The organism is Paractinoplanes durhamensis, from assembly GCF_016862175.1.
Classification (GTDB): domain Bacteria; phylum Actinomycetota; class Actinomycetes; order Mycobacteriales; family Micromonosporaceae; genus Actinoplanes; species Actinoplanes durhamensis.
In genome coordinates this window covers 56,791-114,461 of sequence record NZ_BOML01000006.1, presented here as the reverse complement: position 1 = coordinate 114,461, position 57,671 = coordinate 56,791, and the positions used below count along the sequence as shown (strand labels likewise).

At 68.7% G+C, this 57,671-nt stretch carries 45 protein-coding genes, 2 tRNA genes and 2 pseudogenes (1 of these 49 running past the window's edge); 35 read left to right on the top strand and 14 right to left on the bottom strand.

Going from position 1 to position 57,671, the window contains the following annotated elements; genetic code table 11:
• From Adu01nite_RS03430 to Adu01nite_RS03420, 3 genes are all read left to right on the top strand, one after another.
• Positions 1-1,183, top strand: partial view of an ATP-dependent DNA helicase UvrD2 gene (locus tag Adu01nite_RS03430; protein WP_275414615.1) — the 3' portion only. It extends 956 nt beyond the left edge of the window; 1,183 of the gene's 2,139 nt are visible here — the last part of the coding sequence; its start codon lies off the left edge, out of view; its stop codon occupies positions 1,181-1,183.
• A gap of 123 nt (positions 1,184-1,306) precedes the next feature.
• Complete coding sequence (locus Adu01nite_RS03425; protein ID WP_203724741.1) at positions 1,307-1,702, top strand: hypothetical protein; 396 nt, start codon at positions 1,307-1,309, stop codon at positions 1,700-1,702.
• A 139-nt stretch (positions 1,703-1,841) separates the two neighbouring features.
• A complete protein-coding gene (locus tag Adu01nite_RS03420) occupies positions 1,842-2,204 on the top strand; it encodes a WhiB family transcriptional regulator (protein WP_203724740.1) in 363 nt (120 codons plus the stop codon).
• A gap of 395 nt (positions 2,205-2,599) precedes the next feature.
• On the opposite strand, the gene Adu01nite_RS03415 is transcribed toward Adu01nite_RS03420, so the two are convergent.
• The 4 genes from Adu01nite_RS03415 to Adu01nite_RS03400 all read right to left on the bottom strand — a co-directional run bounded on the left by Adu01nite_RS03415 (position 2,600) and on the right by Adu01nite_RS03400 (position 6,712).
• Positions 2,600-3,886 (bottom strand): M18 family aminopeptidase, encoded by a 1,287-nt coding sequence (locus tag Adu01nite_RS03415; RefSeq protein ID WP_203724739.1) that lies wholly within the window; start codon positions 3,884-3,886, stop codon positions 2,600-2,602.
• Between the two features lie 34 nt (positions 3,887-3,920).
• The gene (locus Adu01nite_RS03410; RefSeq protein WP_203724738.1) at positions 3,921-5,267 is read right to left on the bottom strand and encodes an ABC1 kinase family protein; all 1,347 of its coding nucleotides are present in this window, start codon (positions 5,265-5,267) and stop codon (positions 3,921-3,923) included.
• A 98-nt stretch (positions 5,268-5,365) separates the two neighbouring features.
• A complete protein-coding gene (locus tag Adu01nite_RS03405) occupies positions 5,366-6,352 on the bottom strand; it encodes a ubiquitin-activating E1 family protein (RefSeq protein WP_203724737.1) in 987 nt (328 codons plus the stop codon).
• Between the two features lie 198 nt (positions 6,353-6,550).
• Positions 6,551-6,712: a DUF5679 domain-containing protein gene (locus Adu01nite_RS03400; RefSeq protein ID WP_015625326.1), complete on the bottom strand. Its 162-nt coding sequence runs from the start codon at positions 6,710-6,712 to the stop codon at positions 6,551-6,553.
• Between the two features lie 478 nt (positions 6,713-7,190).
• Here Adu01nite_RS03400 and Adu01nite_RS03395 point away from each other — a divergent pair, with 478 nt between their 5' ends.
• Positions 7,191-7,724 (top strand): M48 metallopeptidase family protein, encoded by a 534-nt coding sequence (locus Adu01nite_RS03395; protein WP_203724736.1) that lies wholly within the window; start codon positions 7,191-7,193, stop codon positions 7,722-7,724.
• 24 nt (positions 7,725-7,748) lie between these two features.
• Positions 7,749-8,345: a hypothetical protein gene (locus Adu01nite_RS03390; protein ID WP_203724735.1), complete on the top strand. Its 597-nt coding sequence runs from the start codon at positions 7,749-7,751 to the stop codon at positions 8,343-8,345.
• Between the two features lie 60 nt (positions 8,346-8,405).
• Here Adu01nite_RS03390 and Adu01nite_RS03385 read toward each other — a convergent pair whose 3' ends face one another.
• A complete protein-coding gene (locus tag Adu01nite_RS03385) occupies positions 8,406-9,659 on the bottom strand; it encodes a zinc-dependent metalloprotease (protein ID WP_203724734.1) in 1,254 nt (417 codons plus the stop codon).
• 90 nt (positions 9,660-9,749) lie between these two features.
• Between Adu01nite_RS03385 and Adu01nite_RS03380 the strand changes: the two genes are divergently transcribed.
• The 3 genes from Adu01nite_RS03380 (at position 9,750) to Adu01nite_RS03370 (ending at position 13,990) form a co-directional block, all read left to right on the top strand.
• Positions 9,750-10,778, top strand: coding sequence for a YlbL family protein (locus Adu01nite_RS03380; protein WP_203724733.1), 1,029 nt, complete (start codon positions 9,750-9,752; stop codon positions 10,776-10,778).
• A gap of 82 nt (positions 10,779-10,860) precedes the next feature.
• On the top strand, positions 10,861-13,848 hold the full coding sequence (locus Adu01nite_RS03375) for a UPF0182 family membrane protein (RefSeq protein ID WP_203724732.1): 2,988 nt from the start codon (positions 10,861-10,863) through the stop codon (positions 13,846-13,848).
• A 68-nt stretch (positions 13,849-13,916) separates the two neighbouring features.
• Positions 13,917-13,990, top strand: a tRNA-Met gene (locus Adu01nite_RS03370).
• Here the strand turns inward: Adu01nite_RS03370 and Adu01nite_RS48805 are convergent.
• Positions 13,972-14,325, bottom strand: a pseudogene (locus Adu01nite_RS48805) (hypothetical protein); the annotation flags it as partial. The gene Adu01nite_RS03370 and the pseudogene Adu01nite_RS48805 overlap by 19 nt on opposite strands.
• Here Adu01nite_RS48805 and Adu01nite_RS48800 point away from each other — a divergent pair.
• Positions 14,325-14,642 (top strand): cysteine dioxygenase family protein, encoded by a 318-nt coding sequence (locus tag Adu01nite_RS48800; RefSeq protein WP_203725102.1) that lies wholly within the window; start codon positions 14,325-14,327, stop codon positions 14,640-14,642. The pseudogene Adu01nite_RS48805 and the gene Adu01nite_RS48800 sit on opposite strands and share 1 nt — an antisense overlap.
• A gap of 6 nt (positions 14,643-14,648) precedes the next feature.
• Here the strand turns inward: Adu01nite_RS48800 and Adu01nite_RS03355 are convergent, their stop codons facing one another.
• Both Adu01nite_RS03355 and Adu01nite_RS03350 read right to left on the bottom strand, forming a co-directional pair.
• Entirely contained in the window at positions 14,649-14,963 is a 315-nt protein-coding gene (locus Adu01nite_RS03355; protein ID WP_203724731.1) for a hypothetical protein, read from the bottom strand.
• A gap of 131 nt (positions 14,964-15,094) precedes the next feature.
• A complete protein-coding gene (locus tag Adu01nite_RS03350) occupies positions 15,095-15,655 on the bottom strand; it encodes a hypothetical protein (RefSeq protein WP_203724730.1) in 561 nt (186 codons plus the stop codon).
• A 295-nt stretch (positions 15,656-15,950) separates the two neighbouring features.
• On the opposite strand from Adu01nite_RS03350, the gene Adu01nite_RS03345 reads away from it, so the two are divergent.
• From Adu01nite_RS03345 to Adu01nite_RS03335, 3 genes are all read left to right on the top strand, one after another.
• A complete protein-coding gene (locus Adu01nite_RS03345) occupies positions 15,951-17,459 on the top strand; it encodes a multicopper oxidase family protein (protein WP_203724729.1) in 1,509 nt (502 codons plus the stop codon).
• Positions 17,460-17,543: 84 nt separating this feature from the next.
• The gene (locus Adu01nite_RS03340; RefSeq protein ID WP_203724728.1) at positions 17,544-18,476 is read left to right on the top strand and encodes a GDSL-type esterase/lipase family protein; all 933 of its coding nucleotides are present in this window, start codon (positions 17,544-17,546) and stop codon (positions 18,474-18,476) included.
• Positions 18,477-18,567: 91 nt separating this feature from the next.
• Positions 18,568-18,641 (top strand) — tRNA-Met (locus tag Adu01nite_RS03335).
• A 94-nt stretch (positions 18,642-18,735) separates the two neighbouring features.
• On the opposite strand, the gene Adu01nite_RS03330 is transcribed toward Adu01nite_RS03335, so the two are convergent.
• Positions 18,736-19,434, bottom strand: coding sequence for a hypothetical protein (locus Adu01nite_RS03330; RefSeq protein WP_203724727.1), 699 nt, complete (start codon positions 19,432-19,434; stop codon positions 18,736-18,738).
• Between the two features lie 147 nt (positions 19,435-19,581).
• On the opposite strand from Adu01nite_RS03330, the gene Adu01nite_RS03325 reads away from it, so the two are divergent.
• From Adu01nite_RS03325 to Adu01nite_RS03280, 10 genes are read left to right on the top strand one after another with little or no spacing between them, the layout of a single operon-like run.
• A complete protein-coding gene (locus Adu01nite_RS03325; protein ID WP_203724726.1) occupies positions 19,582-20,340 on the top strand; it encodes a bestrophin-like domain in 759 nt (252 codons plus the stop codon).
• A gap of 23 nt (positions 20,341-20,363) precedes the next feature.
• Complete coding sequence (glgX, locus tag Adu01nite_RS03320; protein WP_307836524.1) at positions 20,364-22,571, top strand: glycogen debranching protein GlgX; 2,208 nt, start codon at positions 20,364-20,366, stop codon at positions 22,569-22,571.
• 31 nt (positions 22,572-22,602) lie between these two features.
• Positions 22,603-24,789, top strand: a complete 2,187-nt coding sequence (locus tag Adu01nite_RS03315) for an AGE family epimerase/isomerase (protein ID WP_203724724.1) — start codon at positions 22,603-22,605, stop codon at positions 24,787-24,789.
• Positions 24,786-25,649 carry a type 1 glutamine amidotransferase domain-containing protein gene (locus Adu01nite_RS03310; RefSeq protein WP_203724723.1) on the top strand — a complete coding sequence of 288 codons (864 nt, stop codon included), beginning with the start codon at positions 24,786-24,788 and terminating at the stop codon, positions 25,647-25,649. The genes Adu01nite_RS03315 and Adu01nite_RS03310 overlap by 4 nt, the downstream gene beginning before the upstream one ends.
• The gene (locus Adu01nite_RS03305; RefSeq protein ID WP_203724722.1) at positions 25,646-26,257 is read left to right on the top strand and encodes a DJ-1/PfpI family protein; all 612 of its coding nucleotides are present in this window, start codon (positions 25,646-25,648) and stop codon (positions 26,255-26,257) included. Before Adu01nite_RS03310 ends, Adu01nite_RS03305 begins: the two co-directional genes overlap by 4 nt.
• Complete coding sequence (locus tag Adu01nite_RS03300) at positions 26,254-27,933, top strand: thiamine pyrophosphate-binding protein (protein ID WP_203724721.1); 1,680 nt, start codon at positions 26,254-26,256, stop codon at positions 27,931-27,933. The genes Adu01nite_RS03305 and Adu01nite_RS03300 overlap by 4 nt, the downstream gene beginning before the upstream one ends.
• 11 nt (positions 27,934-27,944) lie before the next feature.
• Positions 27,945-28,376 carry a nuclear transport factor 2 family protein gene (locus Adu01nite_RS03295; protein ID WP_239132121.1) on the top strand — a complete coding sequence of 144 codons (432 nt, stop codon included), beginning with the start codon at positions 27,945-27,947 and terminating at the stop codon, positions 28,374-28,376.
• 20 nt (positions 28,377-28,396) lie between these two features.
• Positions 28,397-28,774, top strand: coding sequence for a nuclear transport factor 2 family protein (locus Adu01nite_RS03290; protein WP_203724719.1), 378 nt, complete (start codon positions 28,397-28,399; stop codon positions 28,772-28,774).
• 12 nt (positions 28,775-28,786) lie between these two features.
• The gene (locus Adu01nite_RS03285; protein WP_203724718.1) at positions 28,787-30,340 is read left to right on the top strand and encodes a GMC family oxidoreductase; all 1,554 of its coding nucleotides are present in this window, start codon (positions 28,787-28,789) and stop codon (positions 30,338-30,340) included.
• Positions 30,333-30,740 (top strand): VOC family protein, encoded by a 408-nt coding sequence (locus Adu01nite_RS03280; RefSeq protein WP_203724717.1) that lies wholly within the window; start codon positions 30,333-30,335, stop codon positions 30,738-30,740. The genes Adu01nite_RS03285 and Adu01nite_RS03280 overlap by 8 nt, the downstream gene beginning before the upstream one ends.
• Positions 30,741-30,789: 49 nt before the next feature.
• On the opposite strand, the gene Adu01nite_RS03275 is transcribed toward Adu01nite_RS03280, so the two are convergent.
• The gene (locus tag Adu01nite_RS03275) at positions 30,790-31,137 is read right to left on the bottom strand and encodes a Cif family virulence factor (protein WP_203724716.1); all 348 of its coding nucleotides are present in this window, start codon (positions 31,135-31,137) and stop codon (positions 30,790-30,792) included.
• Positions 31,138-31,930: 793 nt separating this feature from the next.
• Here Adu01nite_RS03275 and Adu01nite_RS03270 point away from each other — a divergent pair.
• From Adu01nite_RS03270 to Adu01nite_RS03225, 10 genes are all read left to right on the top strand, one after another.
• Positions 31,931-32,314 (top strand): GtrA family protein, encoded by a 384-nt coding sequence (locus Adu01nite_RS03270; protein WP_203724715.1) that lies wholly within the window; start codon positions 31,931-31,933, stop codon positions 32,312-32,314.
• A 64-nt stretch (positions 32,315-32,378) separates the two neighbouring features.
• A complete protein-coding gene (locus Adu01nite_RS03265) occupies positions 32,379-34,712 on the top strand; it encodes a glycosyltransferase (RefSeq protein ID WP_203724714.1) in 2,334 nt (777 codons plus the stop codon).
• Complete coding sequence (locus Adu01nite_RS03260) at positions 34,709-36,142, top strand: glycosyltransferase (RefSeq protein WP_203724713.1); 1,434 nt, start codon at positions 34,709-34,711, stop codon at positions 36,140-36,142. Before Adu01nite_RS03265 ends, Adu01nite_RS03260 begins: the two co-directional genes overlap by 4 nt.
• Positions 36,129-39,668 (top strand): PQQ-dependent sugar dehydrogenase, encoded by a 3,540-nt coding sequence (locus tag Adu01nite_RS03255; protein ID WP_203724712.1) that lies wholly within the window; start codon positions 36,129-36,131, stop codon positions 39,666-39,668. Before Adu01nite_RS03260 ends, Adu01nite_RS03255 begins: the two co-directional genes overlap by 14 nt.
• Before the next feature lie 322 nt (positions 39,669-39,990).
• Entirely contained in the window at positions 39,991-40,161 is a 171-nt protein-coding gene (locus Adu01nite_RS03250; protein WP_203724711.1) for a hypothetical protein, read from the top strand.
• On the top strand, positions 40,161-42,482 hold the full coding sequence (locus tag Adu01nite_RS03245; RefSeq protein WP_203724710.1) for an FxsB family cyclophane-forming radical SAM/SPASM peptide maturase: 2,322 nt from the start codon (positions 40,161-40,163) through the stop codon (positions 42,480-42,482). The genes Adu01nite_RS03250 and Adu01nite_RS03245 overlap by 1 nt, the downstream gene beginning before the upstream one ends.
• A 77-nt stretch (positions 42,483-42,559) precedes the next feature.
• Positions 42,560-43,279, top strand: a complete 720-nt coding sequence (locus Adu01nite_RS03240; RefSeq protein ID WP_239132105.1) for an AAC(3) family N-acetyltransferase — start codon at positions 42,560-42,562, stop codon at positions 43,277-43,279.
• 196 nt (positions 43,280-43,475) lie between these two features.
• The gene (locus tag Adu01nite_RS03235) at positions 43,476-44,468 is read left to right on the top strand and encodes a hypothetical protein (protein ID WP_203724708.1); all 993 of its coding nucleotides are present in this window, start codon (positions 43,476-43,478) and stop codon (positions 44,466-44,468) included.
• Between the two features lie 11 nt (positions 44,469-44,479).
• A complete protein-coding gene (gene fxsT / locus Adu01nite_RS03230; RefSeq protein ID WP_203724707.1) occupies positions 44,480-48,454 on the top strand; it encodes an FxSxx-COOH system tetratricopeptide repeat protein in 3,975 nt (1,324 codons plus the stop codon).
• An 11-nt stretch (positions 48,455-48,465) separates the two neighbouring features.
• Positions 48,466-49,299, top strand: coding sequence for a hypothetical protein (locus tag Adu01nite_RS03225; protein ID WP_203724706.1), 834 nt, complete (start codon positions 48,466-48,468; stop codon positions 49,297-49,299).
• On the opposite strand, the gene Adu01nite_RS03220 is transcribed toward Adu01nite_RS03225, so the two are convergent.
• Complete coding sequence (locus Adu01nite_RS03220) at positions 49,289-50,161, bottom strand: alpha/beta fold hydrolase (RefSeq protein WP_203724705.1); 873 nt, start codon at positions 50,159-50,161, stop codon at positions 49,289-49,291. The genes Adu01nite_RS03225 and Adu01nite_RS03220 overlap by 11 nt on opposite strands.
• 174 nt (positions 50,162-50,335) lie before the next feature.
• Between Adu01nite_RS03220 and Adu01nite_RS03215 the strand changes: the two genes are divergently transcribed.
• Complete coding sequence (locus Adu01nite_RS03215; protein ID WP_203724704.1) at positions 50,336-52,840, top strand: PAS domain S-box protein; 2,505 nt, start codon at positions 50,336-50,338, stop codon at positions 52,838-52,840.
• Between the two features lie 27 nt (positions 52,841-52,867).
• Here Adu01nite_RS03215 and Adu01nite_RS03210 read toward each other — a convergent pair whose 3' ends face one another.
• The 3 genes from Adu01nite_RS03210 to Adu01nite_RS03200 form a co-directional block, all read right to left on the bottom strand.
• Positions 52,868-53,347 (bottom strand): SLATT domain-containing protein, encoded by a 480-nt coding sequence (locus Adu01nite_RS03210; RefSeq protein WP_203724703.1) that lies wholly within the window; start codon positions 53,345-53,347, stop codon positions 52,868-52,870.
• A 34-nt stretch (positions 53,348-53,381) separates the two neighbouring features.
• A complete protein-coding gene (locus Adu01nite_RS03205) occupies positions 53,382-54,953 on the bottom strand; it encodes a signal peptidase I (protein ID WP_203724702.1) in 1,572 nt (523 codons plus the stop codon).
• 90 nt (positions 54,954-55,043) lie between these two features.
• Entirely contained in the window at positions 55,044-55,544 is a 501-nt protein-coding gene (locus Adu01nite_RS03200) for a hypothetical protein (RefSeq protein ID WP_203724701.1), read from the bottom strand.
• Positions 55,545-55,811: 267 nt separating this feature from the next.
• On the opposite strand from Adu01nite_RS03200, the gene Adu01nite_RS03195 reads away from it, so the two are divergent.
• Both Adu01nite_RS03195 and Adu01nite_RS03190 read left to right on the top strand, forming a co-directional pair.
• Entirely contained in the window at positions 55,812-56,510 is a 699-nt protein-coding gene (locus tag Adu01nite_RS03195) for a pentapeptide repeat-containing protein (protein WP_239132104.1), read from the top strand.
• 9 nt (positions 56,511-56,519) lie between these two features.
• A pseudogene (locus tag Adu01nite_RS03190) lies at positions 56,520-57,488 on the top strand (TerC/Alx family metal homeostasis membrane protein); the annotation flags it as partial.
• Between the last annotated feature and the right edge of the window lie 183 nt (positions 57,489-57,671).

Sequence of the window (57,671 nt, the reverse complement as noted above, 5' to 3'; positions counted from 1 at the left end):
GCCCGGCGCCGAGCCGGAGCTGAAGATCTTCCCGGACGAGGCGGGCGAGGCCGCCGCGGTGGCGCGCCGCTGCCGCGAGCTGATCGCCGGCGGCACCCCGGCCAGCGAGATCGCCGTGCTGTTCCGGATCAACGCGCAGTCCGAGGTCTACGAGGAGGCGCTGGCCGAGGCCGAGGTGCCCTACTTGGTGCGCGGCGCCGAGCGGTTCTTCGAGCGGCCCGAGGTGCGGCAGGCGATGATCGCGTTGCGCGCGGCGGTGCGGTCCACGCCCGGCGAGACCCCGCTGGTGCAGGCGGTGGTCGAAGGGCTGGCGGCGACCGGGTGGTCGCGCGAGCAACCCCCGCCCGGCGGTGCGGCGCGCGAGCAGTGGGAGGCACTCGCGGCCCTGGTCACGCTGGCCGAGGAGTATGCGAAAGCACCCGCCTTCGAGCCGATCGGGCAGGCCGGCGCCGTCCAGCGGGACGTCACGCTGACCGCCTTCAACGACGAGCTGGCCCGCCGGGCCGACCAGCAGCACGCGCCCACGGTCGCCGGCGTGACGCTCGCCTCACTTCACTCGGCCAAGGGCCTGGAGTGGGATGCGGTCTTCCTGGTCGGTCTCGCCGACGGCACGCTCCCGACGACGTATGCGAAGACGCCGGAGCAGTTGGAGGAGGAGCGCCGCCTGCTCTATGTCGGAGTGACCCGGGCCCGCGAGTGGCTCTGGCTCTCCTACGGCCAGACCCGGTCCGGCAGCGGCCGGGCGCGCCGGCCCTGCCGCTTCCTTCCGCAGCTCGAGCGCCATTCGCCCACCGAGCGAGCCGGCGCCGACCGGAGTCGGAAACCCGACCGAAAGCGTTCTCAGGTGTCGTCCTGCCGCATCTGCGGGGCCGCCCTGCTGGGCGGTGCCGACCGCAAGATGGGCCGGTGCCCGACCTGCCCGTCCGACCTCGATCAGGACCTGCTGGACCGTTTCACGGCCTGGCGGGCGGAGACCGCGGCCGGGCTCAAAGTCCCTGCATATGTTGTTTTCACCGATGCGACTCTGGTGGCGATGGCGGAGCGGCGCCCGGCCAACCCGGCCGAGTTGCTGGCGATCGCCGGGATCGGGCCGCGAAAGCTCGGTCAGTACGGTGCCGCGGTCTTCGCTCTCGTGGGTGGCGCGGCACCCGCCGAAGCCTCGTCAAAAAACTTTGAAAACTAGTCGGTTAATTCGTTTGCCCTCGCTTGCGCGGCAGGCATAGCCTCAGTGCACACCTTGGCGAGCGGCATGCTCTACAAGGCAAAACAAACTACGAGTGCATCGCGAATGGAGGAGGTGGCAGAGATGGAGATCTACATGATGACGCAGCCGTCGCTGCCGCTGACCCGTGCGTGCGCTCCGTCCGCTCTGTTGCCGATTTCTGCCGCTCCGGTGGCAGCGCCGGTTTCCGAGTGGGCCCCCGCCCTGCTGATGGCACCAGTCGCTCCGGCGGCTGAGGTGCGGTCCGCCGAGCGGGCTCCGATTTCGGGCAAAGCAGTGCGTCCGGTGGCCGTTCTGGCTGCCGAGCGGGCTCCGGCTTCGCGGGTGCACCAGGTCCAGGTCCAGGCCGAGCTGGTTCGGGTCCTGACGCTTAGCGACGAAATCAATGGCACCACTGGGTTCAAGGGCTCCAACTCCTCCAAGAAGCGTTACGCGGATGGTGGCAGCGGAGTCCCGCCTCGAGGAAGGCCGGTCTGGTAAACCAGACCTCCGGCTCACCTCGAGGCCGCGGAACCCGTACAGGGTCCCGCGGCCTTAATTTTTTTGCCGGCTCACCAGCCGGTCGGTACGAAACGACGATCCAGAAGATCGCTGAAGAAGAGAGAGGTGACCGGGCTTTATGAGTCTGGCGCTGGCCCCGATCGACGTGAGCGTCGACATCGAGGCAAACCTGCCCTGCCGGAAGTTCGACCCGGATCTTTGGTTCTCGGACTCCCCGGCCCAGCTGGAGTTGGCCAAGTCGCTCTGCGGGGAGTGCCCGCTGCGTGTGGAGTGCCTGGCCGGCGCGGTCGAGCGGAACGAGCCCTGGGGTGTCTGGGGTGGCGAGATCTTCGAGCGGGGTGCCGTGGTTCCCCGCAAGCGGCCGCGTGGCCGTCCGCGTAAGGCGGACGTGGCGCGTGACGCCGAGCTCGCTGTCGAGGTCGAGGAGCGGCTCGCCGCTAACGGTCTCGAGTCCCGCAACCAGGTTCGCCTGGCGGCCTGATCAACGTGAACAGCACCATCGCCCTCCCCGAGGCCGACCAGGCCGCAACCCGAAAGCCGAGCATCGAAATGAATACGACTGGAGCCAGCAAGATGAGACTTCTCCACGAAGCGTTGTCCCGGGCTCGAATGCCTCGGCCTCAGCGTGACTACACACCTGAGGCGCACCGCCCCGCTCGTCTGGTAGCAATGCAGGCCCAGCACCGGGCCTCGCGCGAACTGGGTGGCGGGCGCTACTGATCCCCGACAACACATAGCGAGACCAACCTGAAAGGCCCGTCCGTGCTTCTGGCGCGGACGGGCCTTTGCTTTGTGCGGCCGCCTTTCGGGCGGCGGGCCTTCAGGCGCCTTCAGACGACCGGGTTCCGGGCGGCGCGATTCAGGGCGGGCGGATCTTCAGGGCAGGCCGGTGAAGAAGACCTCGGCCGCGGCGGACAGATAGGCCGGGTCGTCGACGTGGCACAGCTCCCGGGCCGAGTGCATGGAGAGCAGCGGCGTGCCGACGTCCAGGGTCGGGATGCCGATGCGGGTGGCGCTGATCGGGCCGATCGTGGAGCCGCACGGGATGGCGTTGTTGGAGACGAACTCCTGGAACGGGACACCCGCCTTGTCGCAGGTGCGGGCCCACAGCGCGGCGCCGACCGCGTCGGTCGTGTAGCGCTGGTTGGCGTTGAGTTTCAGCAGCGGGCCGCCGCCGACGACCGGGCGGTTGGCCGGGTCGTGGCGCTCCCCACGATTGGGGTGGATGGCGTGGCCGGCGTCGGCGGAGAGCAACCACGAGCCGAAAATGGCCCGGACCAGGTCTTCGCGTTGCCCGCCGAGCGCGGCCGAGACCCGCTCCAGGACGTCGGAGAGCAGCGGCCCGGCGGCGCCGGAACGGCTCTCCGAGCCGAGCTCCTCGTGGTCGAAAGCGGCCAGCACCGCGATCACCGGCCCGTCCCCAGCCCGCCCGTCCCCAGCCCGGAGCAGGGCGGTCACCCCGGCGTGCACCGAGGACAGGTTGTCCAGCCGGGCGGCGGCGAACAGCGTCCGGTCCGCGCCGAACCGGGTCGGTGCCGCCGAATCCACCGACATCACGTCGAAGCCGGCCACGTCGTGCGCCGACGAGAGGCCGGCCAGCCGGGCCAGGTGGGTGAGCACGTCCGGGCCGGAGACGCCGAACACCGGCTGGATGTCGCGCTGCTTGTCGGGCGCGAACGACGAGTTGACCTCGCGGTCGAGGTGGATGGCCAGGTGCGGGATGCGGGCGAACGGCCCGGTCCGGACCAGGTGGACGGTGCCGTCACGGTCGACGAGCCGGCCCGCGAACTCCAGCTCCCGGTCGAACCAGGAGGCGAGGATCGGCCCGCCGTACACCTCGACGCCGGCCTGCAGCCAGCCGTGCGCGGACAGCGCCGGCCGGGGCTTGAGCTTGAACGTCGGCGAGTCGGTGTGCGCGCCGAGGATCCGGAACGGGGTGGCCGGTCCGGCATCGGCCGGCAGCGCGAGGGCGATCACCGCGCCGTCGCGGACCAGCACCAGCCGGGCGCCGGGCCGCACGATCTCCCGCCAGTCGGCCGCCTCGTCGAGCGTGGCGTAGCCGGCTTCGCCGAGCCGGCGGGCCACCTCGGCCGCCGCATGGTAGGAACTCGGCGACGCCGAGATAAAGCTTCCAAGATCTTCGATGTGGCCCGTGGCGTCCATGCCCCTCATCGAATCATGACGAGCCGTCCCGAGGTCACCCGACCGGGGCGAACCCGGGCAGCCACTTCTCGACGATCGCGCGGTAGGGGGCCTCGGCCTCCAGTTGGCAGAGCACCCCGATCGAGCCCAGCGTCACGCGGTGGATCAAGAGGTAGGAAGGGGGCAGGTTGAGCTTTCGGCTCAGTTGGTAGGCCGGGGACTTCGGGCTGGTCAACCGGGTCGCTTCGCCGCGCAGCCAGCTGCGGGAGAACCGGAACTCGTCGACCGCGATCGGCTCGATCATCGGGCGCAGGAACGTCAGCACCGCCTCGGCGTCGATCTCGTCGTCCGGCTTGATGAAGCCCTCGTCGCGCAGCCCGTCGGCCACACCCTGGGCGTCCCCGTCGAGGGCCAGCCGGACCAGCCGGCCGACCGGCTCGGGGTGGCCCTCGGGCAGCCGGGCCACCGCGCCGAAGTCGATCACGCCGAGCCGCCCGTCGGGCAGGATGCGGAAGTTGCCGGGGTGCGGGTCGGCGTGCAGCAGCCCGGCCCGGGCCGGCGCCGAGAAGTGCAGGGTGGCCATGAGCCGCCCGGCCTCGTCCCGCTCCTCCTGGGTGCCCTCGCTGATCACCTTGGCCAGCGGGGTGCCGTCGACCCATTCGGTGATCAGCACCCGCGGGGCCGACGCGATGACCCGCGGCACGAAGATCTCGTCGTCACCCGCGAACGCGGTGGCGAAGGCCGTCTGGGTCGCCGCCTCCATCGCGTAGTCGAGCTCTTCGGTGATGCGCGCCCGGAGCTCGGCCAGCAGCGGCTTGATGTCCATGCCCGGCTGAATGATCTTGAACATGCCGGCCAGCAGGGACAGCTGCTTGAGGTCGGACAGCAGCGCCTCGCCGGCCCCCGGGTATTGCACCTTCACCGCGACCTGGATGGTCTTGGGCTTCGCGTTCTTCCGAGCCGGTGGCAGTTTCCACAGCGCCTTGTGCACCTGGCCGATGCTGGCCGCGGCGGCCGGGCTGTCGTCGAACTCGGCGAATTTCTCCCGCCAGTCGGGGCCCAGCTGCTCGGCGAGGGCCTTGTGCAGGCTGGCCACCGGCATCGGCGGCGCGGCCTCCTGCAGCTTGGTGAGGGCCTGCCGATAGGGCCCGGCCATCTCCTCGGGCAGCGCGGCCTCGAAGACGGACAGTGCCTGCCCGAACTTCATCGCCCCGCCCTTGAGCTGGCCGAGCACGCTGAACAACTGCTCGGCGGTGCGCTGCTGGATGTCGGCGGAGATGACGTCGGAGGCGATCCCGACCGCGCGTTTGCCCAGCCCCAGGGCGGCGCGCCCGGCGAACCCCAGGGGCAGCGCTGCCAGTTTCGCGGTGCGGGACGCAGCACGACGCGGAATGTCGGTCACCCGATCATTGTGACCGACGGTTTGCCGAGTGGCCGCCCGGCTAGGCGGCCTTCGCCCCCAGATGTGCAAAAAGTCCGATCGAAGAGGCCCGATAATTCTCATGTCCGGGCACACGAACAGCCCGGATGCGGCGGCCAGGTGCGGCGCCGGACCCGGCCCGGACCGGTGAGCTCGACGGTGGCGCCGACGGTCTGCGGACGGCCCTCGTCGAGGAACGTCAGCGCCTCGGCGGCGGCGAACGCGGTCGCGGCCAGCAGGGTGGTCACCGCGCAGGTCTCCGGAACGGTGGCGGCGGGCGGGCCGGGCCAGGTCGCGTCGCGGTCCTTCCGGTGCAGGTCGAGGCAATTGAGGCAGGGTTTGCCGGCGAGCGGCACGAGCGGGCCGATCACGACGGCGCCCTCGCGGATGGTGACGGCGAGGTGCGGCTGGCGGCGAGCGGCCAGGGCAGCCGCCAGCAGGCCGACGGGCTGGTCGTGGTCGAACTGGATGAGCAGCGCCGAGGTCGACCGGCGATCGACATGACCCATTTCGGGTACGGCGCGTTTCACCGCGTCGATGATCGCCTGCCGCCGGGGCCGGCCGATGTCGGAGGCGCGAAGCGGTCCGCCGGCCAGCTCGCCCGGGCGGACCGAGCCGGCGATGTCGAGTTGCACCTGCCCGACGCCCGCCTCGGCCAGCACCACCGCGATGCCGGCGGCGAGCCGGCCCCGACCGGACAGCACCACTCGGGAGGCTTTTCGGCGGCGCAGCAGATGAGACGGCGGGCCGGAGCCGTGCAGGGCGAGGGCGGCTGCCTCGCCGGCCAGCCGGTCGACGGGTGGCACCAGAGCCGAGCGGGGAAGCACCAGGCCGGCGTCGTGCAGGGTCGCCAGCATCGCGCGGGAGATGTCGGGCGGGACGCCGAGCTCGGCGGCGCGCAACACGACCAGGCTCTCGGAGCGGGTGCCGTCGAGGAGGTCGAGCACCTGCTCGGCGCGCTTGTCGGGGAGTCTCAGCAGCAGCGCCCGGGCCGGATCGGAGCCGATCTGCAGCTCGCCGTTGCGCCAGACGCGGGGGATCCCGGGGATGAGGGTGGGGCGGTTCACCGTGACAGGGTGTCACCGATGCCATGCGGAGTGAGTTGGTTGTCCACAGGGCCGCCGAGCCCAGGAAGCGGGTTGTCCACAGCTATGAGCGAGTTATCCACAGGCTCGTGCTGCTATCCACATTTACTCAACGTGTCGGCTTCGACACGGTTATGGGTAGAGCGGTGCACGCGGCACCGCTCTACCCGTAAGCGTGAATCAGGCCTTGGCCTTGCCGAGGATCCGGTTCACAGTCGTGCCACAGACGGGGCACTTGCCCTTCGCCATGTTCATGCCGGTCTTCGAGACCTCCACGGTGCCCTGGAAGTCGCGCTTCTCCTTGCACTTCACGCAGTAGCCGTTGTACGTGTTGTCGGCCACGGTTCCTCCTAGTCGTGTCGTCGGCCGGTTAGGCCCGATGCCTGTTCGCGGCGGCAGGCCGCGATCTGCTTGGCGCTGGACCGTTCCCGACCGCGTGGATGTGGCCTCCCGTCAGGGGCGGTCACTACCCAGGTCCGGCCCTTTCCATGTCTGGAGGGGCCGGTCAGCAGCACCGGCGGTGTCGCCGCCGTCGTGAGTGTGCCGGGAGAAAACGCCCTTTTCGCGAAGTTGCGCCCAAACACGCCGGGAATTAGCCGCAAATAGCCTCAAAAGGGACTTCCAGCGCGTTTTGCCAGCATCGTGTCGTGCGCTACGTTGGCCGAGCGCCGCCCATGTTGCGTCCTGGAAAATTTTTTCGGTTATACCGGGACGAAGCGTGCATATCCGGCGGGTGTCATCGGCCGTACTCTTGCGGTGACATGGGTCTCACGGATTAGCGTCTCAACGTGAACCCGAATCTGGGCCGCGCGAGCCGGTAATGGCCCGGACGCGCAAGCCTGTCGTCGAAGTGCGGCGCAGCCAGCGCCGGCGTCGCACGGTGTCCGCGTACCGAGACGGTGAGCGCGTGGTCGTGCTCATCCCCGACCGGTTCTCCCGGGCCGAGGAGATGGAGTGGGTCGAGCGGATGCTCGCCCGGCTCGCCGCCCGCGAGGAGCGCATTCGCCGCACCGACGACGAGCTGCTGGCCCGTGCGCACCGCCTGACGTCCCGCTATCTGGCCGATCACGTCCATCAGGTGGTTCCGGCAAGCGTTCGCTGGGTGACCAACCAGAACGGCCGCTGGGGCTCCTGCACCCCCGACGACGGCACGATCCGCATCTCCCACCGCATCCAGGAGATGCCCGACTGGGTGATCGACTACGTGCTGCTGCACGAGCTGGCCCACCTGGTCGTCCCCAGCCACAGCGCCGAGTTCTGGGAGCTGGTCAGCCGCTTCCCGAAGGCCGAGCGCGCCCGCGGCTACCTGGAGGGCATCTCGGCCGCCACCGGGCTGGTCCTCACCGACGACTAAGGCCGGGCGACTAGGGTTTGGCGCGTGGTTCGACGCGTGGTTGCGGTGCTGCTGGTGCCGGTGGAGTGGAGCCCGCCCGGGGTGGATCTGCGGGTCTGGCGGTCCGCCCTCGCCGAGGATGTGGTCGACCTGCTGGCGCGACTCGCCCAGGCCGAGGCGGCCATCGCCGCGACCGCCGAGGACCGGAAGCTGGCCGAGGAGATCGCCTGGCCGGGGATGCGGATCTACGAGGTCCCGGCCGCGACCTACCTGCCGGTGTTCGCGGCGGCCGCCGCGGACGGGTTCGACCAGGCCGCGGTCATCGCGGGCGACGCCCCCGACGTGCCGGGCATGATCCTGGGCAAGCTCCTGGCGCCGTTGGACGGCAAAGCGGTGGCCGTCGCCCCGGGCGGGCCCGGAAACGGGCTGATGGGCGTCGCCGCCGGCCTGCCCGCCCCGGAGTGGCTGGCCGACCACGATCTGGACAGCGCATCCGCCCAGCTCCTGCGCCGGACCGCACCCCAGCCGGGTGATGTCACCTCCACGCCGGAGTGGCGCCGGCTGCGCGGACCGGCCGAGCTGGCATCGCTCGACCCGGCCCTGGAGGGCTGGGAGAACACCCGGGCCCTGCTCGGCGGCTGACGCCGGAAACACCGCAGCGGCGGCCCTCCCGGAGGGAGAACCGCCGCCGCGATGGTGCGCCTACTTGTCGGGGGTGCCCTCGTCGGGGGCGTCGCCGGTGTCCAGGCCGTCCAGCTCGCTGATGTCCCAGTCCATGCTGCTCTGGGCGAAGACCTGCGGGTTCGCGAAATCCTCGTCGGTGGGCAGCAGGTCGGGGTGGCCCCACAGGGCGTCCCGGCCCTGGATGCCCCGGTGCTCGGTGACCGCCGCCCACAGCGCGCCGGCCTCGCGCAGCCGGCGCGGGCGTAGCTCCAGGCCGACCAGCGCGGCGAAGGTCTGCTCCGCCGGGCCACCGGCCGCACGGCGGCGGCGGAAGGCCTCGCCGAGGGCGGCCACGCTGGGCAGACGGTCGCCCGCCGCGGTGTCGACCACGTGCCCGACCCAACCCTCGATCAGGGCCAGTGCCGTCTCCAGGCGAGCCAGGCTCGCCTTCTGCTGCGGGGTGTCTTCCGGCGTGAAGATGCCCTCCAGTGCCATGGCCTGCATCGACTCGGGGTCGCTCGGGTCGACGCGGCTCATCGCCTCCTCGATCGCCTCGCGGTTGACCGTGATGCCGTTCGCATACGTCTCCACGGCGGTCAGGACGTGCGCCCGCAGCCACGGGACGTGCCCGAACAGCCGCTGGTGGGCCGCCTCACGCAGCGCCACATACAGCCTGACCTGGTCTTCCGGAAGCTCCAGGCCCTCGCCGTACGCCTTGATGTTGGCCGGGACCAGCGCGGCCGTGCCGGTCGGCCCGAGCGGAAGGCCGATGTCGCCGGCCGAGAGAACCTCGGCCGCGAGCTGGCCGAGCGCCTGGCCGAGCTGGCCGCCGAAGAGTGCTCCGCCGAGCGTGGCGACCATCGACTGCATCGGGCCGAGCTGGGCTTTCGCCTCGTCGGGCACGAGGTCACCCATGGCGCCGACCATCCGGCCGGCGATCGGGTCGCAGAGCTTCTTCCAGACCTCGAGCGTGTTGAAGATCCACTCGTTGCGGTTCCACGCGGCGGCCGTCCGGATGCCGCTGGGCAGCGAGGAGACGGGGTCGAGCCACAGGTCGGCGAGCCGGAGCGCCTCCTCGACGTGGTGGCGCTCATACATGGTCACCGCCGGGTCGCCGGACCCGGACAGCTGGCTCGCCGCGACCTGCCGGGCCAGATCCCAGTTGACGGGACCGCTGCCGGGGTCGGCGAACATCCGCTGCAGGTCGGCCATGAACTGCTGGACCTGCTGCGGGTCGGAGGGGTCGGGCGGCTGGGCGCCCGGCAGTGAGAAGCCGAACGGGATATCAGGCACGTCGTCAACCGTACGCGCGAAACGCCCGCTCCGGACCGATGGCGGTGTCAGCTCAGAGAGAACTCAGGGTGGGACGATAGTCTCACGCGCATGAGACGTCGTGGTGTCACCGTCATCCTCGGCGCCCTGCTCACCGCGCTGCTGGCAGTCGGTGTCATGGCGGCGCCCCTGCCGTACGTGGTGCTGAAGCCCGGCCCGACGGTGAACACGCTCGGTTCCAGCAACGGCACCGAGGTGATTCAGGTGACGGATGCGAAGACGACGACGTCGACCGGGCAGCTGCGGCTGACCACGGTCAATGTGCAGTCGCAGGTGGAGCTGGTCTGGGCGATCAGCGGCTGGTTCAGCCACAAGGACGCGGTCGTGCCCCGCGCCCTGATCTACCCGCCGGACACCACCGAGAAGCAGGTCGAGCAGCAGAACGCGCAGGAGTGGACCGAGTCGCAGGAGAGTGCGGTCACGGTCGCCCTCACCAAGCTGGGCTACCCGGTGCAGACCGTGGTCAAGACGGTGACCATCGGCGGCGCGGCGACCGGCCTGCTGCAGACCGGTGACGTGCTCACCGCGGTGGACGACACCAAGATCACCGACCCGTCGAAGCTGACCGACGTGGTCCGGGGCAAGCCGTCCGGCACCACGTTCACCGTCGCCTACACCCGGGCGGGCAAGGCCGGCAGCGCGAAGATCACCACGAAGGCGTCCGGCGACGACAAGACGCCGCGGCTGGGCATCGAGATCGAGAAGAAACAGCCGTACCCGTTCAAGGTGAAGATCGACCTCGACAAGATCGGCGGTCCGAGTGCCGGGTTGATGTTCACCCTCGGGATCATGGACAAGCTGATGCCGGAGGACCTCACCGGCGGAAAGATCATCGCCGGGACCGGCACGATCGACGACAACGGGAACGTCGGCCCGATCGGCGGCATCCCACAGAAGCTGGTCGGCGCGAAGAGCGCCGGCGCTCAACTGTTCCTGGTGCCGAAGGACAACTGCGCCGAAGCGTTGAAGAATGCGGTCGACGGGCTCCCGATGGCCGAGGTGGCCACGGTGGACGACGCGCTCACCGCACTCAAGACCTTCACCTCCGGCGGCACCCCGAAGCCGTGCTCGGCTTCGTGACAGATGTCGTAATGTGAGACACCGCCACCCCAAATGATGTGTGGAGCCCACGTTGGTCATGCGTAACAGCCCTCTACCGAGGATGAGCCGGCGCGGTCGCGTCACCGTCGGCGTCCTGGTAGGGGTCTTCCTCCTATTCACGCTGCTTGGTTGGGGCATCGACGCATACACGGATTACCTCTGGTACAACGAGGTCGATTTCGTCAACGTCTTCTCCGGCGTACTCATAACGCGGCTGGTGCTGTTCCTGGCCATCGGCCTTGCCGTCGCCCTGGTCATCGGGGCCAACCTCTATCTGGCCTACCGGCTGCGACCGCTCCTGCGGCCGCACTCGGCCGAGCAGGCCACGCTCGAGCGGTACCGGATGGTGATCGGCCCGCGCCTGGGCACCTGGATCACCGTTCTCTGCGTGATCATCGGCTTCTTCGCGGGCCTGTCCGCGCAGGGCCGGTGGAAAGACTGGTTGCTCTTCCAGAACTCGCAGCCGTTCGGCGTGGTCGACCCGCAGTTCAAGGTGGACATCGGGTTCTACGTCTTCGAATACCCGCTCTGGCGCTACCTGCTGGGTGTCGCCTTCACCGCCGTGGTGCTGTCGGTGCTCGGCGCGCTGGCCGTGCACTACATCTTCGGCGGTGTGCGGCTGCAGGGCGTCGGCGACCGGATGACGACCGCGGCGCGGGCGCACCTGACCACGCTGGTCGCGGTCTTCGTGCTGCTCAAGGCGGTGGCGTACGTTCTGGACCGGCGCGCGCTCCTGCTCGAGCAGCACGTGTCACCCGGCCTCTACGGCGCCGGCTACACCGACGTCAACGCGTTGTTGCCGGCCAAGGAGATCCTGGCCTACATCTCCATCGTGGTCGCGATCGCGATCATCGTGTTCTCCAACGCCGGCATGCGAAACCTGGTGTGGCCGGGCGTCTCGCTCGCCCTGCTGGCCATCTCGGCCGTCGCGATCGGCGGCATCTACCCGCTGGCGGTGCAGAACTTCTCGGTCAAGCCCAGCCTGGCCGACAAGGAAGCGCCGTACATTCAGAAGTCGATCAATGCGACCCGGGCGGCGTTCGGGATAACCAGCACGGACATAGAGCCCTACACGGCGACCAACGTCGTTCCGCCGGGCTCGCTGTCCACCGACACCAGCGCCGAGAACGTCCGGGTGATCGACCCGCAGCTGGTGTCGCAGGCGTTCACCCAGTCGCAGCAGTCCCGCGGCTTCTACGACTTCGGCAAGAAGCTGGACGTCGACCGGTATGAGGTCAACGGCCGGACCAGCGACTTCGTGGTCGGCGCGCGCGAGATCAACGACGACAAGCTGACCACCCAGCAGCGCAACTGGCTCAACCGCCACACCGTCTACACCCACGGGTACGGACTTGTCGCGGCCCCCGCCAACAACGTCGGCTGCGCCGGCCTGCCGTACTTCGTCTCCGGCTTCCTCGGCACCAGCGGCCAGGCCAGCGCCTGTTCCTCGGGCACCGAGGAGATCAAGGTCGACCAGCCGCGGATCTACTACGGCGAGCAGTCCACCGAGTACGCCATCGTCGGCCAGACCGACAAGGCGCGGAAGGTCGAGTTCGACCGTCCGCAGGAGGACAACAAGAACGCCGAGGAGCTCTACACCTACGACGGCAAGGGTGGCGTCCCGATCGGGTCGTTCCTGCGCCGCCTGGTCTTCTCGATCAAGCTGACCGAGAGCAACTTCCTGCTCTCCGACGCGGTCAACGACAACTCGAAGCTGATGTACATCCGCGACCCGCGCTCCCGGGTGGAGAAGGTCGCACCGTTCCTGACCATCGACGGCGACCCGTACCCGGCCGCGGTCGACGGGCGGATCGTGTGGATCCTCGACGGCTACACGACGTCGGCGAGCTATCCGTACTCGCAGAAGATCAACCTGGCCAACGAGACCAAGGACGAACTCACCGGACAGGGGCAGTTCGCCCTGGCCCGGGACGACGTCAACTACATGCGGAACTCGGTCAAGGCCACCGTCGACGCCTACGACGGCACCGTCAAGCTGTACGAGTTCGACGACCAGGACCCGGTCCTCAAGGCGTGGAACAAGGCCTTCGGCGGCCACCTGATCATCCCGAAGGCGGAGACGCCGACCTCGCTCGAGGATCACTTCCGCTACCCGCAGGACCTGTTCAAGGTGCAGCGCAACCTGCTCACCAAGTTCCACGTCACCGACCCGCGGGCGTTCTTCTCCGGCCAGGACTTCTGGCAGGTGCCGAACGCACCGGACGCGCCGTCGAGCAATGTGAAACAGCCGCCGTACTACCTGAACGTCCAGCTACCCAAACAGACCGGCACCCAGTTCCAGCTGACCGCCGCCGTAACTCCGCTCAACCGGGAGAACCTGGCCGCCCTCGTATCGGCCTCGTACGTCGACAACCAGCCAAAACTCCAGGTGTACGAGTTACCTGATCAAACGGTCATCCCCGGGCCCATCCAGGTCCATCGGAACATGACCGCCAACGCCGCCGTGCTGCAACAGCTGACCCTGCTGTCCAGAAACGGCCAATCCCAGGTGCTCTACGGCAACCTCGTATCACTGCCGGTGTCCGACGGAATACTGTACGTCGAGCCCGTCTATGTGAAGACCGGCAACCAGGACAATGCGGCCCCGCTGCTGCAGAAGGTCCTCATGTCGTACGGCGACGGTGGCACCTACGTGGTTCTCGCCGACAACCTCAAAGCCGGCCTGCAAGCCCTCGTCAACCAGGGCAAACAGAACGGCAACACCAGCGGGAACGGCAACACCGGGAACACCGGCAACACGGGTACGGGTAACACCGGCGGCACTCCACCGGCCACCCTGCCCACCGAGCTGGCCCAGGCCGCCGCCGAACTCGACACGGCCATCCAGAACGTCAAGACCGCCCAGCAGTCCGGTGACTTCGCCAAGTACGGCGAAGCCCTGGCCGCCCTCGACACGGCCATGACGAAGTTCCAGAACGCCCAGAAGGCCGCCAACAGCGCCACGCCGTCGGTCGGGCCGTCCGCATCGGCAACTCCCAGCGCTGCCGCCTCCACCCCCGCCACCCCGGCGCCGAGCGCATCGGGCTGACGTGACGAGCATGACCCGGAGGCCGTTTTGCAGACGGCCTCCGGGTTGCGCTAGTGTTAACGAGCCGACGCGGGGTGGAGCAGCTCGGTAGCTCGCTGGGCTCATAACCCAGAGGTCGCAGGTTCAAATCCTGTCCCCGCTACGAGTCGAGGGGCCTCCTGTCCGCGGAAAGCGCGGACCGGGGGCCTCTTCGCATTTCTGCTCAGGGGGCCGAGCCCCCTGAAACCCCACGGTGCGGAAGGTTGCGCTCGCCTCGGTCAGGGCTTTGATGAAGCCGGTCGTCGCCGGGGGTGCTGGAGGGTCGCCGTAAGTGGCCACGTAGATGCGTCTTTGTAGGCCTGGGATCGGGGTTGCGTGCAAGCCTGGGGCTCTGTGGGTTTGTAGGGCTAGGCCTGGGGTTGTTGTTACTGCCATGCCTGCTGCCACCAAGGCCTGCTCTACGGTTATGTCTTCGGTTGTGAAGGTACGTTGCGCATCTGCTGCATGCCGAACCCGATGGGTCGTTCTCGGTTCTTGGGCTTGTTTGGCGGCCTGGGCAAGGGACCCGGATCCACGACCATCTCACTTGGTGTGTGGTGGGGGTGCTCGCGGGGGTTGAGCGTGAAGAGCTCTTTGACTCTTCGCTTTCGGCGGTTGGGGTTCGGGATGGGTTCCCGGGTGAGGTCAGTGGGTTTGCGCCGCCTGGGGACATTCATCGTGTTCGCAACTGTGGTGGTGAGGTTGCGATCAGTCTGCATGTCTATGGCACTGACATCACCCGGGTTGGCTCCAGCGTTCGCCGTTATTACGACTGACGTGGGTTACGCCAGGTCGTAGCCGGTGGCGATCAAATACTTGTTGGTGGGACACAGCTTGCCCAGGACCGGGTTCTGGTCGGTGTGGTTCCACGGGCCGAAGTAGTAGGCGCCGCCCGACGTGCCCTGTACGTTCGTCGCGCAGTAGAGCATCGTGCGGTAGTAGCCGTCGCCCTGCTGGCACCAATAGTTGCCGCCGCCGCCAAGGCCCCACTTCACCGTGATTCGGCTGCATGCCGTGGCGCTTGCCGACGCCGGGGCTGCTGCCACCGCGATACCGGTGCCGGCCATGATGGCCACCAGCAGGGTGCGTTTGATCATGTTGCGCATGTTTCCCCCATGTCCATCTGCTTGATCAGCAAGATCGGGACACGGTACCTGGAGATCATTGTCGATGCCGCCCCGTGGCCCGGAAACCCCTGCTGGGTAGGGGTTTCCGGGCACCTCCTGGCTCAGGAGATGGTTACGCAGGCCTGGGCGGCGGTGTATTTGTCGGCCAGCAGGGTTCCGCAGAGGAACGTGTTGGACGCGACCTTTGACGCTGGGGTGAACGACGCCGTCGCCTTCTTAGAGCTGCATGTGACCTGTTTGACCTCGCCGAACTCGGCGCCGGCCGAGTCGGCGCCGGACACTCGCAGCATCAGGTTTCCGCTGCAAGCTGACGTTGCGGTGAAGGTGACTGTCACGCCGCTGACCGTGGTGCCGGTGGAGTCGACTGCGGTGCACAGGGTGCCGACCTTGTCGTCGGCCGGCGCCGTGGTGAGGAAGACGTCCGCACATTCGCTGCCGTCCGAGGTGGAGCTTGCCGACGGGCTCGCGGTGGCCGTCGCGGTGGCACTGGCCGTGGCGGTGGCGGTGGCGGTGGCGGATGGCTCGGTGCTCGCCGAAGCGCTGGCATCTACCGTCGTGTTTCCCCTTGACGTTGCCGCGGACGCCACGGCTACGCCTGCGCCGGCCAGGACTAGCAGGACGCCCGCGATGACCGTGCCGTTGGTCAGGGTGCGTTTTCGCATGGGATTTCCTCTCCGGATTTCTGGCATGCGGGAATGGGCGGATTCGCTGACCCGCGGATGAGGGCTTACAGTGCGGTTCGTCGCTGTGAAAGCCATCGATGGTTGCTGTCAGCGGGCCATGGAAGTGTTTTGAGCCGGCGCACAGGAAACTCATTGCTGGGCGGCTGAATTTCAGGGTTCATCAGGCGTAATTACAGGGCGTACACAATTGGCGTCGTTTTTCTGTGGACAGTCTGAGGATTTTGACAATAACTGCACACCGTGGACACAGGAATCGTTCATACGTTTCCCGGCCATGACAGATCAGCAGCGGCCGATATTGACGTCGGTCCAGAGCATGCCGGTGATCTCCCGTCGCAGCCTGCTTCGCGGCATCGGGGCGCTGGCCCTGGTCGGCGCCGCGACCGGCACCAGCCTCCGCCTCGCCGAGCCGGCCCGGGCGGCCACCGCCTCCGGCACCCTCAAGATCCCGACCCTGCTGGAACCGACCACCAGCGGCGGGACCGACGTCTACACACTCGCCATGCAGAGCGGCACCACGACCCTGCTCAGTGGGGTCAGCAGTGCCACCAACGGCTTCAACCAGTCGTTCCTCGGGCCGGTGATCAAGGTGAAGCAGGGCGACACCGTCCAGATGGACATCACCAACAACCTCGACGACGTCAGCACCGTGCACTGGCACGGGGCGCACATCCCGCCGTCGGTCGACGGCGGGCCGCAGAACACGATCGACGCCGGCGGGACGTTCTCGCCGTCGTTCGAGATCAATCAGGGGGCGGCCACGCTCTGGTTCCATCCGCACGCGCTCGGCACCACGTCCGAGCAGGTGGCCAGCGGTCTGGCCGGGATGCTCATCGTCGACGACGCGACCGACGGGGCCGCGGCGCTGCCGAACACCTACGGGACCGACCAGTTCCCGCTCATCGTCCAGTCGCTGCCGGTGAGCTCGGGCGGGGTCATCCAATCCACCACGGCCGGCGAGCTCGCCGCCACCACGTCGTTCCCGCTGCTGGTCAACGGGTCCAATGTGGCCGTCAACGGGACGCCGACCCTCGAGGTGGACGCCGGGCGGGTGCGGTTCCACCTGCTCAACGCGTCGATCGCGGACATCATTACGGTCACCCGCACCGACGGGAAGAGCTTCACCCAGGTCGCCACGGACGCGGCGTTGCTGTCGAAGCCGCTCTCGGTCACCACCCTGCAGCTCGTGGGCGGGGAGCGGGCCGAGATCTGCCTCGACCTCACCAGCTCCGGCGGCAGCATCACCCTGCAGGCCACGGTCGCCGCCGGTGGTGCGCGGGGCGGCAGTGGGACGTCATCGATCCTCACCCTCACGTCCACCGCCACCACCGCGGCCGACGACCTGCCCAGCTCGCTCAACACCTTCACCGCGCTGGACGTCAGCGACCCCGATGCGACCCGGACGATCGCGTTGTCGAACACCGGCAACACCATGTTCATCAACAAGGTGGCCGGGACCACGATGGCGGCGATGGAAGCCAGCGAGATCATGACGACGTTGGGCGCGACCGAGGTATGGACCATCACCAACGCCACCGGTCTGACCCATTCGTTCCACCTGCACGACGTGCCGTTCCAGGTGCAGACCGTCAACGGAACGGCGCCGACCGGCGCGAATGCGGAATGGAAGGACACCATCCTGATCTCGCCGCAGAGCACCACGGTCATCGCGATGCAATTCACCGACTACGCCGACAACACCTTCGGCTACATGCTGCATTGCCACAACACCGTGCACGAGGACGAGGGAATGATGGCCATGCTCATGGTCATGACCGCCTGACGAGCGGAAGGGGCGCGCGCCGGACGCGCCCCTTTTCTCATGGATCTGTGTCAATATGACGCGGAGAGCATGGAGGTGATCACTGTGCGTTCCGTCCGTCGCCGGTGGATCACGGGCCTGATCGTCGCCCTGACCGCCGTCTCCACCCTCAGCGCGGCCAACTCGGCCGGTGCCACCAGCGGTTCCACCGCCGCTTCCGGCGCCGCCGGCATCTGGTCGGCATACATCGGCACCGGCGGGAATACCGCCGCGGACGTCTCGGACGCCGCGTTCCCCGGCTACCCGGTGATTCCGGGCAACACCAGCAGCACCGCGGCCGGGTATCACCCGGGGCAGACCTGGTGGCTCGATCTGATCAGCGCCGATCGGCCGGCGGCCAAGGGGACTCTGGTCACGCTGGGCGATTCCATCACGGACGGCTACAACGCGTACGGGCCGCCGGGGCAGCGGTGGACCGATGTGCTCGCCGACCGGCTCAACACGCTGCCTGCCGAGGCCCGGGTCGCCGTGGCCAACGCCGGGATCTCCGGCAACACGGTCAGCGTGCAGCCCAACCCGTACGACCCGACCGGCCAGTGCTGCGGGCCGCCGGCGCCGCAGCGCCTCGACCGGGACGTGTTCTCGGTGCCCGGGGTGCGCACGGTGCTGCTGCTCGAAGGCACCAACGACCTCGGTGGCGGGGACAACGCGCCGCCGGCCCCGGCCGCGCAGGTCATCGCGGCGATGCGCGGGATCGCCGACCGGGTGCACGCCCGGCACCTGCGGATCGTCGGGGCGACGGTGCTGCCGATGTGCAACGCGGCCGGCAGCGACAAGGAGAAGAACCGGCTCGCGGTCAACGAGTGGATCCGGACCGGCGGGGTCTTCGACGAGGTCCTCGACTTCGACGCGGTGCTGCGGGATCCGGCCGATCCGACCGTGATGATCGCCGACCTGCGCAACGACTGCTACCACCCGAACGCGGCCGGGGATCAGCTGCTCGGGCGGTACATTCCGCTCCCGGCGGTGCTGGGGTAAGGCCTTGAGCCCGGCCACCGGGGCCGGGCCGGTGGCCGGGGGACCCCCGCCGGCGGGCCCTCCACGCCGCAGGGTATGGTTTACCTACCGACGCGGGGTGGAGCAGCTCGGTAGCTCGCTGGGCTCATAACCCAGAGGTCGCAGGTTCAAATCCTGTCCCCGCTACAACGAAGTGCAGTTCAGAAGCCCTTCACCCGAAAAGGTGAAGGGCTTCTCTGTGTTCCGGGGCGAATGCGGACCACAGGTGGGACCTACTCGTCTAGGTACTCCACTCGATGATGGTTTTGGCGCCCTTCCAGTCGCGGTACTCGAAGATCAGGTTGACCGCCATGATGACGGTGGCGGTCTGCACCGCGCTGGACAGGCGGTCCAGGTAGCCGCGGACGTAGGCCCAGTCGCTGCCGTCGAAGAACAGGTAGAGCAGGAACGCGGCCGCCGTCGACAGGACGCACAGGCCGATCAGCGCGAGCAGGACGACCCGTTCGCGGCGGCGCACGCTCCACACGTACCGGCGGAAGCGGATGTGCCGGGTGCTGCTGATGGCACCGCGCGCGACAAGCGCGTTGCCGTCGAAGCGCCGTACCTCGACGTGCGGGTCGAATTCGCAGCGCTGGTCGGCCACCACCTGTTCGAAGGTGGGCGGGAACGCGGCGACCGCGTGCACGCACTGGTCCTTGAGGGCCGCCAGGTCGTCGCCGAACAGGCACAGAAGCAGGGCGCCGCGGCGGTCGAAGGAGGCGAGGCCCCACACGTTCGGGAACGTGGTGATCAGTACCGGGTCGCGCATCATGAGGTCGGCCCGGACCGTCTCGGGGAGCTTGGCCACGATCTCGGCCCGCCGGCCTCGCAGGTACGGCGAATCGTCGGGGTGGTCCGGACACCAGCCCATCGCGGCGAGCGCCTGTTCGACCGTCGCGCGGTCGGCGGAGCCGGTGCGGCACGACATCATCGCCCTCACGGCCTTGGACGGTACCGGGCCCGGTGGGCCTGGCCGCCGCCTTCGCGCGAATCGACGCTGCCGCGGTGTTGCCGCGGTCAGGATGAATGCCGAACGCATCACCCGGAATGAGGAAGGACGCGTTCAGTGAGATGGTTTGCGCTCAACGTGCCGGAATGGCTCAGCATCCTGATTTTCCTCGGCGGCCTGCCGGCGCTGATGCTGATTCTTCAGACCATTGTCAGACGGACTTTTCCTAATTGGGAACGCGGCGATCACAACGATGCGGCCGGTGTGATGCTTTCGGCCGCGGTGGTCGTTTATTCGGTGGCGATCGGACTGTGCGTCGTCACCCTGTGGGGAAAGCTCGACAGCGCGCAACAGGCCACCCAGGCGGAGGCGACCAACCTGGTGGCGATCGCCGAGGGCAGCCGGGTGTTCGACGCGACCGTGCAGGAACAGATCCGGTCCGAGGCCATCGCGTACAACCGCGACGTGGTGGACCACTGGTCACTCCGGATCCGCGGCGAGTCGCAGCTCCAGGTGGGCCGTGATCTCGACGGCCTGGTCGCGACCGTCGGGCAACTCGAGCCCAGGACCGAGGCCCAGCGCGCCTTCGTCGAGGACGCCGTGGGCCGGTTGACGCAGGCCGGCGAGTTGCGCGTCGAATCCGTTCGGCTGGCCCACGATCAGCAACTCCCGGGCGTTGTCTGGCTCGCGGTCCTCGGCAGTTCGGTGGTGGTGCTGGGGCTGTGCCTGACGTGTGGGGTGCGGGACGGCGTGTTGCGCCGGATCCTGCTGATCGGGGTGACGGCCACGGTCGGCATCAACCTGTTTCTGGTGACCGAACTCAACTACCCGTTCTACGGGGACATCCGGGTCGGGCCGGACAGCTACCAGAACGCCGTGACGTTGCTGGCGGAGTAACCAAATCTCCGAACCTCAGCAGCATGCACGAAAGCTCACCTACGCTGACCCCGACGCGGATAGCAAGCCATTACGGACAGCCTCAGGATGTGTTCATGAAGGCTCAGGCTCTTACCCTGCCGAAGTCGACGAAATCCCCGAAACACCCGAAGTCTTATACCGTCGAACGTGGCCGCCATCATCCATTGGGGGCACATCCGGACGCCGGCGGCATCAGTTTCGCTTTCTTCTCCGAATACGCCACCGGGATCGAACTGCTGCTGTTCGACGCGCACGACGCGATCGAGCCGTTCCAGACCATCACGATGGATCCGGAGGACAACCGGAGCTTCGCCATCTGGCACGCGTACGTCCGGGATCTGAAGGCACCGGTGTTCTACGCGTTGCGGGTGTTCGGGCCGGAAGGTGAACAGGCCCGCCACCAGGGTCACCGGTTCGATCCGCAGAAGGTGCTGATCGACCCGTACGCCCGCGGCCTGGACCGGACCCTGTGGGAGCGGGGATCGGCGTGCGTTCCCGGCGACAACGTGGCGACCTCGCTACGGTCGGCGGTGGTCGACCTGGCCGACTACGACTGGGCGGGCGACGAACCGCTGAACCGCCCGATGGAGGATCTCGTCATCTACGAGATGCACGTCGGCGGGTTCACCCGGTCGCCGAGTGCCGGGGTGAAGAACCCGGGCACCTTCGCCGGGGTCGTCGAGAAGATCCCGTACCTCAAGGAACTCGGCATCACCGCGGTGGAGCTGCTGCCGGTCTTCGACTTCGACGACAGCGAGACGCGTACGGTCGGCGACCGTACCCTGACGAATTTCTGGGGTTACAGCACCGCCGCCTTCTTCGCCCCGCACGCGGGTTTCTGCACCACCCCGGAGCTGGGCCGGCACGTCCGCGAGTTCCGGGACATGGTGAAGGCGCTGCACCGGGCCGGCATCGAGGTGATCCTCGACGTGGTGTTCAACCACACCGACGAGGGCAACCACCTGGGCCCGCTGTTCTCGTTCGCCGGCTGGGACAACCGCAACTACTACTACCTCGACCCGGCCGACCCGCAGTTCTACTACGACTACTCGGGCTGCGGTAACACCCTGATGACCAACCACCCGATCGTCACCAAGATGGTGGTCGACTGCCTGGAGTACTGGGTCCGGGAGATGCACGTCGACGGGTTCCGGTTCGACGAGGCGGCGGTGCTGAGCCGCGGCGCCGGTGGCGAGATCCTGGACGAGCCGCCGGCCATCTGGCAGATCGAGCTGTCCGACACGCTGGCCGACACCAAAATCATCGCCGAGGCCTGGGACGCGGCCGGAGCGTACGAGGTGGGCCGCTACCCGGGTTACCGGTGGGCCGAGTGGAACGGCCTGTACCGCGACACGATGCGCCGTTTCGTGCGGGGCGAGCCGGGGCTGGCCGGTGCGGTGGCGACCCGGCTGGCCGGCAGCGCCGACCTCTACCAGGCCCGCGGTCACCGGCCGATCAACAGCGTCAACTTCGTCACCTGCCACGACGGGTTCACCCTGGCCGACCTGGTGTCCTACAACGAGAAGCACAACTGGGCCAACGGCGAGGACAACCGGGACGGCAACGACGACAACATGAGCTGGAACTGCGGGCAGGAGGGGCCGACCGACGACACCGCCGTGCGGTCGCTCCGGGAGCGGCAGATCCGCAACTTCGCCACCCTGCTGATGATGTCGCGGGGAGTGCCGATGCTGGTCGCCGGCGACGAGATCGGCCGGACCCAGCAGGGCAACAACAACGCCTACTGCCAGGACAACGAGATCAGCTGGTTCGACTGGCACCTCGCCGACGCCAACCCGGACCTGCTGCGCTTCTGGACGAAGCTGCTGGCGTTCCGTAAGGCCAACCGGGTTCTGCGGCGGCGGGAGTTCTACAACGGACTGGCCAACAGCCGCGGCGTACCCGACCTCACCTGGCACGGCACCCGGCTCGACGCGCCCGGCTGGACCGACCCGGACACCCGCGCCCTGGCCTGCACGATCGGCGGCGAGGGTGACGAGCCCGACCTGCACCTGATGATGAACATGTACTGGGAGCCGCTCGATTTCGAGTTGATGGGCATCCCCGGCCATCGCTGGGCCACGGCCATCAACACGGCCCTCCCGGCGCCCGCCGACATCGTCGAGCCCGGCGCCGAACAGCCCGTCGACGGATCAACCTATGCGGTCGCCGGACGCAGCATCGCCGTGCTCGTGTCCCGGCCCTACTGACCAGCTCTCCTTCCCCGCCTTTGGAGGCACTGTGTCCAACGCGTTGGACTTCACGTTCTCGGATCTCATCGCCGGTTACCTCACCGGGTACGACCCGGACACTGACATCGCGGAGCTGCATACCTCGGACGGCCGGCCGTACTCGGTCAAGCTCACCGTGAACACCGTCGGCGAGATGATGCGCAATCTGGGCGAGGCGTACATCGACGCCACCGCCCAGCTGCGCGGGCTCATGCAGCCGGGCCGGTTCATCCATGTGTACGGGGTGTTCTACCCGGCCGAGGCGGACGGGACGGCCTTCGAGGCCAAGCACGTCACGCTGTTCGGCAAGGAGGCCGACGAGTACCGGTTCGAGTCGCAGGACTGGTGGCTCAAGCAGATCGTCAAAATCGCCGACTTCTACCTCGACTCCGAGTTCGGGCCGGGCGCGACGACGTTCGACTTCCGCAACTACCGCACCGACCTGACCATGCTCGGCACCGCCACGCAGTCGACGCGGCAGGAGACCGACACGATCTCCCGACTCATCTACGGTCTGGCCACCGCGTACATGATCTCCGGGAAGCAGCCCTATCTGGACGCCGCGTCGTCCGGCGCGCAGTACCTGATCGATCATCTCTGCTGCGTGGACCGGACCGCGGAGATCGCGTACTGGTACCACGCCATCACGATCCAGCCGGACGGCACCGAGCGGAAGATCCTCGCCTCCGAGTTCGGCGACGACTACGACGCCATCCCGTGCTACGAGCAGATCTACGCGCTGGCCGGCCTGACCCAGGTGTACCGGATCACCGGCGATCCGAAGCTCCGCGAGATCATCGACCTCACGGTCAATCTGTTCGACAAATACTTCAAGGACAAGACCAACTTCTCCGACGGTACGCCGCGGCGCGGGTACTACTCACACATCGATCCGGTGACGTTCGACCCGCTGAGCCCGGCGCTGAACGAGGGCGGCCGCACCAACCGGGACCGCAAGAACTGGAACTCGGTCGGCGACCACATCCCGGCGTACCTCATCAATCTGTTCCTGGCCACCGGCGAGGAACGGTTCGCCGACATGCTCGAGGACCAGTGCGACACCATCACCCAGCACTTCCCGGACTACGAGAACAGCCCGTTCGTCCAGGAGAAGTTCTTCGGTGACTGGCGCAAGGACCAGAAGTACGGCTCCCAGCTGAACCGGGCGATCGTCGGGCACAACCTGAAGATCGCGTGGAACCTGATGCGGGTCAACAGCACCCGGCCCAAGGCCGAGTACGTCGCGTTCGCCGAGAAGATCGCCGACCTGATGCCCGGCGTCGGCAGCGACCGTCAGCGCGGCGGCTGGTACGACATGGTCGAGCGGGTCAAACAGCCGGGGGAGAAGTTCCACCGGCTGGTCTGGCACGACCGCAAAGCCTGGTGGCAGCAGGAGCAGGGCATCCTGGCCTACCTGATCCTGAACGGCGTCTTCGGCAAGCCGGAGTACGCCAAGCAGGCCCGGGAGAGCGCGGCGTTCTACAACGCCTGGATGCTCGACACCGGGGCCGGCGGCGTCTACTTCAACGTCCTGGCCAACGGCATGCCGTTCGCCCTCGGCGGCGAGCGCAGCAAGGGCTCGCACTCGATGGCCATGTACCACAGCGCGGAACTGGCCTTCCTGGCCTCGGTCTACGGCAACCTGCTGTCCAACAACCAGCCGATGGACTTCTACTTCCGGCCGCAGCCGGGCGCCTTCAACGGGATGCTGCGGGTCTCGCCCGACCTGCTCCCGCCGAAGAGCGTGAAGATCGAGCAGGTCTGGGTCAACGGCCACGAACACCGCGACTTCGACCCGACCGGCCTGACCGTGCGGCTGCCGCGCAGCCAGGAGCAGCAGACGGTACGCGTACGGCTGGCGCCGGTCTCGGTCTCCTTCAGCGCCGACACGCTGGACACCACCGGCGGGCGGGCGCAGATCTCGCTGCTCGGCACGCTCGCCGTGGCCGACCTGTCGGTGCTGCGCGAACAGGTGGAGGCCGCGCTCACCGCGGGCTGCGACACGATCAGCTTCGACGTGACCGACCTGGTCTATCTGGATCCACAGGCGGTCCGCTATCTCGCCCTGACCAAGCAGCATCGCGAGTTCACCCTCGACGTGATCGGGGCCAAGGGCCAGGTCGCCCAGCAGCTCCAGGACAGCGAGCTGTACCAGGAACTGGCCACGGCCGGCGGGCGCAAGGGTGGTCGGTCATGACCCGGGTGCTCTTCGCGATCTCCGAGTGGGGTTACTGGGGCGAGGAACTGATCGGCCCGCTCGAGGCCTGCGACAAGGCCGGGTACGAGGTGGAGTTCCTCACCCCGACCGGGAACCGGCCCACGCCGCTCGCGGTCAGCATGGCCCCCGGCTTCGTCGACCCGCCGCAGGGCAAGTCGGTGACGAGCGACGACATGGCCGGGCGCACCCGCGACCTGGACGCGTCGCACCGGCTCGACAAGCCGCACAACCTCGCCGACTGGGTGCCGGTCCGGCCGTACCCGAGCTCGCCGACCTATCTGCGCGACATGGAGGCGTACCACCAGGCGATCGAACGCATCGTCAGTCACGACCTGCCCGGGTACGACGCGCTGGTCATCGTCGGCGGCAGCGGGGCCATGGTGGACCTGGCCAACAACCAGCGGCTGCACGAGCTCGTGCTGGGTTTCGTCCGGCTGGACCGGCCGATCGCGGCGGTCTGTTACGGCGTCGCCACCCTCGCCTTCGCCCGGGATCCGCTGCGCAAGCTGAGCCTGATCCGCGGCAAGCGGGTCACCGGCCACCCGATCGACTACGACTTCCACGACGGCACCGGGTTCGAGGGGCCGCACGCGGTCGATGGCTCGAAGAAGGGCTTCGGCGACGAATACATCAACTTCGGGCCGCCGTTCTATCCGCTGGAGTTCATCCTGCGCGACGCGGTCGGGCCGGAGGGCGAGTTCATCGGCAACGTCGGGCACTCCGAGTCGGTCATCGTGGACTACCCGTTCATCACCGCCCGGTCGACCGAGTCCTCGGTCGGCTGCGGGCGGGCGCTGGTCGACGTCCTGGATCGCAACGTACGTCGATACGGCTGGTGACTCGGGTGCTGCTGGAAGGCAAGAAGATCGGGATCCTGCTCGAGAGCGACTTCTACGAGCACGAGATCTGGTACTACCGCTACCGGTTCCCGGAGGAGGGCGCCGAGGTGCACTTCCTCACCCGGATGTGGGGGCAGCCGTCGCTGACCTTCACCGGGCACGAGTACAAGGCGCCGTTCGTCTGCACCGAGAGCTTCGAGAACATGAGCGACGAGGAACTGCGCTCCTACTCGGCGCTGATCATCCCGTCGGCGATGGTGTCCGACCGGCTGCGGTACAGCGAGAACCTGGCCGAGCTGCCGCCGGCCACCGACCTGATGCGCCGGGCGTTCGCCGAGCCGGGCATCGTGAAGGGGATCATCTGCCACGGGCTGTGGCTGATGTCCCGGGTGCCCGAGCTGATCCGCGGACGCCGGCTGGTCTGTCACCCCAACCTGTACGGCGACGCCCTGAACATGGGCGCCCGCTACGAGGACGCCGACGTGGTGGTCGACGACGACCTGGTGACCGGCCGGACCGGAGCGCAGGCCGGCGCGTTCGCCCGGACCCTGATCGAGCAGGTCGCGTCGCGTTCGCGGGAGCCGGTCGGTGCGGGGAGGCGCTCATGACCGCCGTTACCGGCCACCGGCGCCTGCTGGAACAGTTGCGCGCCGACGGCATCCGGCACCTGTTCGGCAATCCCGGGTCGAGCGAGGAGGGCCTGCTCGACGAGATCACCCGGTTCCCGGACCTCGAGTATGTGATGGGTCTGCAGGAAGCGGCCCTGGTCTGCATGGCCGACGGCTACGCCCAGGCGACCGGCAAGCCGGCCGCGGTGCTGCTGCACAGCGGGGTGGGGCTGGGCAACGCGGTCGGCAGCCTCTACCACGCGCTGCACCGGCAGACCCCGATGGTGGTGATGGCCGGGGAGGCGGGCGTCGCCTACGACGCGCTGGAGGCGCACATGTCGGCCGACCTCGTCGACATCGCCCGCCCGGTGACCAAGTACGCGACCCGTGCCATCCACCCGGCCAGCCTGGTGCGGCTGCTGCGCCGGTGCGTCAAGGTCGCCTCGACCCCGCCGTGCGGGCCGGTCTTCCTGGCCGTCCCGCAGGACGTGCTCGATCAGTTCAACGACGAGCCGGTGCTGCCGACCGTCGTACCCGACACCCGGGTCGCGCCCGAACCCGGTGCGGTCGAGGCGGCCGCGAAACTCCTGGCCGGCGCGCGCAATCCGGTGATTCTGGCCGGCGACGGGGTGGCCGCCAGCGGCGCGGTCGACGAACTGGTCCGCTTCGCCGAGACCTGGGGTTCCGGGGTGTGGGGCGCGATGGCTTCCCAGCTGATCATGCCGTGGACCCATCCGCTGTGGGCCGGCCTGACCGGGCACATGTTCGGCACCGACAGCGCGGCCGTAGTCGCCGAGGCCGACGCCGTGGTGGTGTGCGGGACCTACGTGTTCCCCGACGTGTTCGGGGCGACCACCAACCCGTTCCGGGCCGACGCGACGGTCGTGCACATCGACCTCGACCCCGCCGCGATCGCCAAGAACCACCCGGTCACCATCGGGATGGTCAGCGATCCGCGGCTCACCCTGCGGGCACTGTCCGACTCGCTCAGCCGGGTCATGACCGACGCGCAGCGCGGCACCGCGGCCGAGCGGGCCCAGCAGCGGGGCAGCGACAGCGCGACGGCCCGGAGTCAGGCGCGCGCGGCTGACGAGGCGCGGCGCGAGGAGACGCCGATGCGGATGTCGGCGGTCGCGGCCCGGCTCGCCGACCTGCTGCCGCCGGACGCGATCATCTTCGACGAGGCGCTGACCAACTCGCCGGCCCTGACCCGGTGGGTGACGCCGGAACGACCCGGTCACTTCTTCCAGACCCCGGGCGGAACCCTCGGCGTCGGCCTGCCCGGGGCGGTCGGGCTGAAGCTCGCCCAGCCGGACAGGACCGTGGTCGGGTTCTCCGGCGACGGCGGCTCGATGTACACGTACCAGGCGCTGTGGAGCGCGGCCCACCACCGGATCGCCGCGAAGTTCGTGGTCTGCCACAACTCCAGCTACCGGCTCCTCAAGGAGAACCTGGTGCGGTACTGGCCGGACGGCGACAGCGGCCGGCGCGAGTTCCCGCCGTTCTTCGACGTGCACGAGCCGACCATCGACTTCGTCGCGCTGGCCGGGGCGCTCGGTGTGCCCGGCATGCAGGTCAGCAAACCCGGTGAGGTGGACGAGGCGATCCACGCCATGCTCGGCCACGACGGCCCGTACCTGCTCGAAGTCGTCCTCGACCGCGAAGTACCCGGCTAGGAGGCCCGGTGATGGCATTGACCGAGGAGAACATCCGCAAACTGGTCACCGCGTGGTACCGGGCCCTGGACCGGCACGACGAGCTCGGCGCGGTGCTGCCGTACCTGCTCGACGATGGCCTGGAGATGCGCTTCCCGGAGGCGACCGCACACGGGCACAGCGGCTTCGCCGACTGGTACAAGGCCGTCACCAACCGCTTCTTCGACGAGACGCACGCGGTCACCTCGGTGGACGTCACCGCGCTCGACCAGCGCACCGCGAGCGTCTCGGTCGTCGTCAACTGGCAGGCCCGGATCTGGAACCCGCCGGCCGCCAACAGCCAATGGCTGGGCTTCGACGCCTACCAGAGCTGGGAACTGGTCGCCGCGCCGGGCGACTCGATCAAGCTCAAGACCTACGTGGTCGACCGGCTGGAGCCGATGCCGGGCTCCGCCTCCCTCTGAGACCTCCGAAGGAGGACACCGTGGATACCAAGGCCGTTGTCACCCGGTACTACGAACTGGCCAACGCCGGGCGCTGGGACGACTGGTGCGACCTGTTCGCCGTGGACCAGGTGATGGACGAACAACTCGCCGGGCACGTGGAGGGCCGCGAGACGCTGCGCACGATGATGGCCGGCTTCCCCGGCATGTACGCGTCGTTCCGCAACCAGCTCAAGGAGCTGATTGTCGAGAACGAGCGGGCCGCGGTGGTCTCGCACATCTCCGCGGTCACCCCCGGTGGCGCCCGGATCGAGGCCGACGTCATGAACTACTTCCGGGTCGCGGACGGGGCCATCACCTACATGGCCAACTTCCATGACACCCTGCCGTTCCGGACGGCGTTGCAGCCCACCGCCTAGGGAGCCGAAACCGTGACCAGCGACGAGGAATTCGACTACGTGATCGTCGGGGGCGGCACCGCGGGATCGGTGCTGGCCCACCGGCTCAGCGCGGACCCCGGCGTCCGGGTGCTGGTGCTGGAGGCCGGCAGCGACTTCGTACCGGCCGGCGTGGACGCCGCCCCGCTGTGGTACACCCTGCTCGGCAGCACCGTGGACTGGGGCTATCAGACCGTGCCGCAGCCCGGCCTGGGCGGGCGGCGGGTCTACGAGCCGCGCGGCAAGCTGCCCGGCGGCAGCAGCAACCTGTACATCATGATGCACGTCCGCGGGCATCGATCGGACTTCGACAACTGGGCTTATCAGGGCGCGGCCGGCTGGTCCTACGCCGACCTGCAGCCGTACTTCGAGCGGCTCGAGGGCACCCAGACCGTGACCAACGCCGGCCGGCACCAGCCGAACCCGATGTCGCAGGTCTTCATCGACGCCTGCAAGGAACTGGGCCACCGCGAGGTCGCGGATTTCAACGGCCCGGAGATGATCGGCACCGGCTGGCACCACATCGACGTGCAGGACGGCGAGCGGCGCGGGGCACTGAAGTCCTACCTGGAACCGGTGCTGGACCGCCCGAATCTCACGCTGCGCACCGACGCGTACGCCATGAATTTGATCTTTGAAGGCACCCGCTGCGCCGGGGTCCGCTACCAACAGCAGACGCCCGCCGCGCCCGCCGCCGAAGGCCGGCGGCTGAGCGGCGCCTCGCCCGCGGAGCCGGGCGTACGGACCGTGCGTTCCACCGCCGAGACGATCGTCTGTCTCGGCGCGATCGAGTCGCCGAAACTGTTGCTGTTGTCCGGGATCGGCGCCGCCGAGCAGCTGCGGCGGTTCCGCCTGCCGGTGGTGGCCGACCTGCCCGGGGTCGGCGAGAACTTCCACAACCACGTGCTCACCGGCCTGATCGCGGAGACCACCGAGCCGGTGGCGGCGGGCCGGCAGAACCTGTCGGAGTCCGCGCTGTTCGCGCTGTCCGAACCGGGGATGATCGCGCCGGACCTGCAGCTGGCCTTCGTGCACGTGCCGTTCGACATCATCGTCGGCCAGCAGTACCCGAACGCGGTGTCGATCCTGCCCGGCGTGGTGCGCCCGCAGTCGCGCGGCACCATCCGGCTGGCCTCGACCGACCCGCTGGAAGCGCCGCTGATCGACCCGAACTACCTGGGTGACCAGGCCGACGTACGGCGGATGGTGGAGGCGGTCAAGATGTCCCGGGACATCTTCGCCTCGGTGGCGTTCAAGGCCCATCTCAAGAGCGAGCTGCTGCCCGGGCCGAAGGTACAGACCGACGCCGAGATCGAACAGTTCGTCCGGGAGCGCGCGGACTGCTACCACCACCAGGCCGGTTCGTGCCGGATCGGCATCGACGACCTCGCCGTCGTCGACCCCGAGTTGCGCGTCCGCGGGGTGGACGGGGTGCGGGTGGTCGACGCCAGCGTGATGCCGGCGGTGCCGTCGGGCAACTGCCACACCGCCGTCGTCGCGATCGCGGAACGGGCCGCCGACCTGATCAACGAGGCCCGGCATGCCTGACGTCCGCTGGTCGCACGTCGGCCTGAACTGCCGCGACCAGGCCGTCACCGAGGCGTTCTACCAGCGGCTGTTCGGGTTCCGCCGGGCCCGGGTGGTGCCGGTGGACGACGGCGAGATCATCTTCCTGCGGCAGGGTGACGTCTACTTGGAACTGTTCCAGTCCGCCGCACCGTCGCGGGTGCACGGCGACGCGGACGGGCCGCCGGACCCGGGCATCACCCGGCACCTGGCATTTCAGACCGACGACCTGGACGCCTTCCTGGCGGCCGCCGCCGACGTCCCGGTCTCGCTGGGGCCGCTGAGTTTCGACGCGTTCATCAGCGGCTGGCGCAGCGTCTGGCTGACCGACCCGGACGGTCTGGTGGTCGAGGTGAGCGAGGGCTACCACGACGCGGGCTGACCGAACGAAGGCGGTGGGGTCCGCGACCCCACCGCCTTTTGCGTGCCGGTCAATTCTGCGGACGCTCGACGAACGTCGCGGTCTGCCGCTTCACCAGCCCGTTCTCGAAGTACATGGTGCCGACGGCCCAGTACAGCGTGCCGTTGAGCCGCTCGGACGCCTGATAGACCAGCAGATCATCAGTGGTCCTCAGGCCGGCCATCTCGCCGAGCTGAGGGTTCTGGGTGAGGTAGCCGTCGAACATCTTCTTGATCTCGGCGCGGCCGTGGGCCTCGAAGTCGAACCGGATGAAAACGGCGTCCTCGGTGTACCGGTTGGCGAGGCCGGCGGTGTCGCCGGCCTCCAGCAGTTTGACCTGCGTCTCCAGAAAGTCTTCGGCGATGGTGGTGGTGGCCATGGCGGTCCCTTCCCAGGATTTGCGTTATATGGCTGCTTTATACAAATGTCTTACTTGCCCGGCTAATTCATAATACTGCGAATGCGGCTCGGGAAGGCGATATTGAGCGCGCTGAGCGCTGATTTCCGCCCACTCGGATCCCCACGTGACTTGTGGTTGCGGTTGGGGCGGCTGATGAAATGCGGGTTTCGGTGGGGTGGCGGTTTTGTTTCCGATTCGGGGGCGCTGCTTATGGTGATCTTGGCGTGAGGTTCGCGGGCGTTTTGCTTTTAACGTGATTGGTAGCGGTGGGCAATAGGGCGAACGCCTTTTTGGTGGTCTTGTTGCTGACACTTGGGTTGTTGTTTTTGAGGGTGTGAGCTGAATCTCGCCATTGGTCAGCGCAAGATCTCTTGAGAGCTAATTGATCTTGAGGAGCGGCGGAGCGCGTGGATTCCTGCTCGCGGCCAAGTCTCTGAGCTGGCGAAACTTGGCATCTCGGAGCGTTGGGTGGGTCGGGTGGCCGGGTGTGGAATGGGTCTGGTCGTGGGGTTGCGGTTCGCGCGGAAATTGGGCTACGCCCGGTTTTGTCGGGCGGCGTAATCGGTTCGCTATTTAGGTGAGCGGTGGCCGTAACAGGGTGTGCTTGACGGTGAATTGGGGAACCGTCCACTCTGGTGTAGGTGATTGACGCGCCGGTATTGATAATGGCGCCTCCTGCTAGCTGACCAGCCATTACGCATGATTTTCTCGGGGGCAGGGGGCAATGGACGCTTTTCGTGTGCATCGGCGGCGCCTATTTCGGTTTGCGTTGGTGGGCGGGTTCTGTTTCGGGGTGCAGTACGCGGTCATGATGGCGCTCGCCGGAGCGGGGGTTGACCTCTCGCTGGCGAACGCGGCCGGGTTCGCCCTCTCCGCCCAGGTGAACTTCCTGCTCAGCGCGGTGTTCACGTGGGGCGGCGCGGTCGGGCTGTCGTGGCTGCGGTGGGCGTCCTACAACTCGACGGCGCTGCTGGGCCTGGCCATGAACACGGCGGTGTTCAGCGTTGTGCACCGGACGTTCGGCTCATTTCTCGGCACTCTCGCGGGAGTCGGCGCCGGTGCCGTCTTCACGTACCTCGTAGGCAACTTCCTGATCTTCCGGCAAGCGCGCCGGGCGCCGATCGCGTCCACGGCGGAAGCGGAGATTGCGGCATGACCGAGCGAAGCGAGCGTCATGATCGCGTTTTTGGTCTTCCGGCTTTTCCTCAAGGTAGGGCGGCATGACGGCGATGGCTGTTCCGGTGCGGCTGGCAGTGCGCACCTACACCGACGGGGTGGCGGTGGTGATGCCTGCTTACGAAGAGCAGGACAACCTCACCGCCACCGTGACCGACTTCCTGCGTACCCTGGCCGAGGCCGGCCTTCCCCACGTCGTGGTGGTGGTCGACGACGGCAGCACCGACCGCACCGGCGAGGTTCTCGACGAGCTCGCCGCCGCGCACCCGGGCCGGGTCATCGCGATCCACCACGACGTCAACCAGGGTTACGGGGCGGCCGTGCGCACCGGCATCGCGGCCGCGCTGGAGCGGACCGAGCTGCGCTGGGTGTTGCTGACCGACTCGGACGGCCAGTTCCACAGTGCGGATCTGGTCGACTTCATCGACGTACGCCGGCGGGAGCGGGCCGACGCCGTGATCGGCTACCGCGAGCAGCGGGCCGACCCGTGGCGCCGCCGGATGAACGCGTGGATCTGGACCCGGCTGTGCCAGGTCGTGCTGCGGGTGCCCAGCCGGGATGTGGATTGCGCGTTCAAGCTGATCGACCGGCGGCTGCTCGACGGTGTGCGGTTGACCGGCGAGGCGGCCGCGATCTCCCCGGAGCTGCTCGCCAAGATTACCGTCGGGACCGTACGGCTGGTCGAGCACCCGGTGCGGCATCGTCCCCGCCTGCACGGGGAGCAGACCGGCGCGAAGCTGTCGGTCATCGCGAGATCGCTGGCCAGTCTGGCCGGCGTCTACTGGCAGATGGTCTGGGCCTCGGACAAGCAGCCGTGGGTGCGGCGGCTGCTGCGCCCGAAGGACCCGGTGCTCGCCCTGGTCACCGTGGCCGCCGTCCTGCTGTCGATCGGCGGATACCTGTATTTCCGGCGCGCGGGTGCGGTGCTCGCCTACCCGGACGCCAACTCGCACCTGCTGATCGCCCGGCGCGTGCTGGAGAGTCCCACCGCCGGGGCCGCCCAGCTCGGCGGCGTGTGGCTGCCGCTCCCCCATCTGCTCGCCCTGCCGCTGGTGTGGAACGACACCCTGTACGAGAGCGGGCTGGCCGGGGCGGTCGTCTCGATGGCCGCTTTCGTCTTCACGGTGCGCTACCTCTACCTGCTGGGGACCTCGCTGTCGCGCAGCCGGTTCGCGGGGGTGGCCACGGCCATGCTGTTCGCGGTCAACGCCAACGCGCTCTACCTGCAGTCGACGGCGATGACCGAGAGCCTGCTGTTCGCCTGCATCGTGGCAACCATCCACTACCTGCACGAGTGGTGCCGGTTCGGCCGGTACAAGGATCTCATCGCCACGTCGGCGGCGATCCTGCTGGCGACGCTCACCCGCTACGAGGGGTGGGTGCTGTGCCTGGCGGCGCTGACGGTGGTGACGTACACCGAATTGCGCCGGCATCGCAGTTACATCCGTACCGAAGCATCTTTCATCTTCTTCGGTTTTATTGCCTTCGCCGGCATCACCGGCTGGCTCGTGTGGAATGCCGTCATCTTCCACAACCCGCTGTACTGGAAGTCCGGTGAGTACGCCGACTCGTCGCTCTGGGTCCAGCAGGGCGAGGCGGCCGTCGGGCATCTGGGAGTTGCCGCCCGCACCTATTGGCTGGCGGCTGAGCACAACATCGGGCTGGCCACCCTGGTGCTGGGCGGGCTCGGCGTGGTCGCGTACATCTCTCGCCATCGCTTGCGGCAGGAAGCCGTCGCCGTTTATCCCCTGCTGTTCTTCGGGGTGTTCTTCATCTATGCGCTCTATGCCGGTGAGCGGCCCCTGCACGTCCGGGAGATCAGCGGAGATCTGTACAACGTCCGATTCGGACTGATCATGCTGATCCCGGCGGCGGTTTTCGCCGGCTATCTGATCGGCCTGGTTCCGTCCGTCATGAAACAGGCGCGGGTGAACAGGACGCGGCTGGCGAAGGGGATCGCCACGGCGGTCGTGCTGGCCACCGCGCTCGCCGTGCCCGGCGTGGTCACCCTGGACGAGGCGCGCGAGTTCCGCTCCAGCGAGCGGGAGGCGGCGAACGCGGCCGCGGCCGGCTGGCTTCGCGGGCATCACGACGGCGGGCTCACGCTGATGATGTCGTACGAGAACGAGTCGGTCACCTTCGATTCGCGCATCCCCACCCAGCGGATCGTCTACGAGGGCAGCTACCAGATGTGGGAGCCCGCGCTGCGGGACCCGGCCGCCCAGCACATCGAGTGGATCTACATGTGCGGCGTGCCCGGCCAGGAGGATCTGGTGTTCCAGCGACTCACCGGAACGCCGCAGCTCACCGCCAACTACGACCTGGTCTGGAACGCGAGTGACCGGATGATCTACCACCGGAAGGAGCAGGCGCGATGACCCAGACAAGTGTGCGGACCCCGGTGACCTTGGATCCCGAGCTGAGCGCCGACAAGCTCCTCAGCCGCGGGCAGGCAGTCGGCGGCACGGTAGCCCTCGTGACGATCGCCGTGCTGCTGACCCTCTCGGCCACCATCGGGTTCGGCCCGTCGCTGCTGCGGTGGGGGCAGTTCGCGGTGGCCGCGGTCACCGTGGTGTACGTCGTGGTGATCGCCTTCAAGCTGGCCATGGTCTTCCGGGCCGGTGGGGCGCCGGTGCTCCGTTTCGAGCCGGCGGATCTGCGGGCCGTCCCGGACCGCGACCTGGCCCGCTACAGCATCCTGGTCCCGCTGTACCGCGAGGCGTCGGTCCTGCCCTACCTGGTCGACCGGCTGTCCGCCCTGGACTATCCGGCCGACAAGGTGCAGATCCTGCTTCTGATCGAGGAGGACGACACCGAGACCCGGGCCGCGCTCGACACGATGCGGCTTGCCCCGCAGTTCGAGATCGTGATCATCCCGGACTCGCCGCCGAAGACCAAGCCCAAGGCCTGCAACGTCGGGCTGTCCCGGGCCACCGGCGAATTCTGCGTCATCTACGACGCCGAGGACCGGCCGGACGCGGACCAGCTGCGCAAGGCGGCACTCGCCTTCCGCCTGCTGCCCGATCGGGTGGTCTGCGTGCAGGCCGAACTGCACTACTGGAACCCGTGGACGAACTGGCTCACCCGGTGTTTCGCGGCCGAATACGCCACCAACTTCAGTCTCTCGCTGCGCGGACTCGACCGGCACCGGCTGGCCATCCCGCTCGGCGGCACCTCCAACCACTTCCGTACCGATGCGCTGCTCGACCTGGGCGGCTGGGACCAGTACAACGTCACCGAGGACGCCGACCTGGGCATCCGGATCGCCCGGCGCGGCTGGGACGTGCGGATGATGGTCTCGGTCACCGAGGAGGAGGCCAACAGCCGGCTCGGCAACTGGGTCCGCCAGCGCAGCCGCTGGATCAAGGGCTACATCCAGACCTGGCTGGTCCACTCCCGGAACCCGGTGCGGGTCTGGCGCGAGCTGGGCTTCAAGCGGGCCGCGGCGATGCACCTGACGCTCGGTTTCTCCACCTTCACCACGCTGGTCAACCCGATCTTCTGGGCGCTGTTCGTCAGCTACCTGATCACCGGGCCCCGCTACCTGGAGCCGCTCTTCCCGGCGGCCAGCCTCTACGCCGGTCTGGCGACGATGATCCTCGGCAACGTGCTCATGTGCTATTGCCTGATGAACGGCTGCATGGAACGGGGACTGCATCGCGCGGTGCGGGCGATGCTCACGGTCCCGCTGTACTGGGGGCTGATGAGCGTCGCCGCCTACAAGGCGGTCTTCCAGCTCCTGCGGCCGAGCAAACGGCACTTCTGGGAGCTCACCGAGCACGGGCTGGTCTCGCATGAGACGAATTAACTGCGCCTTGGCGGCGCTTCTGGTCGCGGTGGTCGTTCTCGTCACCCCACGATTTGCGTACGCCGCCCCGCCGGCCGACTTCGACAAGACGACCCTGGCCGACGGGTTGGACGCACCAACCGCGTTCCGGTTCGCACCCGACGGGCGCGTCTTCATCGCCGAGAAGAACGGCGCGCTCCGGCTGATCAAGGGGGGCGTGCTGCAGACCGCCCCGATGATCACCGTGTCCACCGCGAACTCCGACGAGCGCGGCCTGCTCGGCCTGGAACTCGACCCGGACTTCGCCGCCAACCACTACCTCTATCTCGCCTACACCCACGTGGAGAACCTGGATCGGCTGAGCCGGTTCACGGTCGTCGGCGACACCGTCGACCCCGCGTCGGAGAAGGTGCTGCTGAAGTCCAACCAGCAGGCCAACGTCTTCCACCACGGCGGTGAGGTGCGGTTCGGCCCGGACGGCAAGCTGTACTGGTCGCTGGGCATGAACGTCTACAACCCCAACGCGCCCAGCCTGGGCACCATCCACGGCAAGGTTCTGCGGATCAACTCGGACGGCACCATCCCGCCGGACAACCCGTTCGTCGGCACCCCCGGCGCGGAGCCGGCGATCTGGGCGTACGGGCTGCGCAACACGTTCCGGTTCGATGTCGTCCCGAACGGGCCCAACGCCGGCAAACTGCTCGGCGGCGACGTGGGCGGCTCGCATTTCGAGGAGCTCAACCTCATCGAGAAGGGCGCCGACTACGGCTGGCCGTACGCGGAAGGGGTCTGCGCCGGCTGCGGTTACGCCCAACCGGTCTACGCCTATCCGCACACCGCGCCGCCGGCCAGCGCCGGCTCGATCACCGCGGTGTCCGTCTACACCGGCGACAAGTTCCCTCCGGGGGTCTATTTCGCCGACTACACGCTCGGCTTCATCAAGTACCTGACGATGGACGAGACCTACACGAGCGTCGTGTCCGTGCACAACTTCGACCTCGACGCCGGAACGCCGGTGCAGCTGTCGACCGGCCCCGACGGCAACCTCTACCAGCTCGACATCTACCCGGGAGCGTTCTACAAGATCGCGCCGTCGGGCGGCAACCGGGCACCGGTGGCCAAGGCCGCCGCCTCGCCGGACAACGGTCTCGGGCCGCTGCCGGTCACGTTCTCCTCCGCGGGTTCGGCCGACCCGGACGGCACCCCGTTGACGTACGCGTGGAACTTCGGCGACGGCACCACCTCGACCGCGCCGAACCCGGCACACACGTACACCGGCAGCGGGGTCTTCCATCCGACGCTGACCGTGAGCGACGGCGAGAAGACCGACACCGCGACGCTCGAGGTGCAGGTCGGCAACCGAAGACCGACCGGGGTCATCACCGCACCGGCCACCCCGTCGAAGTACGACGCGGGCGACACGATCAGCTACGCCGGCACCGCGAGCGACCCGGACCAGGGGGTTCTGCCGGCCGGCGCCTACTCCTGGTCGGTGGTGTTCCACCACGCCGACCACGTGCACCCGTTCCTCGGCCCGATCGACGGCGTCACCAGCGGCACCTTCACGATTCCGCGGATCTCCGACAACGTCGGCACGACCTGGTACGAGATCAAGCTCACCGTGACCGACAGCGGCGGGCTGACCCACACGTCGTCGGTTGCCGTCAAACCGAACCTGGTGCGGCTCACCTTCCGGGCCAACGTCGAGGGGCTGCAGTACGCGGTCGACGGCATCCCGGCCGTGGCGGCGTACACCGAGGACGCGGTGGTCGGCGTGGAGCGGACCCTCAGCGCGGCCTCGCCGCAGTTCGTGGACGGTAAGCAGTACCTCTATCACGGCTGGTCGGACGGGCAGGCCCAGACGCACGTCATCACCACCCCCGCGGTGGACACCACCTACACCGTGAACTTCGACCAGATCAGCCCGCCGCCGGCCCCGTGGACCAGCAACGACATCGGTAACCGGACCATCGCGGGGCTGTCCTCCTACGACGGCGGCGTCTACACCGTCGAAGGCGGCGGCAACGACATCTGGGGCGACACCGACGAGTTCCGGTACGTCCACCAGCCGCTCCTCGGCGACGGCGAGATCGTGGCCCGGATGACCGCGCAGGGCAACACCGACGCGTGGGCCAAGGCCGGAATCATGATCAAGGGATCGGCGACGGCCGACTCCCCGTACGCGATGATCGCGGTGACGCCCGGGCACGGGATGCACTTCCAGGCCAAGTTCAACCAGGACGGCGGCGAGTTCCCGTACGCCTTCCCGAACGCCTGGATGAAACTGACCCGGGTCGGCAACACGGTCACGGCGTTCCAGTCCGGCGACGGCGTCACCTGGTCACCGATCGGGTCGACGACGCTGGACATCCCCAGCATCGCCACCATCGGGTTGTTCGTCTCCTCGCATGACAACAACGTGCTGTCCACCGCCCTCTTCGATCACGTCAGCGTGGTCGGTGACGTCGATCCGGCCCTGCCGGCGCCGTGGGCCGACCAGGACGTGGGCGCGCCGGCCCTCGCCGGGGACGCCACCGAGATCGCCGGCACGTTCACGGTGACCGGTGCGGGCGGGGACATCTGGGGTGACGCCGACCAGTTCCACTTCGTCCACCAGCCACTCACCGGCGACGGCTCGGTCACCGCCCAGGTCGCCGCCCAGCAGGGAACCGAGGAGTGGGCCAAGGCGGGCATCATGATCAAGGGGTCGACCGCGGCCGGCTCCCCGTACGCGGCGATGATGGTCACCCCCGGAAACGGCACGAAGCTCCAGGCCAACTTCGCCACCAGCCTGGGCGGCAGCGGGAACGGCGCACCGCGGTGGCTCAAGCTGAACCGCAACGGCAACACCATCACCGGGTTCGAGTCGGCCGACGGCGTCAGCTGGGCGCTGGTCGGCACGGTCGGGCTCGGCACCCTGCCGGCGACCGTCGAGGTGGGCCTGTTCGTCACCTCGCACGACGGCGGATCGCGGAGTACCGCAACGTTCGACCACCTCAGCGTGGGTGCGGCACCGTCCGGGCTGCCCGGCGGCTGGAGTGCGGCCGACGTCGGAGCGCCGGCCCTGCTCGGCTCGGCGTCGGTCAGTGGCAGCACCTGGACGGTGGCCGGGGCCGGCAACGACATCTGGAACGACGCCGACCAGTTCCACTACGTCTACCGGGAGCTGACCGGTGACGGCGTCATCGTGGCCCGCCCGCTGACCCAGGGGAACACCAGCGAATGGGCCAAGTCCGGCATCATGATCAAGCAGGCGGCGTCGCCGATGACGCCGTACGTGGCGCTCTTCCTCACCCCCGCCCACGGCATCCACCTGCAGACCGGCTTCAACACCGACGTCGGCGGCGGGGCCGGCAGCGTACGCACCTGGCTGAAACTGACCCGCGCGGGCGACACCGTCACCGGCTTCCGCTCCGCCGACGGCGTCACCTGGACGGAGATCGGCACGGCCGTCCTGGCCGGCCCGGCCACGATCGGCCTGTTCGTCAGCGCCCACAACGGCGGCGCCCTGAACACCAGCACCTTCGACCAGGTGGCCGTCTCATGACGCACGTATCGGCGGTGCCGGCGACAAATGAAATTCCCCGAATCCCCTTCAGGTGGTTCGGAGCATCTCCTGTTTACGCGGGCATCGACAATCGCTACTATCGGTCCCGCTCTCTTTGGGGCAGCCTCGACCCCTGGCGGATGAAGTCCCCACCAGGGGTGGGAGTGCTGTGCCATGATGACTGGTGGCGCAGTAGCTTGCGCGGACGCTGCTCGTTCGGGTCTACGGGTGCGGGCGCCGCCGGAACTTGAACCAAGCTTATTCGTTTGAATCTGCGGCATACCGCAACAAGCGTCCCCGATTACTGATATCTGGAGTTATGGTGAAAACCGTTACGACCCTGGACACTCTTGCTGAGCCGCTGGCCGCCATCAAGGCGACGCCGCTGCACGAGATCCGGGCCGACCAGGCCGACCGGGTTGTACGGCGAATTGTGGACAACCGGTCGCTCATGCGGCGTCTCGATGTGGCCGCCTTCCAGTCTGCTCCCTGATGGGCGGAGCGACGGGTGGTGTCCCAGGGAGCGGTGAGCCGCATCCGCTGAGCCAGTTCGTCCTCAAGATCAATGGTCGCTGCGACTTGTCGTGCGACCATTGTTACGTCTACGAGCATGCCGACCAGAGTTGGCGCACCAAGCCGCGCACGATGGCGCCGGCGGTGCTGCGGGCCGCGGCCGGCCGGATCGCCGAGCACGCACACGCGTGGAGTCTGCCGCGGGTGCGGGTGGTGCTGCACGGCGGCGAGCCGTTGCTCGTCGGGGCGGCGCGGATGGACGAGATCCTCACCGACCTTCGCGCGCAGGTCGAACCGGTCACCCGGCTCGACCTGATCATGCAGACCAACGGTGTCCGGCTGGCACCCCCGATGTGTGACGTGCTCAAACGGCACGGCGTGCGGGTCGGGGTCTCGCTGGATGGCGATCGGGCAGCGAATGATCTTCATCGTCGCTTCGCCAACGGCGCCGGCAGCTACGACCAGGTGCGCGCGGCTCTCGCGCTGCTGCGGACGCCGGACTATCGCGAGCTGTACGCCGGGCTTCTGTGCACCGTCGACGTGCGCAACGACCCGCTGCGCGTCTATGCGGCGCTGCTCGCCGAGCGGCCCCCCGAGGTCGATTTCCTCCTTCCGCACGCCACCTGGGACGAGCCGCCGCTGCGCCCGGCCGGCGACTTCACGCCGTACGCTTCCTGGCTCTCGGTGATCCATCAGCGCTGGCTGGCCGATAAGCGTCCGATGCGGATCCGGCTCTTCGACGGCCTGCACTCCACCGCCGACGGCGGACCCAGCGGCAGCGAGCAGCTCGGCGCCGATGTGGTCGACATGGCGGTCATCGAGACCGACGGCCGCTACGAGCAGGCCGATTCGATCAAGATTGCCTACGACGGGGCACCGGCGACCGGATTGAGCGTGCTCACGCACTCCGTCGACGATCTGTCCCGGCTCGCGCCGATCGCCGCCCGGCTGGCCGGGGTCGAGGCGCTGAGCGCGGTCTGCCGGAGCTGCCCGGTCGTGGATCAGTGCCGCGGCGGCCTCTACGCCCACCGTTTCCGCACCACCGGCACCGGAAGCGGCTTCGACAATCCCTCCGTCTACTGCGCCGACCTGCGCGTTCTGGTCGAGCAGAGCAATGAGGAGAGCAAAATGCACTTTGCCGACACCGAGCCCGACGCCCTCGGCAGCATCGTGGCGGAGATCGGCTCGGGCTTCGGTGCCGAGTCGACCATCGGCTGGCTCGCCGACCAGCAACCGGCCATCACCCGGGCCCTTCTGTTCGCGGTCATCGACCAGCACGGCAGCAACGCGGCCTGGGACGCCCTCGCCGCGGTCGAGTCGGTGGACGCGGGCGCCGTGCAGCGCGTGCTGGCCCACCCCTATGCCCGCGCCTGGGCGGTCGACCAGCTACGCCCCGGCGCGGTCGGTGGCGGGCTGTCCTACCTGGGCGGGCTGGCCGCGGCCGCGGCCGTGCACGCCGGTGTGGCGGTCGAGGTCGACGTCGAGATCGACCGCGGCGTGGTCGCGCTGCCCACGGCCGGCACGGTCTACTGGCCGAGCCCGGTCACCGGGCCGGCGCGGCTCAAGGTCGAGCAGGACCAGCTGTGGATCATCGGGCCGGACCGCACGTTGTCGGTCAACCTGGCCCGGCCCGAGGCGACCGCCTGGTGGCAGCCCGCGCGATGGGTCGACCTCGGCGGCTGGGGCATTCGTCTGGAGGACGGGGATCCGGCTCGGGACTGTCACCGGTGGACTCCGGCCGGCCGGCTCGACGCGGGCGCCGAGCGCGCGTGGCGGGACGCCCTGACCGAGGCCTGGCGCGTGATCGTCACCGACCTGCCGGCGTACGCGCCCGGTCTGCGCGCCGGTCTGCGGGCGGTCGTGCCGCTGGAGCGGGACCCGGCCGGCGCCCAGCGCGCGTCCACCGCGCGGGACGCGTTCGGCTCGGTCGCCGCCGCGCTGACCGACCCCGGTGACCTGGCGGTCCTGCTGGTGCACGAGTTCCAGCACGGCAAGCTCGGCGCGCTGCTCGATCTCTGCGACCTCTTCGACGGTGATTCGGACGCCCGGATCATGGTCGGCTGGAAGCCCGAGCCCCGACCGGTCGAGGCGGCCCTGCAAGGGGTGTACGCCCATGCGGCGGTGGCCGACGCGTGGCGGCTGCGCGCCGATCAGGATCCGCGCGGCCCGGAGCTGTACGCGAAGTACCTGGGCTGGACGACCGGCGCGATCGCGGCCCTGCGCGGCACCGAAGCCCTGACCCCGCTCGGCGTCGACTTCGTCGACCGGCTCGCGGCCACCGTGGAGGGTTGGGGTTCGTGACCGGGCCTCGCCGGGACGCGAGCGCCATCGCCGCCGACCTGCGGGCCCTCGGCCTCCGGGCCGGCGAGGTGGTTCTCGTGCACTGCGCGATGCGGACCGCCGGCCCGCTCGATCGCGGGCCGGACACCCTGCTGACCGCTCTCCGCGACGTGCTCGGTGCCGCCGGGACGATCGTGGTGCCCACGCAGACCGCGAACAACTCGCTCACCAGTCCGGTGTACCGGGCGGCGACGGCCGGCATGTCCAAGGCCCAGCGCGCCCACTACGAGGACGGGATGCCGGGCTTCGATCCGCGAACCTCCCCGTCGTACGGGATGGGGGCGCTCGCCGAACACGTACGGCGACAACCCGGGGCGTGGCGGAGCAGCCATCCGCAGACCTCGTTCGCCGCGCTCGGGCCGGCCGCCGCCGATCTCGTCGCCGAGCACGACCTGCCGTGCCATCTCGGTGAAAGGTCACCGCTGGGCGCCCTCTACCGAACCGGCGCGAAGGTTTTGCTGATCGGTGTGGGAATGGACAAGTGCACCGCTTTGCATCTTGCCGAATATCGTCTCGTGCCGGCTATTCCGATCATGACTTTCTCCTGCTTCGTGTCGGAAAGCGGCCGTCGGCGGCTGCTGGAATTCCAGGCCCCGGCGCTGGACGACAACGATTTCGGGGCCGTCGGGATTGATCTTATCCAGCAGCCGTGGGCTCGCTCCGGCCCGATCGGTGCCGCATCGTCGCACCTCATGCCGATGGTGTCGGCAGTGGATCGGGCACTGGAATTGTTCAGTGTCAACCGATCCCGCGTTTGATCATTCGATGGAGATCAACGGCAGGACGTCCCCGATGACAGAGTGGAACGGGCGCATTACGCTGGATCCTGGGCCGTAGCAGAACCGTCACAGATCGGAGTCGACGTGCGCGCTCAGGGGATCATGTCAGTTCTCCCGGCGTGTTGATCGGAACCCGATCGTGAGTCGCCCGGACTTGTACTTCTCGTTGATCCATATGCGCGCGTCAATTCCGAATCAGTGGGTCGAGCGCTTCTATCACCGCCTCGACGACGAGGTTCGCACCCGCGCGTCCGGGCCGTCCGGCCTGCGGATCGGCTCGCTCTATTTCGCTACCGAAGGTGACGCCCGCCGGGCGCATGCCGCCGGGCTGCCGCCGGTCCGGGTGCTCGTCCCGCTCTACACGCGCGAGTTCCTGCACAGCCCGCCGCCGGACTTCAGCGAATATCTGCACCGGCCGGTCCACCCCACCGACCTGCCGTTCATCCATCCGGTGCTCTGGGACGCCTACATCCCGGCCCGCAGCGTCAGCGGGCTGGCGCAGGCCATGTCGCTGGGCAACTTCGTCGGCGAGTACGCGGACTGCGGCATGCTGTCGATCTGCCGGCTCAGCGCGTACGCGAATGAGCTCCGGCAGATCGTGGAGCTGCTCGCCGAGCGGGTGGTGTATGCGGCCGAGCACCCCGATCAGATGCCGGAGTGGGTCCGCAGTGCACCGGCCCTGCTGCCGAGCGCGGCCCCGGAGGCGCGCTTCCTGATCTCGGTCATCCGGCCGAAGGGCGACGAGGGCGACTGGTCGCCGTTCGGTGGTCAGCCGGGCGCGGTGACCGATCGGGCGGTGCAGGCCGCGCACCGGCTCGTCCTCCTGCCCGAGATCGTCACCAGCGTCTCGGTCCCGGTGTCGGTCAACGGGACCCGCGAGTCGGCCGGCGTCCTGCTGCTCGACGCCGCCGCCCTGGACGAGCCGGCCGCTCGCCCGATGGTCATGCGCCTGCTGCCGCAGCTGCCGTCGTGGATGACCGTGGTGCTGGTCTTCGCCGACAACGGCGACGAGGCGCACACGCTCGACCTGGCCGACGAGGTCCGGGTCCTGGTACGCCACGGCGTCCAGGTCGCGCGGGATGCGGCCGAGTTCGAGCAGGTCATCGACGAGGCGGTCCGCCGCGCGCGGCGCAACTTCCTTCGTGGACACCCGAACAGAACAACGTAGGGGGCGGCCGGATGAGCAAGAGTCGCGAAGGACAGGTCGTCACCTTCTATTCCTACAAAGGCGGCACCGGGCGCACGATGGCGCTGGCCAACGTCGCCTGGATCCTCGCCGCGAACGGGCAGCGGGTCCTGGTCATCGACTGGGACCTCGAATCGCCCGGCCTGCACCGGTTCTACAACCCGTTCATCGACGCCGGAGTCCTGGCCAGCACCCGCGGCGTGATCGACATGATCCACGAGTACGAGTGGTCGACCACCCGCATCGACTGGAAGCCGGGCCGGATCAAGAGTCACCTGGCCGGCGGGGACGGCGTCGACCGCCAGTTCGGCCGGTACGCGTGCGTCCAGCGGCACTCGTTCTCGCTGGACTGGGAGTTCCCGGGCGGCGGCACCCTCGACTACCTCTCGGCCGGCCAGCAGAACCACGAGTACGTCGGCCCCAACGAGATGAACTGGGACGACTTCTACTCGACCCAGGACGGCGGCAAGTTCTTCGACGCCATGCGCGCGGACATGAAGCAGCACTACGACTACACCCTGATCGACAGCCGGACCGGCCACAGCGACACCGCCGGGATCTGCACCAGCCACCTGCCGGACGTGCTGGTCGACTGCTTCACCTTCAGCGAGCAGGGCATCGACGGCGCCGCTCAGATCGCCCGGCAACTGCCGGGCCGGCGCGGCATCCGGGTGCTGCCGGTGCCGATGCGCGTCGATCCGGCCGAGAAGCGCAAGTCCGACATCGGCCGTACGGTGGCCATGCGGCAGTTCGCCGATCTGCCCAGCGGCCTGGACGACGTCGAGCGGCAGGCCTACTGGCTCGGTGTTCAGGTGCCCTACCAGGCGTTCTACGCGTACGAGGAGACGCTGGCGACGTTCGGCGATCTCTCCGGCGGCAGCGGCACCCTGCTCAGCGCGTACGAGACGCTCACCCACCACATCACCAACGGCGCGATCGGCGCGCTTCCGGCCATGCCACCCGGCCTTCGCGCCCAGATCAACGCCCGGTTCGAGCGCAAGCCGTTCTCCGACGCGGACATCGTGGTGCTGGCCGGCGCCGGCATCGATCAGGTGTGGCACGAGTGGGTCGAGCACGTCCTGGTGGCCGGCGGTTTCCGTGTCGTGCACGCGGCCGACGAGCTCGGCGGCGACGGCGAAGTGCCGGTGACGAGCACCCAGCAGCTGCGGATCATCTCGCGCGCGGAGGGTGCCGAGTACTGGACCGGCGGATCGCGGGTGGCGTCGACCGATCCCTCGCTCCGGGCGATCTACACCGCCGACATCACGCCCTGGCGCCGGATCCCGCCGGCCAACTCGGTCTTCGTCGCGGGCGTGAGCGCCACCGTGGCGGCCGAGCGCATTCTCGAGCTGGCCGGGCGCCCGGCCGGCGACATGGACGCGATCATGGCGGGCGCACCCCGCTACCCGGGCGAGGAACCGGACCTGGTGGTGAACCTGCCCGCCCGCAACGCCCGGTTCACCGGCCGGGAGGCGGGCCTGCGCAACCTTCGCGAACAGGTCCGGACCGGCGCGGCCGTGGTGCTCTTCGGGATCCAGGCGGTGGCGCTGCAGGGGATGGGCGGCGTCGGCAAGACCCAGATGGCGATCGAGTACGCCTACCGGTACCGGGCCGCCTACGACGTGGTGGCCTGGCTCAACGCGGACACCGACGAGAGCCTCGAAGGATCGTTGCGCGACCTCGGGGCCCGGCTCCACCTGCAGAGTGAGCAGTCCGGCGCCGGCTATGCCCGCGCGGTGGTGCAGGAACTCAGCCGGGACAAGCGGCGCTGGCTGCTCATCTTCGACAACGCCGACGAGCCGGAGACCGTCCGCGACTTCATGCCGCACGGCCCCGGCCACGTCCTGATCACCTCGCGGAACAAGGGGTGGGACGAGCAGACCCAGTCGTCGGTGCAGGTCGACGTGTTCACCCGGGACGAGAGCATCGACCACCTGATCCAGCGGCAGAAGGCCGGCACGATGTCCCGGGAGGACGCCGACCTGGTCGCCGATCAGCTCGCCGACCTGCCGATCGCGGTGGCCGCGGCGGCCGCCTGGCTCGCCGAGACGGCGACGCCGGTCGCCGACTACCTGGCCCAGATCCAGGACGAGGGGCCGAGCGCGTCACTTCTGGCGACCACCGACCGGTCCATCGCCCGCACCTGGGACCTGTCGCTGAACCGGCTGCGCGAGCGGGAGCCCGCCGCCTACCGGCTGTTCCAGCTCTGCAGCCTGCTGGCCCCGGAGATTCCGCTGGACCTGGTCTACAGCGACCAGATGGCCGAATACCTCAAGTCCTACAACTCCGCGGTGTCCGAGCGGATGCTGCGGGGCGCGCTGGTCCAGCAGATCAACCGGCTGGCCCTGCTGCGGCTGGACCAGCGGCCCTCGTCGTCCGGCGAGGGCGACCGCGGCGGCCAGATCCTGATTCACCGGGTCGTGCAGAGCGTGGTCCGCGCCCGGATGACCGAGGACGAGTTGGCCGTGGCCCGCCGGCAGGTGCATCAGGTACTGGCCAAGTCGCGGCCGGACGGTGAGGTCGAAGATCAGAAGCACTGGCCGCGGTTCCGGCAGCTCTGGCCGCATCTGGACGCCTCCGACGCGGTGCAGAGCGACGACGAGTCGGTGCGGCAACTGATCATCGACCGGGTCCGCTACTACTACGTGCAGGGTGACCCGGTGGTCGGGCGGGACCGGGCCGAGCGGACCAGCAAGATCTGGGCGGCGAAGCTGGCCTCGACCGAGGACCCGGCCGAGGCCGCCGTTCTGCTCCGCCAGCTGCTCTATCTGCGGTTCAACCTGGCGAACCTGCTGCGCGACCTGGGGGAGTTCGTTCTTTCCCGGAAGGTCGACGAGGAGGTCCTGGCCGAACAGCAGCGGCTCCTGCCGGAGCGGCACGCGCACACCCTGATGACCCGGGGCAGCTACGCGGCCGACCTGCGCGGCCTCGGGCGCTATCCCGAGGCGCTGGAGCTCGACATCGAGACCCACCAGGCGTGGCGGGACGAGTACGGCGAGGAGTACCCGCGCACGCTGAACGCCCTCAACAACCTGGCGGTCTCCTATCGACTCATGGGCCAGTTCCGGCAGGCCGGCAAGCACGACGAGGAAGTGGTCCGCCGGTTCCGGGAGATGAACGGCGAGACCGACATCTACACCCTCGCCACCGCCGCCTGCCTGGCCCGCGACCTGCGCGACGCCGGCGAGTACGCGCGGTCCGCGGCGCTGCTGGAGCAGACCCTCGCCGACCTGGTCGAGACGCGCGGGTCCAACTCCCGGGCCACGATCACCACCCAGTCCAACTACGCGGTCTCGTTGCGCAGCCTCGGCGAGGTCGGCGAGGCGCTCCGCCTGCACCAGGCCTCCTACGCGAAGCTCGACGACCTCTTCGGCGGCGCCAACCCGGAGACCGTGAGCTGCCGGCTCAGCCTCGCGCTGAGCCTGCTCAACGTGGGGGAGCCCGAACGAGCGGTCACCGAGCTGCTGACCATCCGCAACTTCTACGAGGAGAAGCTGGGACGGCAGCATCCGTACACCCTGGTCTGCATGAACGACCTGGCCATCGCCGAGCGGGCGATCGGCCGGCACGAGAGCGCGCTCGCGTGGATCCGGCCCGCGGTGGTGGCCCTGGAGACGGCCCTCGGACCGGGCCATCCATACACGCTGTCGACCCGGATGAACCTCGCGCTCTGCGAGGCCGAACAGCTGGTGCAGGGCGGCGCGGGCGGGCTGGACGCGCCGCGCGAGAGCATGCTCGCGATCGCCGGGACCATCGAGCGGGTGTTCGGCGCCGACCACCCCAACACGCTGCGGTTCATGGCCAATCTGGCCCTCATGGAGCAGACCCTCGGCGACCGTACGGCCGAGGACCGGCTGGCCGCACTGCGCGAGCGGATCGTCGCCCGGCTCGGCGAGGACCACCCGATCGTCGCCGACCTCGACCGCCGCTCCTATCTCTACCGGATCATCGACCCCCATCAGTTCTAGGAGCGCCGCCCATGCCGGACTCGAAGACCACCGTTCCGTCCCTGGTGGCGTCGGCGTGGCGGACGGCGCCGCCGGTGCTGCGCCGGTTCGCCTACTGGGACTGGGGGATCGGGCTGGTCGCGGCCGGGGTGTCGGTCGCCGGCGATGCCTTCGACTGGTGGGGCAACATGCAGTTCACCTCGAACCTGCTGGCCGAGGCCATCTGCGGGATGCTCGCCCTGCCGATCGCCCTGGTGATCATCCGGCGGCTGGCCGAGTACCAGGTGCGGGAGCTGGACCGGGCGCGGCTGGACGAGCGGTACGCCACCATCCGCACCCAGATGGCGGTGGCGGTCCGCGCCACCCGGGACAACCTCCAGGAGGTCGAACAGGAGGTGTTCGCCAGCACCGACGCCTTCGCCGGGGCGATCAAGGACGAGGACGGGATCCTGGTCGACCCCGACCTGGCCAACGAGACCGCACGCATCCTGCACGCGCAGATGGATTCGCAGCAGTGGATCCTCTACGAGCGGATGATGGCTCCACTGCGGATCGTCGGCTCGCAACTGCAGAGCCTGCTGGTCGAGCGGGACCGCAACGACGACCTCACCGACGAGACGACCAAGTTCGCCGAGCTGTGGATCGAGCTGGAGTCGGCGCTGGCGCAGCAGAAGCAGACCATGGCGAACGGCCACGACCTGTTCGGCAACCGCCCGGCGGTGACCGCCCTCGACATCGACGGCGCGAAGCGGCTGCGCGACGTGGCCATCAAACATCTGAAGGGCGTCGACCGGCTGCTGGATCTCTGCGATCAGCTGGAGGCGTACGCATCACCCGGTTCCCTTCCCCCGGCCGTCAGGTCGTGAGCCAGGCCAGGATGCGGGGTAACACCTCCATCGCCGCGAAGTGGGCGGCACCGTACTGCACATGCACCTCCGCCCGCGGTATCCGCTGGGCCAACCAGCGGCTGTGACTCGCCGGCGAGAAGGTGTCGTGGGCGCCGTGCCAGAGCCGGACCGGCCGGTCGATGGTGTCGAGCTCGAAACCCCACTCGCCGCGGAAGGCGAGGATGTCGTCGAGCCAGCCGTAGGGGCCGACCCGGAACGCGTCCGCGTAGCTGTTGGCGAGCATCCGCCGGTAGATGACGCTCTGCATGAACCGGAGGTCCGGCGCGGAGGCCTGGGTGCGCAGCGATTCGATCAGGCTCTCCGGGTCGGCGGCGGTCTGCGCGGCCAGTTCCCGCATCTGGTGCATCAACTGCAGGGTGTCCCGCCGGGCGATGGTGTGCGCCTGCACGTTGGCCTCCGACATGCCCCTATACCAGTCGAGGCCGGCCGCGTCGGTCGGCGCCAGCCCGACCAGGACGGCGGTCCGGACGACCCGGTCGGGTAGAAGAGCGGCGCAGGCGAGCGCGTGCGGTCCGCCGCCGGACCGGCCGACCACCGCGAAACGATCGATCCCCAGGTGGTCGGCGATGGCCTGCACATCGCGGGCGGCATCGGCGACCCGGCGGTCCGGCATCCGGGTGGACGAACCGTAACCGGGCCGGTCGTAGCAGATGAGCCGGACGCCCTGCCGGTAGAGCACGCTGCTGCGTGGCTTGGGGCCGCTCCGCGAGCCGGGCGAGCCGTGCAGGAGGAAGACCGGCCGGCCGTCCGGCGCGCCGGACACGGCAACCGCCAGAACCCTGTCGTCGACTCCGACGTCGATTCGAGTCCCCAAGGCCATCCCTCATCCCTGAGTGTCATCGTCTGATCGACGGAAAGTTAAGGCGATATCGATGGTAGTTCTTCCTGATGGGTGTCCCGGCGGGGTTCCATCGCCGTCGGCGGCGACTGAAGTCGGAATGAGCCTCAGTGGTGAGAACCTCATATTTGCCGCTGTCCCGCCGATCGGGTGGGTATGAGTGTCGGCTTTCTCCAGCAGGAGCGCCTGCTGGCGGAGGCGTTCGCGCGGAGCCCGGTCGCCAAACTCGTGGTCAGCCTGCGCGCCGAGACTCCGGGTGAGGTGGTTGAGGCGAACGCGGCCTTCCACCGCCTGGTCGGGCGGGACCCGAACCAGGTGGTCGGTGGCTTCTGGCCGGCGATGTGCGCCGAGGCGGACCGGCCCGCGGTCGCCGCACTGCTCGACTCGATGGGCCGGCCGGACGCCGCCCCGGCCACGATCGCGCACACCCTGCAACGCCCGGACGGGACGGCGGTGCGGGTGTCCGGCGGCGTCGTCGCCGTGCGGGATGCTTCAGGTACGGCGTACGCGGTCGCCGAGATCGTCGAGAACCGGGACGCGCCGGCCGGGACGCTGCGCGAGACCGAACGGCTGCGCACCACCGCCGCCGAGAACGCCACGCTGCTGGAGCGCAGCCGTGCCGCGGTGCGTGCCCTCGCCAAGGAGCAGCAGGCCACCCTGGCCGCGGTCGAACAACTGGTGCGCAGCGAGCAGCGGTTCGCGTCGGTGTTCGAGCACGGCCCGATCGCGAAGATCGTGGTCGGCCTGCGGGCCGGCGACCTGGGCCGGATCATCCACACCAACCCCGCGTTCCACGCCATCTTCGGCCACCCCACGAGCAAGGTCGGTGGCCTGCACATGGCCGATCTGGTCATCGACGGGCGGGACGGCTCGCTCGCCCAGGCCCTGGCCGCCCTCGCGAACGGCGAGGACCACGGCGGCGCGCGGGAGGTGCAGCTGCGGCGGGCCGACGGCCGGCTGGTCACGGTGTCCGCCCACACCTCGGTGATCGAGGACGACGCCGGCCCGCAGGTGGCGGTCATCCAGTTCCTCGACGTCACCGCCGAGCGGGCCGCGGCCGACGCCATCCAGCGGCAGGTGGAACGGCTGCGGATCACGCTGGACCTGCAGCGCGACGTCACCGCGGCGGCGGCCGACCGGGATGCCACCCTGCGGGTGGTGGCCGACCGGGCGATCGACGTGTTCGCCGGCGCCGACGCCGCCGGGGTGGTCCTCGTCGAGGGCTCGCAGCTGCGCTGCCTCGCCGCGTCCGGGAACCTGGCCGGCGCGGCCGGCGCGGTGATCCCGGCGACCGGCACGTTCACCGCGCTCGCGCTGGCCACCGGCGGTTCCGCGGCCTGCCCGGACACCAGCACCGACGACCGGGTCGACGGCGAGGCCTGTGCCCGGCTCGGGGTGCACTCGGCGATCACCGCGGCCCTGCACGCCGGCAGCGAGGTGATCGGCTCGCTCACCGTCACGGCCGGCCGGGCACACGCCTTCGACGACACCGACGAGCAGCACCTGGCGCTGCTCGCCGACAGCCTCAGCGCCGCCCTCCGGCACGCCGACGACGCCGCCCGCAACGCCGAGAGCGAGCAGCGACTCCGCGCCCAGTTCACCAACTCGGCGGTCGGGCAGATCATCTGCGAGCTCGACGGCACGCTGCTCGCGGTCAACCCGGCCTACAGCCGGCTGGTCGGTCACCCGGCCGCCGACCTGATCGGGCGCACCGACCGCGGGATGGTCCATCCGGACGACGCCGCCGGGCGGGAAGAACGCCTCGGCGCCCTGATGTCCGGGCACCAGGACTTCTACACCGTGGAGGGCCGGCTTCTGCACCTCAGCGGCCGCTGGGTCGACGTCGAGGCCACCGTGTCGCTGGTCCGCGAACCCGACGGCCGGCCGAAATACATCCTGGCCGCCATCGTCGACGTCACCGACCGGCGCACCGCCGAACGCGCCCGCGACCTCGCCGCCGAGGAGTTGGCCGTCCGCAACGACGAGCTCGAGGCGGCCAACCGGCTCAAGTTCGACATCGTCGGGATGCTCGGCCACGAGATCGGCAACCCGCTGTCCTCGATCCGCGGCTACGCCGAGGTCCTCGTCGACGACTGGGACACCATCGACGAAGCGCGCCGGTCCCGCTCGATCGGGGCGATCGCCCGGCAGGCGTCCCGGCTCGACGAGATCGTCCGGGACATCCTCGCGATGGTCACCATCGACGCGGGCGTGCTCACCGCCGACCGGCATCCCCTGTCCGTCCACGACGAGCTCCGGCCGGCGCTCGCCGCCACCGGCAACGAGCACCTGACCATCGACGGCCCCGACGCCACGGTGCTGGCCAGCCGCGGCCACCTGCAACAGATCCTGACCAACCTGTTCTCCAACGCCGGAAAGTACGGCGGGGGAGTCACCGCCGTGCGGGTCGCCACCACCGGCGATCGGCGGGTCCGGGTGCACGTTGCCGATAATGGGCCCGGCGTACCCGAGGAATTCAAGAATCGTCTTTTCGAACGCCTCAGCCGGGCCGCGCGGGACGCCGGCACCGTCGGCGGCACCGGCCTCGGCCTCTACATCGTGCGCGGGCTCGCCCGGGCCAACCACGGCGACGTCGGGTACGAGCCCGGCCCGGACGGCGGCTCGGTGTTCACGCTGACCCTCGAGGCGTGGGAAGGGTGAACCAGAAGCGGCTCTCCGCCGGCTCGTTCAGGCGGTGGCCTCGCTCTGCGCCTTCTCCCGCCGCCGCCGGCCCCAGCTGCGCGTCTCGGTCAGCACCAGGCCGTCGATCACGGCGACCAGTTCCTGCTGCCGTTGCGGGGTGCGCTCGGCCGGCGGCCGCAGACGGTACTGCGCGATCTCGGCGACCGCCTTCGCCCGGGCCTCCGAGGCGGCCAGCCAGTCGTCGTGCCAGGAGACGATCCGGCGCAGGCCGGCGAGGAACGTCGCCAGCCCGGCGACGGTCGCGGTGATCCAGGGGGGTGCGCTCAGAGCCGCGAGCACGGTGGCGGCGCCGGCCAGGAACAGCGCGCCGGCCTCCGAGGCGACATAGCGTTGGTGTGTACGCCGCATCTGCGCCCGGTACCACTCGGCCTGCACCATGGCGTGGACCAGGGCCCGATCCGCGAGATCCTCTTCGGAGAGCCGTTCGTCGATCTCGATGAGCTGCTGTCGTTGCGCGCGGTTCACCGGCCCAGTGTGCCGGGACCGTCAAGACACCCCGTCAGAACACCGGCGAGTCCGCCGGCTCCCGATGTGCCCCCGACGAGGGCCGATTGATCATCTCGACGTTGTGCAGCGTCGGCTCATCCAGCGGCACCCGGTAGCGATAGGTGATCCCCTCATCCCGCACGACGAAGTCATCAGCGTCCGGCCGCCGCCAGGTGAGAATCATCTGCCCATAGCGCTCGGCCAGCTTCACGAGCGCGGGGAAGTTGTCCACGCTGACCACCGGCTTACCGGGCGGACTGGCCATCGGCTCCACGTGCACCAGCAATTGGGGGTAGCGGCGCTCGATTTCGGCGCGGGTACGCACCGGCATGCGGCGGAGGGCGGCGAAGAGGACGACCGCCGCGATCACAATCGCGCCGATCAGCAGGAGAATCGCGTTCGAACGAGCTTTCGAGGCGGTCATCAGAGAAAGCCCGAAGATTTTTATCTTGCGAGCCACCGTTACTTCGGCTGCTGCCGTAGCTCCGGCCTTGGTGGTGAGGTTGGAACCGCTGGTGATGTTGGCTTGCAGAGGGCTCACCGCAAGCTGCAAGGGTGCGGTCAGAGATCCCAGGCCGACGGACTCCACGCGGGCGTTGAGCACCACCATGACCGCCCCGCTGGGGGCAGCGCCGATGGCTCGGGATGCGTCGTCGGCCCGCGCGACTAAGGCAGGGAAATCGAGAGGGACGGTTGCGTCGAAGCGTGTGCCGCTGAAGAACGTCTTGCTCACCAAGGTCTGGGTGGTGTGCCAGCCGGTCCCGTTGGTCAGCGTGGCCGTCAGTGCGAAGGCGCCGGCCGGGCCCTCGTAGCGTGCGTTAAGGGTGGCTCGTTCGGCGAGCTTGCGGAAGATCGGGTCGGGTGGCCCAACCGTCGTGCCGTCGTAGGCAGCCGATTTCGGCACCTTTGCCGAGTATGAATAGGTGATCGATTGGCTGGGGGTACTTGCGGCGGCCTGCTGTTCGACGACCGGCTTCATCCAGCCGAGAACTCCCGAGGCCAGCGCTAGGACGGTCAACACCGCAGCGACCGCTGCGGCTGCGCGTAGCGGAGGCGACAGCCGTTCGACCGCCTTCAGGACCGCCGTGGCGGTCGCCCACGAGCCTGACTGGCCGGACGACATGGCCTTCACCTTTTTCTTCCGGCGTCCTCGCGGGATTTCCCGCCGCGTTCGTGCCGCCGTAGCCCCACCAGTGAAGATGAGAAAGCTGAACATCCCCAGGCCGGTCGGGCTCAGCAGCGGTTTCAGCCAGATGCCACCGTGCGGAACGTGCAGGACGGCGCGGCCGATCATCTCCTCGGTCGTGGGGGTCAGCGGGTCGACCGACTCATTGTTGTCCCCCTTCATCGCAAATCCCGCGGAGCCGCTCCCGCCGATGATGCGATGCAGGACCCGTTGTCCGGGAACGTCACCATGGTAGGCGACAATCTGCCCGACATGGTATGAATTGGCCTTCACTACGAAGACCAGGTCGCCCTGGTAGTAGACGGGATTCATGCTGACACCGTGGGTCGTCACGTAGCTGATCCGCTCGGTGGTGACCGCCCAAGCACCGATGGCCGCCATCCCGAGGATGGCGGCCACGATGTATGTGCGCAGAGACTTCTGGATCGGTTCCCCCGGGGATTCGCGGCTGACGTCAGCGTCGCATTCCGAGTCGCCGAGCGGAGTGGATTAGCTGTTGGTGACGGCCAGCGCGACGCCGGTGAGCCCGGTGTAGAAGCCGGTCGTCGTGTGGCCAGTGGATTCACCGGTGGCGCAGACGATGCTGGCCGGCGAGGCATTCAGCAGGACCTTCGGCGCGGTGGCGCTCTTGTTCGTAGTCGTCGTCGCGGTGTCGCCCGTGCAAATCCATTCGTCTGCGCCGCTGGCGCCGAATCCGCCGGCGGTATTGGACGGCGTCACTGTCAGATACGCCCCGGATGCGCCAGTGAGGCCAATTGTGATCACGGTGACCTGGTCGTTGACCGCACCGTTGGTGCCGCTGCTGGTGGTGGTGTAGGCGATGGAGTCGATGGTCGCGCCACCCGACACCGTCTGGGTCACGGTGCCGCCGACGTACTGGGCGGGCTTGCCCGTGCCGGTGTTGAGCCACGACACACCTGTACCGGTCATAGCGGTCGCGCCAGAAGCGACGATACCGGCTGCGACGACTCCACCGGCGATCTGAAGCATGCCCAAAGAACGCATAGGATCATTCCCCCTGTTTCGTAGCCATCCGGACGGTCGCCCTCGCGGCCTTTGTGCGGTGGGCTTCCGTGCTCACCGCTTGACACCTGATGAATCGGTCGCAGGTCCCGGAACTGTTAGGGGTGACGCGGAATTTCTGGCAATTTCCTGAGGGAATTTCACGGAAGTCGGCTCACGCGTCGCCTCGGCAGTGCTAAGGCATCTCGGGTCCCAAGACGCCCACCGGGGACGCCGTCTGGGAGAGTGGGCCAGGTGGGTGGACGTATCCTCGAAGCGGACTGTGCGAGCTGCTCGGGCCTCTGCTGTGTTGTCCCGGCATTTGCCAAATCGTCGGATTTTGCCATCAACAAACCGGCTGGTAAGGCCTGTCCGAATCTGCTCGGGGACTTCCGCTGCGGGATCCACGATCGGCTCGATGACAAGGGCTTTCACGGGTGCGTGGTGTTCGACTGCTTCGGGGCGGGGCAGCGGATCACGCAGGAAAATCCGGGAGCCGAGCTCTCGGTCGTGCGGCAGCTGCATGAGCTGATGTGGCTGCTGACCGAGGCGTTGGAGCTGGACGCTGCTCACCCCGTACACAAGAAGATGCGGGACGCTCTCGCGGAGATCGACCACCTCGCAGGCGGAACGCCTGCTGCTTCCGACGCGGACGCGCAGCGGCGGAAGGTCAATCCGTTGTTGCAGAAGGCCAGTCACCTCGCGCGAGCCGGCACCAAGCGGGCCGATCATCGCGGCGCCGACCTGATCGGGCGAAAGCTGCGCGGGGCCGATCTTCGCGGGGCGAGTTTTCGCGGGGCCCTGCTGATCGGGGCTGACCTGCGCGATGCCGATCTGCGGCGGGCCGATTTCACCGGTGCGGACCTGCGTGGGGCCGATCTGCGCGGGGCCGATCTCGGCGGCGCCCTGTTTTTGACCCGGTCACAAATGCGCTCGGCGGTCACCGCTCCCTAGGATGAGCGCATGTTATGGCTGCTGACCGTTCTCGGCATCGTCGGTCTGCTGCTCTTCGACTTCTTCTTTCATGTGCGCAAGGCGCATGTGCCTACGCTCGGCGAGGCCGCCCGGTGGACGGCGATCTATGTGTCGATCGCGCTGCTGTTCGGGCTGGGTGTCACGATCTTCGGCGGCGGGCAGATGGGCGCCGAGTATTTCGCCGGGTATGTGACTGAGGAAGCGCTGTCGGTCGACAATCTTTTCGTCTTCCTGCTGCTGCTCGGCAGCTTCAGGGTGCCGCGGGCCGACCAGCAGAAGGTGTTGCTCGTCGGGATCGCCGTGTCGCTGGTGGCGCGGGCCGGTTTCATCTTCCTGGGCGCCGCGCTGATCAACTCGTTCGCCTGGATCTTCTACATCTTCGGGCTCATCCTGCTGATCACGGCCGGCAACCTGCTGCGTGAGCAGGGCGGCGAGGAGGAGGACGCGCCGGACAACATCATCATCCGGCTGGCCCGGCGGGTGCTGCGGACCTCCGACGTGTACGACGGGGACAAGCTCTTCACCTACCAGAACGGGCGTCGGGTGATGACGCCGATGTTGCTGGTCATGGTGGCGATCGGCGGGACCGACATCCTGTTCGCGCTCGACTCCATCCCGGCGATTTTCGGCCTGACCCAGAACGTGTACCTGGTGTTCACCGCGACCGCGTTCTCCCTGCTCGGGCTGCGCCAGCTGTATTTCCTGATCGACGGGCTGCTCGACCGGCTCGTCTACCTGTCCTACGGTCTGGCGGCGATCCTGGCGCTGATCGGGGTGAAGCTGATCCTGCACGCCATGCACGAGAACAATGTGCCGTTCATCAACGACGGCGATCCGATCCACGCCGCCGAGATCTCCACCGCGGTGTCGCTCGCGCTGATCGTCGGCATCCTGGTGCTCACCGTGGTGGTGTCGCTGCTGAGCCCGAAGGGCCGCGCGCAGACGTATGTGGCGGCCGCCCGCCGCCGCGCCGCCGAGTTCCTCGACATCGAGAAGGACCCGAACTACTGCGACGAGATCTACCACCTCCTGCTCGTGGAGGAGGCCAACCTGAAGAGCCTGCCCGAGCGCTACCGGGTCAAGATCCGGGCCGAGGACGAGCTGATGGATCTCCTGCGCCGGGCTCACGAGGAGCACGAG

Excerpts from the sequence above, each read along its gene's own strand:
- Adu01nite_RS03425 (WP_203724741.1), top strand. The coding sequence starts at position 1,307 with ATGGAGATCTACATGATGACGCAGCCGTCGCTGCCGCTGACCCGTGCG.
- Adu01nite_RS03420 (WP_203724740.1), top strand. The coding sequence starts at position 1,842 with ATGAGTCTGGCGCTGGCCCCGATCGACGTGAGCGTCGACATCGAGGCA.
- Adu01nite_RS03415 (WP_203724739.1), bottom strand. The coding sequence starts at position 3,886 with ATGGACGCCACGGGCCACATCGAAGATCTTGGAAGCTTTATCTCGGCG.
- Adu01nite_RS03395 (WP_203724736.1), top strand. The coding sequence starts at position 7,191 with ATGGCCCGGACGCGCAAGCCTGTCGTCGAAGTGCGGCGCAGCCAGCGC.
- Adu01nite_RS03380 (WP_203724733.1), top strand. The coding sequence starts at position 9,750 with ATGAGACGTCGTGGTGTCACCGTCATCCTCGGCGCCCTGCTCACCGCG.
- Adu01nite_RS03375 (WP_203724732.1), top strand. The coding sequence starts at position 10,861 with ATGAGCCGGCGCGGTCGCGTCACCGTCGGCGTCCTGGTAGGGGTCTTC.
- Adu01nite_RS03355 (WP_203724731.1), bottom strand. The coding sequence starts at position 14,963 with ATGATCAAACGCACCCTGCTGGTGGCCATCATGGCCGGCACCGGTATC.
- Adu01nite_RS03350 (WP_203724730.1), bottom strand. The coding sequence starts at position 15,655 with ATGCGAAAACGCACCCTGACCAACGGCACGGTCATCGCGGGCGTCCTG.
- Adu01nite_RS03345 (WP_203724729.1), top strand. The coding sequence starts at position 15,951 with ATGACAGATCAGCAGCGGCCGATATTGACGTCGGTCCAGAGCATGCCG.
- glgX (WP_307836524.1), top strand. The coding sequence starts at position 20,364 with ATGCACGAAAGCTCACCTACGCTGACCCCGACGCGGATAGCAAGCCAT.
- Adu01nite_RS03310 (WP_203724723.1), top strand. The coding sequence starts at position 24,786 with ATGACCCGGGTGCTCTTCGCGATCTCCGAGTGGGGTTACTGGGGCGAG.
- Adu01nite_RS03300 (WP_203724721.1), top strand. The coding sequence starts at position 26,254 with ATGACCGCCGTTACCGGCCACCGGCGCCTGCTGGAACAGTTGCGCGCC.
- Adu01nite_RS03295 (WP_239132121.1), top strand. The coding sequence starts at position 27,945 with ATGGCATTGACCGAGGAGAACATCCGCAAACTGGTCACCGCGTGGTAC.
- Adu01nite_RS03280 (WP_203724717.1), top strand. The coding sequence starts at position 30,333 with ATGCCTGACGTCCGCTGGTCGCACGTCGGCCTGAACTGCCGCGACCAG.
- Adu01nite_RS03275 (WP_203724716.1), bottom strand. The coding sequence starts at position 31,137 with ATGGCCACCACCACCATCGCCGAAGACTTTCTGGAGACGCAGGTCAAA.
- Adu01nite_RS03265 (WP_203724714.1), top strand. The coding sequence starts at position 32,379 with ATGACGGCGATGGCTGTTCCGGTGCGGCTGGCAGTGCGCACCTACACC.
- Adu01nite_RS03260 (WP_203724713.1), top strand. The coding sequence starts at position 34,709 with ATGACCCAGACAAGTGTGCGGACCCCGGTGACCTTGGATCCCGAGCTG.
- Adu01nite_RS03255 (WP_203724712.1), top strand. The coding sequence starts at position 36,129 with ATGAGACGAATTAACTGCGCCTTGGCGGCGCTTCTGGTCGCGGTGGTC.
- Adu01nite_RS03245 (WP_203724710.1), top strand. The coding sequence starts at position 40,161 with ATGGGCGGAGCGACGGGTGGTGTCCCAGGGAGCGGTGAGCCGCATCCG.
- Adu01nite_RS03235 (WP_203724708.1), top strand. The coding sequence starts at position 43,476 with ATGCGCGCGTCAATTCCGAATCAGTGGGTCGAGCGCTTCTATCACCGC.
- fxsT (WP_203724707.1), top strand. The coding sequence starts at position 44,480 with ATGAGCAAGAGTCGCGAAGGACAGGTCGTCACCTTCTATTCCTACAAA.
- Adu01nite_RS03225 (WP_203724706.1), top strand. The coding sequence starts at position 48,466 with ATGCCGGACTCGAAGACCACCGTTCCGTCCCTGGTGGCGTCGGCGTGG.
- Adu01nite_RS03220 (WP_203724705.1), bottom strand. The coding sequence starts at position 50,161 with ATGGCCTTGGGGACTCGAATCGACGTCGGAGTCGACGACAGGGTTCTG.
- Adu01nite_RS03215 (WP_203724704.1), top strand. The coding sequence starts at position 50,336 with ATGAGTGTCGGCTTTCTCCAGCAGGAGCGCCTGCTGGCGGAGGCGTTC.
- Adu01nite_RS03200 (WP_203724701.1), bottom strand. The coding sequence starts at position 55,544 with ATGCTTCAGATCGCCGGTGGAGTCGTCGCAGCCGGTATCGTCGCTTCT.